49 protein-coding genes, 1 tRNA gene and 2 riboswitches (1 of these 52 running past the window's edge) are annotated in these 57,671 nt (G+C 58.0%); of the genes, 24 read left to right on the plus strand and 26 right to left on the minus strand.

Annotated elements, in window-relative coordinates; translation table 11 throughout:
• On the plus strand, window positions 1-1,452 hold the 3' portion of the coding sequence (locus tag ACYQ0G_RS13680; protein WP_460103635.1) for a S9 family peptidase. The gene continues 606 nt to the left of window position 1, outside the view; 1,452 of the gene's 2,058 nt are visible here — the last part of the coding sequence; its start codon lies off the left edge, out of view; its stop codon occupies window positions 1,450-1,452.
• 53 nt (window positions 1,453-1,505) lie between these two features.
• Here the strand turns inward: ACYQ0G_RS13680 and ACYQ0G_RS13685 are convergent, their stop codons facing one another.
• Together ACYQ0G_RS13685 and ACYQ0G_RS13690 are read right to left on the minus strand one after the other, a co-directional pair.
• The gene (locus tag ACYQ0G_RS13685) at window positions 1,506-2,099 is read right to left on the minus strand and encodes a DUF2585 domain-containing protein (RefSeq protein ID WP_460103638.1); all 594 of its coding nucleotides are present in this window, start codon (window positions 2,097-2,099) and stop codon (window positions 1,506-1,508) included.
• A gap of 57 nt (window positions 2,100-2,156) precedes the next feature.
• Window positions 2,157-3,038, minus strand: coding sequence for a MipA/OmpV family protein (locus ACYQ0G_RS13690; RefSeq protein ID WP_460103640.1), 882 nt, complete (start codon window positions 3,036-3,038; stop codon window positions 2,157-2,159).
• 113 nt (window positions 3,039-3,151) lie between these two features.
• Between ACYQ0G_RS13690 and crtY the strand changes: the two genes are divergently transcribed.
• The 6 genes from crtY (at window position 3,152) to ACYQ0G_RS13720 (ending at window position 9,923) form a co-directional block, all read left to right on the plus strand.
• The gene (gene crtY / locus ACYQ0G_RS13695) at window positions 3,152-4,333 is read left to right on the plus strand and encodes a lycopene beta-cyclase CrtY (protein WP_460103642.1); all 1,182 of its coding nucleotides are present in this window, start codon (window positions 3,152-3,154) and stop codon (window positions 4,331-4,333) included.
• Between the two features lie 2 nt (window positions 4,334-4,335).
• Window positions 4,336-5,892 (plus strand): phytoene desaturase, encoded by a 1,557-nt coding sequence (locus ACYQ0G_RS13700; protein WP_460103645.1) that lies wholly within the window; start codon window positions 4,336-4,338, stop codon window positions 5,890-5,892.
• On the plus strand, window positions 5,889-6,470 hold the full coding sequence (locus tag ACYQ0G_RS13705; protein WP_460103647.1) for an LOG family protein: 582 nt from the start codon (window positions 5,889-5,891) through the stop codon (window positions 6,468-6,470). The genes ACYQ0G_RS13700 and ACYQ0G_RS13705 overlap by 4 nt, the downstream gene beginning before the upstream one ends.
• Before the next feature lie 80 nt (window positions 6,471-6,550).
• Entirely contained in the window at window positions 6,551-7,486 is a 936-nt protein-coding gene (locus ACYQ0G_RS13710; protein ID WP_460103650.1) for a phytoene/squalene synthase family protein, read from the plus strand.
• Window positions 7,483-8,013 carry a hypothetical protein gene (locus ACYQ0G_RS13715; RefSeq protein WP_460103653.1) on the plus strand — a complete coding sequence of 177 codons (531 nt, stop codon included), beginning with the start codon at window positions 7,483-7,485 and terminating at the stop codon, window positions 8,011-8,013. Before ACYQ0G_RS13710 ends, ACYQ0G_RS13715 begins: the two co-directional genes overlap by 4 nt.
• A gap of 38 nt (window positions 8,014-8,051) precedes the next feature.
• On the plus strand, window positions 8,052-9,923 hold the full coding sequence (locus tag ACYQ0G_RS13720; protein WP_460103655.1) for an acetyl/propionyl/methylcrotonyl-CoA carboxylase subunit alpha: 1,872 nt from the start codon (window positions 8,052-8,054) through the stop codon (window positions 9,921-9,923).
• Window positions 9,924-9,933: 10 nt separating this feature from the next.
• On the opposite strand, the gene ACYQ0G_RS13725 is transcribed toward ACYQ0G_RS13720, so the two are convergent.
• Complete coding sequence (locus ACYQ0G_RS13725; RefSeq protein ID WP_460103771.1) at window positions 9,934-11,193, minus strand: multidrug effflux MFS transporter; 1,260 nt, start codon at window positions 11,191-11,193, stop codon at window positions 9,934-9,936.
• Between the two features lie 65 nt (window positions 11,194-11,258).
• Between ACYQ0G_RS13725 and dinB the strand changes: the two genes are divergently transcribed.
• Window positions 11,259-12,374 (plus strand): DNA polymerase IV, encoded by a 1,116-nt coding sequence (gene dinB / locus ACYQ0G_RS13730; protein WP_460103658.1) that lies wholly within the window; start codon window positions 11,259-11,261, stop codon window positions 12,372-12,374.
• Here the strand turns inward: dinB and ACYQ0G_RS13735 are convergent.
• The 6 genes from ACYQ0G_RS13735 to ACYQ0G_RS13760 all read right to left on the minus strand — a co-directional run bounded on the left by ACYQ0G_RS13735 (window position 12,371) and on the right by ACYQ0G_RS13760 (window position 18,039).
• Entirely contained in the window at window positions 12,371-12,772 is a 402-nt protein-coding gene (locus ACYQ0G_RS13735; RefSeq protein ID WP_460103661.1) for an NUDIX domain-containing protein, read from the minus strand. The two genes, dinB and ACYQ0G_RS13735, sit on opposite strands and share 4 nt — an antisense overlap.
• Window positions 12,773-12,828: 56 nt before the next feature.
• Window positions 12,829-13,449, minus strand: coding sequence for a 6-phosphogluconolactonase (locus tag ACYQ0G_RS13740; protein ID WP_460103664.1), 621 nt, complete (start codon window positions 13,447-13,449; stop codon window positions 12,829-12,831).
• Between the two features lie 73 nt (window positions 13,450-13,522).
• Complete coding sequence (locus ACYQ0G_RS13745) at window positions 13,523-13,984, minus strand: Dps family protein (RefSeq protein ID WP_460103667.1); 462 nt, start codon at window positions 13,982-13,984, stop codon at window positions 13,523-13,525.
• A gap of 99 nt (window positions 13,985-14,083) precedes the next feature.
• The gene (locus tag ACYQ0G_RS13750; protein ID WP_460103669.1) at window positions 14,084-15,406 is read right to left on the minus strand and encodes an alkaline phosphatase PhoX; all 1,323 of its coding nucleotides are present in this window, start codon (window positions 15,404-15,406) and stop codon (window positions 14,084-14,086) included.
• 140 nt (window positions 15,407-15,546) lie between these two features.
• Window positions 15,547-17,760, minus strand: coding sequence for a S8 family serine peptidase (locus ACYQ0G_RS13755; RefSeq protein WP_460103672.1), 2,214 nt, complete (start codon window positions 17,758-17,760; stop codon window positions 15,547-15,549).
• Between the two features lie 205 nt (window positions 17,761-17,965).
• Window positions 17,966-18,039 (minus strand) — tRNA-Gly (locus ACYQ0G_RS13760).
• A 117-nt stretch (window positions 18,040-18,156) separates the two neighbouring features.
• Here ACYQ0G_RS13760 and ACYQ0G_RS13765 point away from each other — a divergent pair.
• The 10 genes from ACYQ0G_RS13765 to mmsB all read left to right on the plus strand — a co-directional run bounded on the left by ACYQ0G_RS13765 (window position 18,157) and on the right by mmsB (window position 27,202).
• A complete protein-coding gene (locus tag ACYQ0G_RS13765) occupies window positions 18,157-19,230 on the plus strand; it encodes a PLP-dependent cysteine synthase family protein (RefSeq protein WP_460103675.1) in 1,074 nt (357 codons plus the stop codon).
• Between the two features lie 29 nt (window positions 19,231-19,259).
• Window positions 19,260-20,474: a DUF819 family protein gene (locus ACYQ0G_RS13770; protein ID WP_460103678.1), complete on the plus strand. Its 1,215-nt coding sequence runs from the start codon at window positions 19,260-19,262 to the stop codon at window positions 20,472-20,474.
• A gap of 100 nt (window positions 20,475-20,574) precedes the next feature.
• Window positions 20,575-22,071 (plus strand): CoA-acylating methylmalonate-semialdehyde dehydrogenase, encoded by a 1,497-nt coding sequence (locus ACYQ0G_RS13775; protein ID WP_460103680.1) that lies wholly within the window; start codon window positions 20,575-20,577, stop codon window positions 22,069-22,071.
• 130 nt (window positions 22,072-22,201) lie between these two features.
• On the plus strand, window positions 22,202-22,585 hold the full coding sequence (locus ACYQ0G_RS13780) for a hypothetical protein (protein WP_460103682.1): 384 nt from the start codon (window positions 22,202-22,204) through the stop codon (window positions 22,583-22,585).
• Between the two features lie 10 nt (window positions 22,586-22,595).
• Window positions 22,596-22,883: an I78 family peptidase inhibitor gene (locus tag ACYQ0G_RS13785; RefSeq protein ID WP_460103685.1), complete on the plus strand. Its 288-nt coding sequence runs from the start codon at window positions 22,596-22,598 to the stop codon at window positions 22,881-22,883.
• Window positions 22,874-23,266, plus strand: coding sequence for a RidA family protein (locus ACYQ0G_RS13790; protein WP_460103688.1), 393 nt, complete (start codon window positions 22,874-22,876; stop codon window positions 23,264-23,266). Before ACYQ0G_RS13785 ends, ACYQ0G_RS13790 begins: the two co-directional genes overlap by 10 nt.
• A gap of 51 nt (window positions 23,267-23,317) precedes the next feature.
• Complete coding sequence (locus ACYQ0G_RS13795) at window positions 23,318-24,463, plus strand: acyl-CoA dehydrogenase family protein (RefSeq protein WP_460103691.1); 1,146 nt, start codon at window positions 23,318-23,320, stop codon at window positions 24,461-24,463.
• Window positions 24,464-24,471: 8 nt separating this feature from the next.
• Window positions 24,472-25,518, plus strand: coding sequence for an enoyl-CoA hydratase/isomerase family protein (locus ACYQ0G_RS13800; protein WP_460103772.1), 1,047 nt, complete (start codon window positions 24,472-24,474; stop codon window positions 25,516-25,518).
• A complete protein-coding gene (locus ACYQ0G_RS13805; RefSeq protein WP_460103693.1) occupies window positions 25,515-26,297 on the plus strand; it encodes an enoyl-CoA hydratase-related protein in 783 nt (260 codons plus the stop codon). The genes ACYQ0G_RS13800 and ACYQ0G_RS13805 overlap by 4 nt, the downstream gene beginning before the upstream one ends.
• A gap of 38 nt (window positions 26,298-26,335) precedes the next feature.
• Window positions 26,336-27,202, plus strand: coding sequence for a 3-hydroxyisobutyrate dehydrogenase (mmsB, locus tag ACYQ0G_RS13810; protein WP_460103696.1), 867 nt, complete (start codon window positions 26,336-26,338; stop codon window positions 27,200-27,202).
• On the opposite strand, the gene ACYQ0G_RS13815 is transcribed toward mmsB, so the two are convergent.
• The 10 genes from ACYQ0G_RS13815 to ACYQ0G_RS13860 all read right to left on the minus strand — a co-directional run bounded on the left by ACYQ0G_RS13815 (window position 27,189) and on the right by ACYQ0G_RS13860 (window position 39,389).
• A complete protein-coding gene (locus tag ACYQ0G_RS13815; RefSeq protein WP_460103699.1) occupies window positions 27,189-27,914 on the minus strand; it encodes an Nmad3 family putative nucleotide modification protein in 726 nt (241 codons plus the stop codon). The two genes, mmsB and ACYQ0G_RS13815, sit on opposite strands and share 14 nt — an antisense overlap.
• Before the next feature lie 16 nt (window positions 27,915-27,930).
• A complete protein-coding gene (gcvPB, locus tag ACYQ0G_RS13820; RefSeq protein ID WP_460103701.1) occupies window positions 27,931-29,538 on the minus strand; it encodes an aminomethyl-transferring glycine dehydrogenase subunit GcvPB in 1,608 nt (535 codons plus the stop codon).
• Window positions 29,535-30,902, minus strand: coding sequence for an aminomethyl-transferring glycine dehydrogenase subunit GcvPA (gcvPA, locus tag ACYQ0G_RS13825; RefSeq protein ID WP_460103702.1), 1,368 nt, complete (start codon window positions 30,900-30,902; stop codon window positions 29,535-29,537). Before gcvPA ends, gcvPB begins: the two co-directional genes overlap by 4 nt.
• 35 nt (window positions 30,903-30,937) lie before the next feature.
• Window positions 30,938-31,309, minus strand: a complete 372-nt coding sequence (gene gcvH / locus ACYQ0G_RS13830) for a glycine cleavage system protein GcvH (protein WP_460103705.1) — start codon at window positions 31,307-31,309, stop codon at window positions 30,938-30,940.
• 5 nt (window positions 31,310-31,314) lie between these two features.
• Entirely contained in the window at window positions 31,315-32,487 is a 1,173-nt protein-coding gene (gcvT, locus tag ACYQ0G_RS13835; RefSeq protein WP_460103707.1) for a glycine cleavage system aminomethyltransferase GcvT, read from the minus strand.
• Window positions 32,488-32,539: 52 nt separating this feature from the next.
• Window positions 32,540-32,641, minus strand: a riboswitch (glycine riboswitch).
• Window positions 32,642-32,739, minus strand: a riboswitch (glycine riboswitch).
• 72 nt (window positions 32,740-32,811) lie between these two features.
• Window positions 32,812-33,753: a sulfite exporter TauE/SafE family protein gene (locus tag ACYQ0G_RS13840; protein ID WP_460103709.1), complete on the minus strand. Its 942-nt coding sequence runs from the start codon at window positions 33,751-33,753 to the stop codon at window positions 32,812-32,814.
• Complete coding sequence (metH, locus tag ACYQ0G_RS13845; protein ID WP_460103774.1) at window positions 33,729-36,449, minus strand: methionine synthase; 2,721 nt, start codon at window positions 36,447-36,449, stop codon at window positions 33,729-33,731. The genes ACYQ0G_RS13840 and metH overlap by 25 nt, the downstream gene beginning before the upstream one ends.
• Window positions 36,446-37,495, minus strand: coding sequence for a homocysteine S-methyltransferase family protein (locus ACYQ0G_RS13850; protein WP_460103711.1), 1,050 nt, complete (start codon window positions 37,493-37,495; stop codon window positions 36,446-36,448). Before ACYQ0G_RS13850 ends, metH begins: the two co-directional genes overlap by 4 nt.
• The gene (gene metF / locus ACYQ0G_RS13855) at window positions 37,492-38,421 is read right to left on the minus strand and encodes a methylenetetrahydrofolate reductase [NAD(P)H] (RefSeq protein WP_460103714.1); all 930 of its coding nucleotides are present in this window, start codon (window positions 38,419-38,421) and stop codon (window positions 37,492-37,494) included. Before metF ends, ACYQ0G_RS13850 begins: the two co-directional genes overlap by 4 nt.
• Window positions 38,418-39,389: an ArsR/SmtB family transcription factor gene (locus tag ACYQ0G_RS13860; protein WP_460103715.1), complete on the minus strand. Its 972-nt coding sequence runs from the start codon at window positions 39,387-39,389 to the stop codon at window positions 38,418-38,420. The genes metF and ACYQ0G_RS13860 overlap by 4 nt, the downstream gene beginning before the upstream one ends.
• Window positions 39,390-39,688: 299 nt before the next feature.
• Here ACYQ0G_RS13860 and ACYQ0G_RS13865 point away from each other — a divergent pair, with 299 nt between their 5' ends.
• Window positions 39,689-41,638, plus strand: coding sequence for a glycoside hydrolase family 3 C-terminal domain-containing protein (locus tag ACYQ0G_RS13865; RefSeq protein ID WP_460103718.1), 1,950 nt, complete (start codon window positions 39,689-39,691; stop codon window positions 41,636-41,638).
• 98 nt (window positions 41,639-41,736) lie between these two features.
• Here ACYQ0G_RS13865 and ACYQ0G_RS13870 read toward each other — a convergent pair whose 3' ends face one another.
• The 3 genes from ACYQ0G_RS13870 to ACYQ0G_RS13880 all read right to left on the minus strand — a co-directional run bounded on the left by ACYQ0G_RS13870 (window position 41,737) and on the right by ACYQ0G_RS13880 (window position 44,148).
• Window positions 41,737-42,510, minus strand: a complete 774-nt coding sequence (locus ACYQ0G_RS13870) for a Crp/Fnr family transcriptional regulator (RefSeq protein ID WP_460103720.1) — start codon at window positions 42,508-42,510, stop codon at window positions 41,737-41,739.
• Between the two features lie 76 nt (window positions 42,511-42,586).
• Complete coding sequence (locus ACYQ0G_RS13875) at window positions 42,587-43,387, minus strand: sulfotransferase family protein (protein ID WP_460103721.1); 801 nt, start codon at window positions 43,385-43,387, stop codon at window positions 42,587-42,589.
• Window positions 43,384-44,148: a Crp/Fnr family transcriptional regulator gene (locus ACYQ0G_RS13880; protein WP_460103723.1), complete on the minus strand. Its 765-nt coding sequence runs from the start codon at window positions 44,146-44,148 to the stop codon at window positions 43,384-43,386. Before ACYQ0G_RS13880 ends, ACYQ0G_RS13875 begins: the two co-directional genes overlap by 4 nt.
• A gap of 131 nt (window positions 44,149-44,279) precedes the next feature.
• On the opposite strand from ACYQ0G_RS13880, the gene ACYQ0G_RS13885 reads away from it, so the two are divergent.
• On the plus strand, window positions 44,280-45,401 hold the full coding sequence (locus ACYQ0G_RS13885; protein WP_460103724.1) for a glycosyltransferase: 1,122 nt from the start codon (window positions 44,280-44,282) through the stop codon (window positions 45,399-45,401).
• Here ACYQ0G_RS13885 and ACYQ0G_RS13890 read toward each other — a convergent pair.
• The 3 genes from ACYQ0G_RS13890 to ACYQ0G_RS13900 all read right to left on the minus strand — a co-directional run bounded on the left by ACYQ0G_RS13890 (window position 45,308) and on the right by ACYQ0G_RS13900 (window position 49,448).
• A complete protein-coding gene (locus tag ACYQ0G_RS13890) occupies window positions 45,308-46,249 on the minus strand; it encodes a glycosyltransferase family 2 protein (RefSeq protein ID WP_460103726.1) in 942 nt (313 codons plus the stop codon). The two genes, ACYQ0G_RS13885 and ACYQ0G_RS13890, sit on opposite strands and share 94 nt — an antisense overlap.
• On the minus strand, window positions 46,246-47,175 hold the full coding sequence (locus tag ACYQ0G_RS13895) for a hypothetical protein (RefSeq protein WP_460103728.1): 930 nt from the start codon (window positions 47,173-47,175) through the stop codon (window positions 46,246-46,248). Before ACYQ0G_RS13895 ends, ACYQ0G_RS13890 begins: the two co-directional genes overlap by 4 nt.
• Window positions 47,176-47,381: 206 nt before the next feature.
• Window positions 47,382-49,448, minus strand: coding sequence for an HAD-IIB family hydrolase (locus ACYQ0G_RS13900; RefSeq protein WP_460103729.1), 2,067 nt, complete (start codon window positions 49,446-49,448; stop codon window positions 47,382-47,384).
• Window positions 49,449-49,606: 158 nt separating this feature from the next.
• On the opposite strand from ACYQ0G_RS13900, the gene ACYQ0G_RS13905 reads away from it, so the two are divergent.
• The 4 genes from ACYQ0G_RS13905 to ACYQ0G_RS13920 are packed head-to-tail and all read left to right on the plus strand — an operon-like array spanning window position 49,607 to window position 55,765.
• A complete protein-coding gene (locus tag ACYQ0G_RS13905; RefSeq protein WP_460103732.1) occupies window positions 49,607-53,164 on the plus strand; it encodes a hydantoinase B/oxoprolinase family protein in 3,558 nt (1,185 codons plus the stop codon).
• A gap of 2 nt (window positions 53,165-53,166) precedes the next feature.
• Complete coding sequence (locus ACYQ0G_RS13910) at window positions 53,167-53,838, plus strand: DUF969 domain-containing protein (protein WP_460103734.1); 672 nt, start codon at window positions 53,167-53,169, stop codon at window positions 53,836-53,838.
• Window positions 53,835-54,785, plus strand: a complete 951-nt coding sequence (locus ACYQ0G_RS13915; protein WP_460103736.1) for a DUF979 domain-containing protein — start codon at window positions 53,835-53,837, stop codon at window positions 54,783-54,785. The genes ACYQ0G_RS13910 and ACYQ0G_RS13915 overlap by 4 nt, the downstream gene beginning before the upstream one ends.
• Window positions 54,776-55,765 (plus strand): DUF2891 domain-containing protein, encoded by a 990-nt coding sequence (locus ACYQ0G_RS13920; RefSeq protein WP_460103738.1) that lies wholly within the window; start codon window positions 54,776-54,778, stop codon window positions 55,763-55,765. The genes ACYQ0G_RS13915 and ACYQ0G_RS13920 overlap by 10 nt, the downstream gene beginning before the upstream one ends.
• A gap of 174 nt (window positions 55,766-55,939) precedes the next feature.
• Here the strand turns inward: ACYQ0G_RS13920 and ACYQ0G_RS13925 are convergent, their stop codons facing one another.
• Window positions 55,940-57,655: a thiamine pyrophosphate-dependent enzyme gene (locus ACYQ0G_RS13925; RefSeq protein ID WP_460103739.1), complete on the minus strand. Its 1,716-nt coding sequence runs from the start codon at window positions 57,653-57,655 to the stop codon at window positions 55,940-55,942.
• Between the last annotated feature and the right edge of the window lie 16 nt (window positions 57,656-57,671).

Raw genomic sequence — 57,671 nt, forward strand, 5'->3', positions numbered from 1 at the left:
CCCGGTTACGTAAGCGGCTTCCGCATAGCGCCGGGCGGCAAGATCGCCGTGGTCGACAGCGCGCCCACGCCGCAGATCGACGATGCCTATACTGCCAAGCGCGCGCATGTCCTGGAACTTGATAGCGGCAAGGTTCTGCGCGTTGTCGAAACGCCCGGCAAGCTTGGCGATATCGAAGTGTCACCCGACGGCCGCCAGCTTTCGATGATCGCAGGTGTGGACATGAACGATCCCGCCGATACCACGCTGCATCTGGTCGATGTGGCGACCGGCACCTATCGCGCGCTGAATGCCGGTGCGCCGGAAGCCGCAGTCGATGCCGAATGGCTCGCCGATGGACGGCTTGCCGCGGTGATCCACAAGGGCGCACAAAGCGCACTGCGCATATACAACGCCGATGGCACCGTGGCCGAAGAACACGATGGCGGGTCGCTGATCCTGTCCAGCGTGGAGGCTGGCGGCAACACGCTGGCAGTCGAAGCCAGCAGTCGGATGCACCCGACAGAGCTCTTCGTCTGGAACAACGGCAGTTTCAATCGGTGGACGCAGCACAATTCATGGCTGTCCGAAATCGACTTTGGCAAGCAGCGCACCTACCGCTACACTGCGCGTGACGGGCAGGAAGTCGAAGGCGTTCTGATCGAACCGGTCGGTGGCGCTCCGCGTGGCGGCGCCCCGTTGATACTGAGCGTGCATGGCGGTCCGGAAGCGCATGACAGCAATGGCTGGATCACCGGTTATTCCTCACCCGGACAAGTCGCCGCGGGCGAAGGCTATGCCGTGTTCCTCCCGAACTATCGCGGATCGACCGGCTATGGCACGGCATTTTCCAAGCAGCATACGGGGAATTATACCGATCCGGAATTCACGGATCTGGTCGATGCGAAACGCGCGCTGGTCGCAGAAGGCATCGCCGATCCCGATCGCACAGGCGTGACCGGCGGTTCCTATGGCGGCTATGCAACAGCATGGTCTTCCACCGCTCTGTCCGACGAATTCGCCGCGGGCGTGATGTTCGTCGGGATTTCGAACCAGATTTCAAAGTTCGGCACGACCGACATTCCCTATGAAATGTACAATGTGCATTCTGGCAAATGGCCATGGGACGATTGGCAGGGCATGCTCGAAGTGAGCCCGATCTATCACGTCGACAAGGCCAATACGCCGCTGTTGATCATGCACGGCGAAGAGGATACGCGCGTGTCGCCCAGCCAAAGCTATGAACTTTATCGCTCGCTCAAGGTGCGCAAGCCCGATATGCCTGTGCGCCTCGTGCTGTATCCGGGCGAAGGCCACGGCAATTCCAAGGCGGCCGCCCGCTATGATTACAACTTACGGATGATGCGCTGGTTCGACACCTATCTGAAGACCGGCGATCGGGACGCACCGCTGCCCGACAGCCGACCGGACTTGCCGGACGGCACAACCGGGGCAGAGAAAGACGAAGACTGACTGATGGAAAGGGCGGCCCACTGGTCGCCCTTTCCTTACAGACCGGGTTTATCTCAGCCTAGCGCCTGCCATTCGCGGATCGCCTCGATCGGCCAGAACAGCATCACGACATTGAGCGTGAGATTGTCGCGAATGATCCAGAGCGTCAGCAATTCGGACAGAACTGCAATTGCGACACTGACTTTCCAGGGCAGGCGAAAGGCGATCAGGAACCCGGCCATCATCCAGCCGATATCGGCCATGGAATTGACGATACTGTCGCCGACATAGCCGAAGCTGACCGTCACTTCGCGGTAGCGGTCGATGATCATGGGTGTGTTCTCGACCACCTCCCAGACGGCTTCGACAAAGACGGCGATCGGCAAAGCCCATTTCGCCAGCCGTCCGCCGAACAGACCCCATCTGACCCACAGCAGCCAAGCGAAGAAATACATGATCAGCCCGTGGATGAAGTGGCTTGGGCTGTACCAGTCGGTGATATGCTGGCTGTTACCCGAAGACTGCACCACGCCATGCCACAGCTTGATTTCGCCACAGGTGCAGATGAGCGGGCGATCCATCGCCAGTAGGATAGCGAGTGTTGCCGCCAGCAGCATAGCCGTGGCGATCCACGCGCGCCGGGATGGAGAAAGCGGGTTCCTTGTCATTGCGCCATGACTGCGCCAGCCGCAGCACGCCGACAAGGGACCCGGCTGTTCTTTCCGCTAGAAAGTGTACCCTACACCAAGCGCGACCAGATACTGATCGTTATTCCCGCGAATACTGGTGAACGGGGTATCGGCAGCGTCATTCACTAGCTTGGTCCAGCCAGCGATACCAACCAGCGAGAGACCGCCATCGGTAATATCGCCGCTCAGATCGTGGGCCAGCAGCAGGTTAAAACCGTAGCTTTGCATTCCGCCTTCGGCATCGAAGCCCGGAAGCACATCTTCAGCTGGCAAGGCAGCATTGGTAGCGGGAACCGAATAGTAATAATCGGCGAAGTCATCGTCCACGAAGCTGGTGCTGAACGACAGCGAGGCTGCCGTCGCGCGGCTGACCGGCGTAAAATAGGTCACCGACGGGCTGATCGTGCGCCCGTCATGGGCACCGGCAACATCCCAGGTCGCGTCGAGCGTGAAGCTCAGGCTGTCGAAGGGGTTGAGCACTTGCGGGAATTTGACCCCAACCGAACCGCCCACTTCGACAGCGCGATCGAGTTCGCCATAGGCCGCAACCACATCGTCATTGATGTCATCGGCATCGACACGGTCATTGCGCAGGCGCACCATCGGACCAGCAGAGAAGGAGACGCCTTCCGCGGCATCGGGTACGAGGTCCAGCGCAAGGCCAGCGGGACGTGGATTGATGTCGATCCCCCAGACGGAACCCTGGACGATGGGCAAGACGTTCACATTGTAATCGTCGCTACCCGAATAGCTCGGATTGTAACCGACGCCGACGCCGACGCTGAGAAAGTCGCCGTCGAAAACCGTGGCTTCTTCTCCTGTGGGCAGCGGATCCGAGACATCGGTCTGCTGGGCGAAGGCAGGAGTGGCCAGCGCACAGGTAGCAGCGGCGGCGAGCGCAGGCGCGAAACGAATCATTCGATTTTCCCTCATTTTATTCTTTGCGGGTGCAGGAATGCCTTATCTAGGACGCGTTCAGTAATAGAAAAGGTCATTGCCGCCAATGCCTGCGCCTTCTAACCCGTTTTTCGATGCAGTCTGAGAGAATTGACCTTGCCATAGTCGGCGGCGGGCTTGCCGGCGGTCTGATCGCCCTGGCTGTACACAATGCCGCGCCGCATCTTTCGGTTGGCCTGTTCGAGGCAGGCGACAGCTTCGGCGGCAATCACCGCTGGAGCTGGTTCGAAGGAGATCTGGATGACCGCGGTGCCGCACTCATGCAGCCGTTCCGCAAAATGCAGTGGACCGGCGGTAACGAGGTCCGCTTTCCGGCCTACAGCCGAAGTCTCGAAAGCGAATATCGCTCGCTCGACAGCCGCGATTTCGACGTAACCCTGCGGCGCGCACTGCCTCAATCGGCCATCCGCACCGGTACGAAGGTGGAAAGTCTCGGTGCCAAAAGACTGACACTTTCAAGCGGTGAGCAAATTCCAGTCGGAATGGTGATTGATTGCCGCGACGCCCTGCCGAGCGAGCATCTTACCGGGGGCTGGCAGGTTTTCCTCGGTCAAAACCTTCGCACTAACCGTCCCCACGGGATCGAGCGGCCGGTCATCATGGATGCAACCGTAAAGCAGCCAGGCGCATATCGTTTCGTCTATCTGCTGCCGCTGGCTGACCATGAAATATTCGTGGAGGATACCTATTACGCCGACAGTCCGTCGCTTGATGCTCCACTTCTGCGCGAACGCATAGCCGGCTATTCCGCAAGTCAGGGGTGGAACGCGGAAGTCCTGCACGAAGAGACCGGCGTGCTGCCGGTGATTACCGGCGGTGATTTGTCAGCCTATCGCGCGTCGATCAATATGCCGGGCGTTGCCTTGGCAGGCGCGCGCGGTGGCTTCGTTCATCCCCTGACCAGTTACACGCTCCCGATCGCGGTGGAGAACGCGCTGGCCATAGCCGAGGCCGCCCGCACGGATCTGTCACTCCTGCCCAAATTCGTAGCGGACCGGGCCAAGGCGCATTGGGGCCGTACGTCCTATTACCGCTTGCTCGGCAAGATGCTGTTCCAAGCGGCGGAGCCGGAGGAACGATACCGGGTGTTCGAGCGCTTTTACCGATTACCCGAACCCCTAATCGAACGCTTCTACGCCGCCCGCTCAACCCCGCTAGACAAGATGCGCATCCTCACCGGAAAACCGCCCGTGCCCATCTTCAGCGCCATGAAGGCGCTGCTTGGCAAGGGCGCTCCGCTCGTCCAAGGAAAGTGACCATGAACGCCCAGACGCCGTATCCTCCGGTCGCAACCGATCTCCCCGAGACGCCAACCGTTCCAGAATTGACTGGCAAGACTGCCTGCGTGATCGGATCGGGGTTCGGCGGACTTGCACTGGCCATCCGCCTGCAATCGGCCGGGATCGCCACCACTGTAATCGAAGGACGGGATAAACCGGGCGGGCGCGCCTATTACTGGGAGCGTGACGGTTTCACCTTCGATGCGGGGCCGACCGTCATCACCGATCCCGACTGCCTGCGGGAACTCTGGGCGCTGACAGGTCATGACATGGCTCAGGATATCGAGATCATGCCCGTAATGCCGTTCTACCGGCTCAATTGGCCTGATGGCACGAATTTCGATTACTCCAATGACGAAGAACAGCTTTTCAGCGAAATCGCCGAACTCAATCCGGCGGATGTCGCCGGTTATCAGCGCTTTCTGGAATATGCCGAAGGCGTTTACGAGGAAGGCTACGTCAAGTTGGGCCATGTGCCATTCCTCGACTTCAAGTCCATGATGAAGGCCGCCCCCGCCCTCGCCAAGAAACAGGCATGGCGCAGCGTCTATTCCATGGTGTCGAGCTTTGTCGAAAACGAGAAACTGCGCGAGGCGCTGAGCTTTCATACCCTGCTCGTTGGCGGCAATCCGATGAAGACCAGCAGCATCTACGCGCTCATTCACAAGCTGGAAAAGGATGGCGGCGTGTGGTGGGCCAGAGGTGGCACCAACCGCCTGATCGCTGCGATGGTAACGCATTTCGAACGGATTGGCGGCACGATCCGTGTCGGTGATCCTGTAGTCCAGGTCCACACGCTCGGCAACAAGGCCAGCGAAGTGGAAACGCAGTCCGGCCTCAAGCAGCGGTTCGACGCCGTCGCCAGCAATGCCGACATCATGCACAGCTACAAGGACCTTCTGGCGGGCACCAAGCGCGGCGCGAGCTATTCGAAATCTCTCGCGCGCAAGAAGTTCTCGCCCAGCCTGTTCGTTGTGCATTTCGGTATCGAGGGAACCTGGCCGGGTATCCCCCATCACATGATCCTGTTCGGCCCCCGCTACAAAGGTTTGCTGGAAGACATCTACGATCACGGCGTCCTGCCGGAGGATTTCTCGATCTATCTCCACCACCCCAGCGTAACCGATCCCGGCGTGGCACCCGAAGGAATGAGCACATTCTATGCGCTTGTTCCCGTTGCCCATATGGGCAAACTGGCGATCGACTGGGACGAAATGGGGCCGATCCTCGAAAAGCGTATTCTCGACGAGATAGAGCGCCGCCTGATCCCCGATTTGCATGGACGCATAAAGACGAAGTTCCATTATGCGCCGAGCAATTTCGCCGCCGATCTCAACGCGCACAAAGGCAGCGCCTTCAGTCTCGAGCCGCTGCTGACACAGAGCGCGTTTTTCCGCGGGCACAACCGTGATGACGTGCTGGACAATTTCTACCTCGTCGGGGCAGGTACGCATCCAGGCGCAGGTATCCCCGGTGTGGTCGGGAGCGCGAAGGCAACCGCAGGATTAATGGTCGAGGATTTGGTTCAGGCATGAAGCGTTTGGCAGTCTATTGCGGATCGGCAACGCCCGACGACCCGCGGTATATCGAACTGGCCCGGGAAGTGGGTGCCGGTCTTGCCGCCCGCGGAACAGGGGTGGTTTACGGTGGCGGCCGACTGGGTCTGATGGGTGCCGTTGCGTCCGGCGCGCTTGACGCAGGCGGCGAAGTGATCGGCATTATTCCCGATGCGCTGGCCAGTAGCGAAGTCGCCAATCACGACTGCACCGAATTGCATACCGTCGGCGGCATGCACGAACGTAAACAGAAGTTCACCGATCTGTCGGATGGTTTCATCACGATTCCCGGCGGCGTAGGCACCATGGATGAATTGTGGGAAGCCATCAGCTGGGCACAATTGGGGTATCACACCAAACCGGTCGGATTGCTCAACGCCTTCGGCTTCTACGATCATCTTATCGCCTTCAACCGGCACATGGCCGAGGTCGGTTTCGTACGCCCAGCCCATCAGGGGATCATGCTGGCCGCAGACACGTTAAGTGCGTTGCTCGACAAAATGGAAAGCTATGAGCCGCATACTCCGATCTTCAAGATGAAGGCAGCCGACCTCTGAACAAGCCACGCCCCCTTACGACCCAGAACCTGCGCCCCACCTACACCAAGGCCGGTGGCGGACGGGACCGGCATGCATTGGTGGGAAAGGCACTGGAGTCGATCGAAGTCGGCTCACACAGCTTTTCCGCAGCCTCCAAACTTTTCGACAAGACCACGCGGGAACGTAGCTGGCTATTATATGCCTGGTGCCGCCGCTGTGACGATATTGCGGATAATCAGGAAAAAGGCGGACCGTTGGGCGATCAAGGGACGCCCAAGGACGCAGAAGATCGCATTCAGGCAATTCGTGTGCTCACGCGCCGCGCGCTGGAAGAACAGCCTACAGCGGATTTCGCCTTCGATGCTTTCGGCCTCGTGGCCAAGGAATGCAATCTCAACTACGAGATGGCGAACGACGTGATCACTGGTTTCGCGATGGACGCCACCGGCTTTGCCCCGACAAACGAACGGGACATGATGCGGTATTGTTATCATGTCGCGGGTGCTGTCGGGATTATGATGGCGCACATCATGGGTGTTCGCCCGGACGACGGAGAAACGCTGGACAGAGCCAACGACCTTGGCCTCGCTTTCCAGATCGCCAATATCAGCCGCGATGTGGTGGAAGATGCTGCTGCAGGGCGTGTGTACATTCCATCCGAATGGCTCGCGGAAGCAGGGCTGACACCGGGCGAGCACGCCAAGCCGGAAAACCGCTTCGTTCTCGCCAGCATCATGCCTCGCATGATCGCACTGATGCAGAAACACGAAGATGCTGCGCGCCTCGGCGCGAAGATGCTGCCTTTCCGCTCGCGCTGGGCAGTGTTGGCTGCTGCGAACATCTACGGCGCAATCGGACGCAAGGTGCTCGACCGGGGGCAGAAGGCCTGGGACACGCGCACTCGCGTAAACGGACTGGAAAAAACATGGCACGTCGCCACAGCGTTTTTTCAGGCATTGCGTAACGATCCCTCAGGGCCGATCGACCCGATTATCTGGTCTCGGCATGATTATCGTCCATTGGCAGGGTGGTGAAACGTCGCTCGAGCATAAGCATCGGTCAGTTTGCGCTACTTATCGCACTGGCCGTCGGAATGCATCTGCTGCACGAACTTTCACATGCGCTGACCGCCGTCGTTTTTGGTGAACATGGCTCGATGGGAACGAATACTGTTCGCTACGATAACGGGATCGGAACTACTGCTTTAATATGGGTAACCGCCGCCGGACCGATCGTGACAGTACTTCTCGCACTGCTCGCTTTCAGCTGGCGGAGCAAACTCGGCACCAGCGTCCTATTTATCGCTTTCGCGCAAAGAGCGATGGCTGCGGGCATGAGCCTGAACCATGCGAATGACGAAGCTCGCCTCTCGCAACTGCTTGGTCTGGGTTATTGGACGCTTTTCGCTGTCACGGTCACATTGACCGCGACTTTGTTTATCATCCGCTTTCGAGAGCGAAAGCTTGGCTCGAAATGGCTTGTCGTCAATTGGCTGGCATTTAGCATCGGGATTACGCTGATGGTCTTTGCAGATAACGTGCTTCCTCGCTGGCAATTCTGAGTCTGGACCGCTCGCCCTTGCGCGGCTAGCGCATTCGTATGATCACGAAACTGCTCATCGCCAACCGCGGCGAGATCGCCTGCCGCATCATCCGTACCGCGCGCGAAATGGGGATCGCGACTGTTGCGGTCTATTCCAATGCCGATGCGAAGGCGCTGCATGTGCGCAGTGCCGACGAAGCTGTGCATATCGGCCCCTCGCCCGCTACGGAAAGTTATCTTGTGGGCGATAAGATTATCGCGGCTGCCAAGCAGACAGGTGCTCAAGCGATACACCCCGGTTACGGCTTCCTGTCGGAGAACGCCGACTTTGCGCAGGCCGTGAAGGACGCCGGACTGATCTGGGTCGGGGCGCCACCTGCCTCGATCCGCGCGATGGGTTTGAAGGATGCCGCAAAGAAATTGATGCGCAAAGCCGGCGTGCCGGTAACTCCCGGTTATGATGGCGATGACCAGAGCGCTGACCGCCTGAAACAGGAAGCCGATGCGATCGGTTATCCGATACTGATCAAGGCTGTGGCTGGCGGCGGCGGTAAAGGAATGCGCAAGGTAGACGCCGAGAGCGAGTTCTTGTCCTCACTGGAATCCTGCCGCCGCGAGGCAAAAGCCAGCTTCGGCAACGACGACGTAATCCTCGAAAAATGGATCACCTCGCCTCGCCATATCGAAGTGCAAGTCTTCGGCGACAGCCACGGCAATGTCGTTCACCTGTTCGAACGGGACTGTTCGCTTCAACGCCGGCACCAGAAGGTGATCGAGGAGGCACCGGCTCCGGGCATGGATGAAGCGACGCGGGAGGAAATCTGCGCCGCCGCCGTACGCGCTGCGAAGGCTGTCGATTACGAGGGCGCGGGCACGATCGAATTCATCGCCGATGCCAGCGAAGGCCTGCGCGCAGACCGCATCTTCTTCATGGAAATGAACACCCGTCTGCAAGTGGAACACCCGGTAACGGAAGAAATAACCGGCGTCGACTTGGTCGAGTGGCAGTTGCTGGTGGCGAGTGGGCAGCCGATACCGATAAAGCAGGAAGACCTTTTTATCGATGGTCATTCGATCGAGGCGCGTCTTTATGCCGAAGATCCTTCGAGCGGATTTCTACCTTCAACCGGTCCGCTCGAACATTTCGATCTGGGCATCGAAGGTCGGATCGAGACGGGTGTCGAGGAAGGCGACAAAATCTCGCCCTTCTACGATCCCATGGTCGCCAAACTCGTCGTCTGGGGAGAAACACGCGGCGAAGCAATTGATCAGCTTGCGGAAATGGCCGAGAGCGTCGAAATCTGGCCCGTTAAGACCAATGCGGCATTCATTGCTAATTGTCTGCGCGAAGACGATTTCGAAGATGCAAAACTGGACACCGACTTCATCGCATCGAAGATGGACAGGCTGGTTTCATCGGACACCGCAGACGATACTGTTTGGCAAAGTGCAGCAGACTTCATCGCGCTCGCGGAAAGCGAAGAACACGACGATCTGCCTGTCGGCCTTCGTCTCAACGCTCCGGGCGTATTTGCCACCACGCTTCATCATAAGGGTGAAACGCGCACAGTATCAGCGGCGCAAGCGGGCGACGATGTGACGATGACTGGCTTCGTCGACCCTGCTCGAGCCGTGGTCTTCGCTGACGGCCAGAGTTTCGTTTTCGATCGCCAGTCGCGTGGCTCGGGAGCAGCAGCTGCTGGCGATGGCGCAATTCTCGCCCCCATGCCTGGCAAGGTGATTACAGTGGATGTTGCCGAAGGTGAGAGCGTGACTGCCGGTCAGCGGCTCATGGTCCTCGAAGCCATGAAGATGGAGCATGCGCTTACTGCGCCTTTCGACGGTACCGTGACAGAGTTGTTAGCCAGTGAAGGCGGACAGGTTCAGGTTGAGGCAGTATTGGCGGTCGTCGAACCTAACGAAGAGTAGTTGCCAAACTTCAGTCTTCCAGCTTTTCGCCGAACAATTCGCCGCGTTCACTAAACAGGACGAATGCAAGACTGAGCACAGCGGTGCATAGCAGGGCAAGCGCCAGCGGGCGTGCGGTTCCATCATAGACGTAACCAATGAACGAGCCGAGCGCTGCACCGCTGGTCAGGCGGAGAAAGCCTTGCGCGCTCGATGCGGCGCCGGCGATCTTGTGGAACGGCTGAAGCGCAATACTGCCGAAATTTGCGCCGATAAAGCCAAGGAGGCTCATATTGGCAGCCATAAGCGGCACAAAGGTCCACAGCGTTTCATCCGGCTGACTGGCGAAATAAAGCTGAGCAATAGCCACGGCAATGAAAGCGAAGAGGCCGGCATGGCTTACCTTGCGCGCGCCGAAGCGCTCGACAATGCGACTGTTCGACCAATTGGCGATCGCCATGCAGCCTGCACAAATTGCGAAGATCATGGGGAAGCGATCGCCGGCGCCGAAGGCCTCGCCAATCAGCTGCTGACTCGAGTTGATGAACCCGAACAATCCACCGAAGACAAGTGCGCTGCCGAGCGTATAGCCGATTGTCTCACGAAGTGTCACCGCACTTGCCATGTTTCGCAGGATAGTTGGCAGGTGGATTTCCTGTTTGTCCTCCTGGTGCAGCGTTTCCGGTAGACGGAAATATACCCACAGCGTCATTATCGTGCCTGCGAGCGCCATTGCCCCGAAAATCCAGCGCCAATCGCCCATCGCAGCGAGAACAGCCTGCCCGATCGTCGGCGCAACGGCGGGGACAAGGAGAAAAATCACGAAGATGAGGCTCATCATACGCGCCATTTTGTCACCGCCGACCCGGTCGCGAATAATGGCAGGAGGAAGAGCAATAATGCCGGCAGCAAAGAAACCCTGCGCAGCGCGCAAGATCACCAGCATGTCGAAACTGGTTGCCAGTGCACATCCGATCGAAAACACGATGTAGCAGGCGAGTGCGACGAAAAGCACCGGCCTCCTGCCGTAACGGTCGGCAAAAGCGCCAGGAACGAGGGTCCCGAAGCCAGCCGCCAGCAGATACGCCCCGACAACGAATTGACGACTGTTTCCTGTCGCGCCCAGATCACCGGCCAATGCATCGAGAGCGGGGAGAATGGCGTCGATCCCGAAGGCGTTGCAGGCCATGAGTAGAGCCATCATCCAGATAAGCTCGCGCTCGCCTACCGCCGGGCGCTTCGCATTCTCGGGAAGCGGCCGTTCGCCGCTGGCTAGGTGATCGTTTCGCATCTGCACAAAATGGCGCGTGGACCACAAGGTTCCGATTTGCAACCCGGCAGACTATCTAGGTCCTGATGATCGAGCCTGACGACACGGAAGACGCCGAAGCCGACGGCCTAAGAAAGATCATCCACGTCGATATGGATGCGTTCTTCGCGAGTGTCGAACAGCGGGATAATCCGGACCTGCGAGGGAAGCCGGTTGCCGTAGGCGGGTCGAGCGGGCGCGGGGTAGTAGCGGCGGCCAGCTATGAAGCGCGCAAGTTCGGTGTCAAAAGCGCGATGCCGAGCGTCACCGCCAAACGGCTTTGTCCGGACCTTATCTTCTGTAAGTCGCGCTTCGACGTCTATCGGGAGGTCAGCCAGCAGATCAGGGCGATCTTCCGGCATCACACCGATCTGTTAGAACCTCTCAGCCTCGACGAAGCATATCTGGATGTAACGGAAGACAAGCTCGGCATTGGGAGCGCTACTCGCGTCGCGGAGCTCATCCGCCAGGAGATTAAAGCCAAAACCAAGCTGACAGCCAGCGCGGGTGTCAGTTACAACAAATTTCTCGCCAAGTTAGCCAGCGACCAGAACAAGCCTGACGGATTGTGCGTCATCCGTCCAGGCCAGGGTGCGGAGTTTGTCCAATCCCTCCCCGTCCGCAGGTTTCATGGAGTAGGCCCCAAGGCGGAGGAAAAGATGACACGGCTGGGCATTGCATCGGGAGCAGATTTAGCGGCTAAGGACATAGAGTGGCTGCGCGCTCATTTCGGCAGTTTCGCCGATTATCTTTATCGTGCGGCGCGCGGCATCGACCTGCGTCCCGTCCGATCCAGCCGCATTCGCAAGTCGGTTGGCGGCGAAAGAACGTTCAGTCGAGACCTGTCTTCTGGAAACGAGCTACGCGAGACCTTGGACGACATCATCGAGATCGTCTGGGGTTATATCGAGCGGGCTGACGCGAAGGGACGGACCGTAACGCTCAAGATGAAATATACGGACTTCCAAATCTTCAGCAGGGCGAAAACGGTTGAACAGCCAATCGCAGACAGGAAGCAGTTCGAAACACTTGCGAAGTCGCTGCTCGAAGAAGTCCTGCCATTGCCCATGCCGATACGGCTGATGGGCTTGACGCTGTCAAAGCTCGAGCGCGGCGGCGATGATGAGCCGAAGAGACCGGATGCGCAGCTTTCGCTGCTCTAGGACTTGCGCGCCTGCCACATCTGCAAGCGCTGCTGCGTGATACGGCTGAGCGGCTGCGGTAGCGAATGAGTAGGGAAAAACCGGGCGTCGATCACCTCGCGGCCATCCGGTTCGGGCATGTCGTGTACCACGCCTTCGAAAAGATATCCCTTATGTTCTCCGCCGGAGATAGTCTCCTCAACCGAGCCGACGAGCCTTAGCCCTTCTATTTCGCATCCGGTTTCTTCACGCAACTCACGGCGTGCTGCCGATTCCGGATCTTCGCCGCTAGCGATACCACCACCAGGGAAGAACCATTCCTTCGGGCCGTAGCTATGCCGCACCAACAGGACCTGTCCTTCGAAATCCTTACCGATGACCATCACCCCATCGCGCGCTTTTCCGGTAGCTTTGCGCAATCGATTCCGCAGCCGATATGCGGTGCGAAGAGCGAGGCGATGCAGTGGGGCTGGGATCAGGTGAAGCATGTGACCGGTTGTTTAGCGCCCGAAAGCAACCTCGCAACCGGCAAATTGTGTTTCTGCCCCACGGCTTCGTCGAACACTTGGCGCTTGTCCTCGCCGCGAATGACGAAGATAATCTCATCGCTGTTCAAAAGGGCCGGCAGGGTCAGACTGATACGGTCGAAGGGCGCTTCGGGAGGCAGTGGATCTGGCGTAAGCCGAATGATGCGCCGGTCCTCCTCCAGTTTGGGGTCCGTGTTGGGAAATAGCGAAGCGATGTGGCCATCAGCGCCCATGCCCAGCCAGGCGAGATCGAAGTGAGGAACCTGCTCCATAACGGTAAGCGTCATGACTTCGGCCCCGACGGGTTCGAAAAGCGCGCGCAGCTTACCGGTATTCGAGGCTTCGTGATCTTCCGGCACAATCCTGTCATCGCCGGGCCATACCACCAAGCGAGACCAGTCTAAGTTCGCGAGAAGCAATTGCTCGATTATGGGAAAAGGGGTCGATCCACCCGGGACCGTGATGATTACTGGACCATCTTTCGCCGACAGCGCTGAGTCCAATCTCGATTCGAGCCACTGAGCGATCTGAGAGGTATCGGCGTTTTCAATAGTTCTGATGTCAGTCATGAGCCTACCGAATACAAAAAACCCGCCCACGGCAAGGCCGATAGGCGGGTGAATTGCTATGCGTCAGCAAAGGTTACTTGGTGGTCTGATTCAGAAACCAAATGCGCTCTTCACACTGATCGATCCAGTCGTCGACAATACCGCTGGTGGCGTTGTCGCCCACGGCTTCAGCTTCTTCCTTCACGGTTTCGAGGCGATCGTGAAGTTTACGATTGTCGTCACGAAGCTCGGCCACCATTGCATCAGCAGAGATTGTTACATCATCCTGATCCTTAATTCTGGTTTCCGAGGCCACCGTGCCGATCGAAGTCAACGTGTACTCGTCATTCTTGCGAACACGCTCACCTATATTATCGACGGTGCTGATAAGCTGGGCGGCTTGCTCGTCGAACAGCAGGTGAAGGTCCCGAAAACGGGGGCCTGCCACGTGCCAATGAAAATTTTTCGTCTTGAAATAAAGCGCGACTGTATCCGCCAAGGCACCATTAAGTGCCGTCACAAGACCTGCTTTTGCGTTGTTACCGAGTTCGGTCATTAATTTCCTCCGAGTGTATCTTCATAACCCTAACGGGAAACTTGCCCGCAGGTTTCTTAGAGACTGGGAGATTGTGTGATCGGTTTTGGCGATTACCGATCAAGCGACCCACGGACCGGTAATCGCGACGGTCCGAGTAGGCGCATAGGCATTGACGAAGAACCATTTGCCGTCTGGAGAGAAGCAACCCCCTGCCAGCTCAGTCTGCAGACGGAGGCGACCAAATACGTAAGGATCGCCGCCCGGGGTAAGTCCGATAAGCCGGTTGTCGACGACATCGGTGTATTGATCTTCGCATACGATAAGGTGGCCGTTGGGGCCTACGGTGAGATTGTCACCGAAGTTGAACTGCTCCTTGTTCTCGCTCTCGAAGAATAGTTCAACCTCGTCAGCCCCGCGGTTTCTTCCGGGCACAAGCTTGAAAATCTGGCCAAGTTTGGCAGCCCCCCCACTGGTCGAACAGACATAGAGTTCGTCCAGACCCATATGAATGCCTTCACCGCGAGCGATAATAGCCGCACCTTTTGCAATGGCACGTGTCCGCAGATCGTCCTGCGGCGCATCCACCTCTTCAAGCGGAAACCATTCGACCTGGTAGCGATGGCCTACGGGCATGACAGCGTCATCCCAGTTGCGAGTGTCGGACAGACCCACGATCCGCATTGCCTGAAGCTGCCCCCCCTTTTGAAGCTCACCCGGGACCTTCGGCGCGAAACGATACAGGACTGAATCGTTGCGATCTTCAGTCAAGTAAACAAGACCGGTTGCCGGATCGACACAGGCCGCTTCGTGGTTGAACCGCCCCATGGCCTTGAGGGGAACCGGATCGACAAGTCCGTCTGCAGCAGCAGGCACCTCGAACACCCAGCCATGGTCCTGACCAAGCTTGTCCGCGCCGAGATGCTTCTGCTCCGTTACGAACTCTTCGCAGGTGAGCCAGCTACCCCATGGAGTGATACCTCCCGAGCAATTACGGATCGTCCCGCCGAGAGAGCGGAATTCACGCTTCTTCTGAAGAGTGTCTGCATCGAGAACGATTGTGGTAGTACCGCCCGGCAGGACGCCTTTGCCCGCAATCTTATCGAACCCTTTGCCAATCGATCCCCCCGACCCGTCGCTGGGCACGAGTTCATGATTGCGAATGAGTGCAATTTCCCCTCCCGCCAGCGGCAAGCAGCCCATGCCGTCGGCTTTGTCTGGCACCGTGCCGCCATCGTCCATATTGTCGCCGAGGCTGGAGATAAGCCGATAGGTGAACCCTTCAGGCAAATCGAGCAGCCCCTTCGGGTCAGGCACCAGCGGACCATATCCGGCAAAAGATGATGGCATTGCGCCCCGCGTCATGCAGCCACTGAGCGATAGCGCGGCAAAAGCGCTCGCGGTAGCGGAAAGGAACTGGCGGCGGTGCAATTCTGCGGTCACGAATATCTCCATCGGTGCGTATCGCGGCGCCATGCGATAGCAAAGCGACAGCTGAATGACAGCGGCAATCGATATATCGTAAAGAGGGTATCCAAACAGCTTTGGCAGCGCGAAGCCGCAAGACGGCACCGCCAACCCGCCTAGTTTAACCTCTTCCTATAGGTAGCAAGCGCACGGACGTCCCGGCCGGTTGCGTCGGTAGCCGCTCCAAAGCGAAACACGCTATCTGTCTCGGCCCGCTCATAGCCGATCGTGAGACGCGGTTTTATCCGACCATTCATATCGATCGACCGCTGTTCGAATAGAAGGCTGCGGGTTTCGAGATCATAGTCTGATCCGACCGTTACCGTACCCTTAGCTGTCAACGCGACCAAAGGTTGTGCAAGGCCAAGGCTCAGGGCGCCGCCAAAGGCATACCTGCTCGCGATGAGACCAAATCGGCCGCTTGTGATCGTATCTGCATCGGTCAGGAGCATGTCGTCCGCTAGTTTGAGCCGGGTTGCACCGACGCTCGCATACCCCTCCAGCGTCCATCGGTCGATTTTGACAGCCTTACTGGCTTCAACAAACAGCGTATCCGCGCCGTCTCCAAAGCGCATCGCACCCGCCCCTACGGGTGTTCCGAAGACCGAGCCCTTTTCGCTGATCACCCCGAGCTTGAGATTGGAACTGCCAAGGTCCAGGCCGGTGGTCGCACCTAGTACGCTCACGCCTCGCTGGCCCCCTCCGTAGACACGCAGGCTCACTTTCTTGTCGAGCAGCGCGCGACTGACCCCAATATTTGTCTGTGCCAATTGTGAATATGCAAACATTGCATCCGACGTGGGGGCAAAGCCGAGTACGTCATCCATCACATTGTCCGTCGAGTTATAGCCCGCGGTAACCACTGTCCGCGCATCGACGCGCAGGCCCATTTCAGCAACGGTCAATTGATTTTGAAGGATATCGCCGCCTCTCTCGTCGCGATATCTTGTGGGTAACGCCGTGTACCCCAACGTCGCGCTCAATCGGGGCGTGGAAAAACCAGTTGCTCCTCCATTTGTCTGAGCGTCGATCCGTCGGCTAAGCCAGCGTTGTTCCGCGCTATCTGCGCTAACCACCATGCCGGACAGATCGCCGGAATAGTCTCGTCCATAGGAATCGAGAAGGGTAATGTCGGAATAGGCTGCGCCTAGAGAAGCCGGCCCCCACGGATCCAGCGCTCCGCCGACGACGGCTACCGAACTTGCGACGGACGTTACTTGCCGACCATTGGAAAGCACGGGATTGATTGGCTCGAGAGCCGCGCGAGCATCGATAAGGCCCCGCCCGTAAATAGCATCCGTACCGGCATCTCCAATGTCCCTAGCCGTGTTCAAGATGATGTTCCCGGCATCTTGTCCGCTAAGCTGGGGCCATTTCGAAAGAACCATTGCCGCTAATGCGCTTACCTGCGGTGCGGCAGAGCTCGTCCCCGCAAAGTAAACTGCTTCACCGTCCACATTCATGGTCACGTTCTGTCCTACAGCCGCGACGCACCGGTCCATCGCAACGCCGCAGCGGTCCGAATAGGACGATATGAAATAATCGCGCTCATCGGCATCGATTGCCACGACGAAGATCTGCGCATTCGCCGTTTCATCCGTGAGATCGCGAAAATTACTCACGCTATCCTTGCCGCTGTTTCCGGCAGATCTCACGATAAGGCCACCAGTTTCCCCGTAGCGGAGAATGCGATCGAGTTGATATGGCTTGCCACCTTCATCGTTGGAGGACAGCGACATATTAAGTATGGGGATTTTCTTCTCGGCAGCCCAATCATAGACGTTTGAGCCGAGCAACATCGTCTCTTCGCCATCCGAGATAGAATCGATCCGAAGTGAAGCTATTTTCGCCCCCGGGGCCAGACCTTGCGTGCCTCGCGCATCGTTCTTGCCGGCGATAATAGCAGCGACCGGGGTCCCGTGCGTCGAATTTTCGTCTCCCGTTTCACCGCTCGGGCGAAGCGGTTCGCGACTAGATCCGTCCACGCGGACCCCGAAATCCTTGCTCAGATCATGATCGATCTGGCCAACGAGCTCGCCGACCTCGTTCACGCCGTCGTCAACCACGCCAACGACTACGCCGGCACCGTCCCATCCGCTTTCCAACGCGTAGAGAGCATTGATAAGCTCGGCTGCAACAAAGTTCTGTCGATATTCGCTATCGTCCTGCGATGATCGCTGGGGCTGCTGCGACTCCGGAGTAATGACATACCCTGCAGGAGGCTTAGGTACAGGCGACGGCGTGGGGGTAGGAGCCGGGGCTGGTCCTGGAGGAGCACTCGGCGCTGGAGACGGAGCCGGACTGGAAGCTGGCGGTGGCGTACTCTTCACTGAACTGCCGCCTCCGCAAGCAGTCAATGCGCAAGCCGCCACTCCTGCCATTAGCGCAGGAAAAAACCGAAAATTTGAAACTTTATAGAGCAATCTGCTGACCCCAGAATCCTGCGACTTCTATATTGTAGCAGGTAACTCTTTCGATCTGCTTATTAGGGATTGCTGTTTTCCTACAGCTTAGCACGCCGTACTTCGAGAAGGTTGGAGCGGGTGAAGGGAATCGAACCCTCGTCGTCAGCTTGGGAAGCTGCTGCTCTACCATTGAGCTACACCCGCGAGGCCGATGGGCGGGTGGCATAGGTGACATATGCTGGTCAATACAATCTGCGACTGCTGTCGGAAAACAACGCTACTAGGGTTTCAAACCTGCATTGGAACACTAGAAGGCGCGGCATGGAAAACAAGCGCGACTGGCTTAACTGGGCGATCGGCAGGATCGAAGCGGACTTCAACCGTTCGGCGGACACGCATCTGATACCGCTCCCGGTTCCAGCCCTTCCCGACATTGCAATTTATCTGAAGGACGAATCCAGCCACCCGACGGGCAGCCTCAAGCACCGACTGGCGCGATCGCTGTTCCTGTATAGCCTGTGCAACGGTTGGATCGGGAAGAATACTGCAATCGTTGAAGCGTCAAGCGGATCGACCGCTGTTTCGGAAGCTTACTTTGCCCGCATGTTAGGCCTGCGTTTCATCGCTGTGGTACCGCGCTCGACCGCCAAAGCGAAGATCGATGCAATTACCTTTCAGGGCGGCGAATGCCATTTCGTCGACCGTCCGTCGGAAATTTACGACGCAGCGCAGTCGCTCGCCCACGAGTTGGGCGGTCATTATATTGACCAGTTCACCTATGCAGAACGTGCCACAGACTGGCGCAGCAACAACAATATTGCCGAATCGATCTTCGCCCAGATGGCCCAGGAACCCCACGCGGTACCGAGTTGGATCGTTTGCGGAGCCGGCACGGGTGGCACATCGGCCACCATCGGCCGCTATGCACGCTACAACCGGCACGAAACGCGGCTATGCGTTGCCGATCCCGAAGGCTCGGTCTTTCACCGGCATTGGTCGGATCGATCCGTCGACCGGATCGATCATTCGTCAGGCTGTATCGAGGGTATTGGCCGCCAACGGGTAGAGCCCAGCTTCCTGCCCGATGTAGTGGACCGGATGGAAATCGTGCCCGACGCATGCTCGATTGCAGCGGCGCATGAGGTCAGCAAAAGACTTGGACGCAGATGCGGGGGGTCGACCGGGACGAACGTTTGGGCCTGCGCCAAGATTGCAGCTGAAATGGCGGAACGGAGGATGGCGGGATCGATCGTCTCGATCCTGTGCGACGACGGAAGCCGCTATGCCGATACGATTTTCGATCAGGCATGGCTTGTAGAAAAAGGGATGGACATCCTACCCGAGCAAAAGAAGATCGCCCACTTTTTCGAGACCGGCACGTTCGCTGCCGCCTGAACCCGGGCATTGGAGAGAATTGAACAGCCATGATTAGCGACGACCGGATCATTCTCGGCCTGCTTGCAGCCTTGCTAGCATTCGTTTTCGCCACACGTGACAGACCGGGCTGGCAACGCTTCTACGTCTTCGTTCCCATCATTCTGGTTTGCTACCTCGTTCCTTCACTGTTCGTGACTTCGGGGCTGATAGATACGTCGGACAGCCAGCTCTGGCCGATCGCCAAGGATTATTTTCTCCCAGCCGCGCTATTTTTGATGACGCTCAGCATCGACATCAAGGGGATCATCGGCCTTGGCAGCAAGGCGATCATCATGTTTCTTACCGCTACTGTGGGGATCATAATCGGTGGCCCGCTGGCGCTATGGATCGTCGCTCAATTCGACCCGAGCGTGATCGGCACGGGTGATACCGCTGCATGGCGCGGGCTGGCGACACTGGCGGGCAGTTGGATCGGCGGCGGCGCCAACCAGACAGCGATGCTGGAGGTCTACGGTTATCCGTTGCAGAATTTTTCTGCGCTGCTGGCAGTAGACATCATCGTGGCCGAGATCTGGATGATCTTCCTGCTTTATGGTGCTGGCGCGACCGAACGCGTGGACCGCTGGCTCGGCGCTGATGCATCGGCGATCGAAAAGCTTCGCGACAATATGGCCAATTATTCCGACAGTATCGAGCGTGTGGCCAAGGCTAACGATTATGTAATGCTGTTCGGCGTCGCTTTTGCCGTCGTCGGCCTATCGCATCTGCTTGGCGGATGGATCGGCAATTTCTTTGCGGAGGTTCAAGGCGAAGACGCGACCTTGGCGAGCGAGTTCTTCTGGGTCGTCGTAATTTCCACTACCGCAGGTCTGCTTGCCAGTTTCACTCGGGCAAGAGAACTCGAAGGAGTTGGCGCCAGCAAGTTCGGCGTGTTGTTTATCTTCCTCCTTGTTGCAATCATCGGCACCCGTATGGACGTGACCAAGATCCTGGACGCCCCCGCATTCATGGCGATCGGTGCAATCTGGATGCTGTTCCACATTGTCCTGCTCTTGGTGGTCGCAAAAATCATCAAGGCACCGTTTTTCTTCGTCGCCGTTGGCAGCAAGGCCAATGTCGGGGGCGCGGCTTCGGCTCCGGTAGTTGCCGCTGCGTTTCATCCTGCTCTCGCCCCGGTTGGCGTGTTGCTGGCGGTTCTCGGCTATGCACTGGGTACCTACGGAGCAATTCTTTGCGCCCAGCTCATGGCCGGGGTGGGATAAAAGTCAGGCCAGCTTGACCGGCTAAGGTTTCATCTGAAACCGGTTGATTTAGGACCTCTCGCTTGCCAAGGCCGTTAGCAAGAAAAGAGAGGATTTTTCCATGCGTCAGGTCGACCATTTTCTAGCCGGCGGAACCACAGGCTCCGCCACCCGCACCCATCAGATATGGAACCCGTCGACGGGCGAAGTTCAGGCGGAAGTCCCGCTGGGCGACGCTGCGCTTCTGGAACAGGCCGTCGCCGCAGCGAAGAAGGTCCAGCCCGAGTGGGCAGCGACCAATCCGCAGCGCCGTGCGCGGGTCATGTTCGAATACAAGCGCCTCGTTGAGGCCAACAAGCAGGAGCTTGCCGAACTGCTTGCCAGCGAACACGGCAAGGTGGTTGACGATGCCCATGGCGACGTACAGCGCGGGCTAGAAGTGATCGAATTCGCCTGCGGTATCCCCCAGGTTCTGAAGGGTGAATACACGCAAGGAGCAGGCCCCGGTATCGATGTTTATTCCATGCGCCAGCCGCTTGGCATCGGCGCCGGCATCACCCCGTTCAACTTTCCGGCCATGATCCCGATGTGGATGTTCGGAATGGCAATTGCGACGGGAAATGCTTTCATACTCAAACCGTCCGAGCGTGATCCGAGCGTTCCTGTTCGCCTTGCCGAACTTTTCGTAGAAGCCGGTGCGCCAGAAGGGCTGTTGCAGGTCATTCATGGCGACAAGGAAATGGTCGACGCCATCCTCGATCACGAGGATATCGCAGCAGTCAGCTTCGTTGGTTCTTCCGACATCGCCCATTATGTTTACAAGCGCGGCGTTGCCGCGGGCAAGCGGGTTCAGGCAATGGGTGGCGCTAAAAATCACGGCATCGTAATGCCCGATGCCGATCTGGACCAAGTTGTGAACGACTTGTCCGGCGCCGCTTTCGGGTCCGCAGGCGAACGCTGCATGGCGCTTCCCGTCGTCGTCCCGGTCGGCGAAGACACGGCGGATCGCCTGCGCGAGAAGCTCATCCCGGCTATCAATAGCCTGAGGGTAGGTGTCAGCACCGATAAGGACGCCCATTACGGCCCCGTCGTTACGCCCGAGCATAAAACGCGTGTGGAAAGCTGGATCGATACCGCAGAGAAGGAAGGTGCAGAGGTCGTCATCGACGGTCGCGGCTTTAGCCTGCAGGGGCATGAAAAAGGCTTCTTTGTAGGACCGACGCTGCTTGATCGCGTCACCACAGACATGGTAAGTTACAAGGAAGAGATTTTCGGCCCTGTGCTCCAGATCGTCCGCGCGAAGGACTTCGAAGAGGCGGTCAAGCTGCCGAGCGAGCATCAGTACGGGAATGGCGTCGCGATCTTTACCCGCAATGGCCATGCAGCGCGGGAGTTTGCCCATCGCGTGAATGTAGGCATGGTTGGCATCAACGTGCCTATTCCGGTGCCAGTCAGCTACCACAGCTTTGGTGGATGGAAGCGGTCGGGCTTCGGCGACACCGACCAGTATGGCATGGAAGGCCTCAAATTCTGGACCAAGGCCAAGAAAGTAACGCAGCGCTGGCCGGATGGCGGCGGCGATGGATCGAATGCATTCGTTATTCCCACGATGGGATAGATCGGTGTGGCGGAGCATTAGAAGCTCTATGAGAACACACTCGCTTCTTTGCTCCGCCTTGCCATTCGCTCTCCTAACACTTGTAAGCTGTGCCGGCACAGATAACGGCGCTGAGCAGGAAGGCGATGTCATGATGCCGGTCGAACCCGATGGCGGGATCGGTGACGGCGCACAGCCTTTGTCCGAACTAGAGCAGTCTGCGATTCCGCGCGCTCTTCATGGGCGCTGGGGAATGGTCCCAGGCGACTGCTCCGACAGAAATGGCGATGCCAAGGGCTCGCTTGAAATCACCGACAACCAACTCCGCTTTTACGAATCGCGGGCAAACCTCGCTGAGGTCGAAAGACAGTCCGACGACAAAATCCATGCGACTTTCAATTTCGTCGGTGAAGGCCAGAGCTGGAAGAAAGAGATCGAGCTTCAGCTAAACGACAGCGGCACCCAATTACTGCGTACCGAATACGGTGAAGACGCTATGTCCGATCCGATCACTTATACCAAATGCCCCATTTAAGGAGACCCTAATGAAAACCCTAGCCTTATCACTTGCCATCCTTCCTCTCGCTGCTTGCGCCACTACTGATGGCGGGACGACTTCCCCGAGTGGCGGCATGTGTGATGCTGAAGGTCTTCAGACATACGTGGGGCAGAAAGCTGACGCGGATACCGGCGCGATGATCCTTCAAAAGAGTGGCGCCAAGACACTGCGGTGGGGCGCACCTGGTACCATGTGGACGATGGATTACCGCGAAGACCGCGTAAACGTGCGCTATGATGCCGCTATGACCATTACCGAAGTCAAATGCGGATGAAAGATCGGGGGCGGGTCTTCACAGGCTCGCCCTACGAAACGCAATTCGGTTTCGCCCGCGCCGTTCGCGATGGCAACCGGATCGTAATTTCAGGTACCGGACCGGTAGAGGACGATGGCTCTTCGACTTTGGGCAATGCAGCCACTCAAGCAGAGCGCTGTCTGGCCCTGATTGTGCGGGCGGTAGAGGATCTTGGCGGAACCGCTTCTCACATAGTGCGGACCCGTATGTTCCTGACCGATTTCGATGACCACGAAACGGTGGGTCAGGTCCATGCCCGCTTCTTTGGCGATGATCCGCCTGCCGCAACGATGGTAGGCTGCGCCTGGCTTTGCCGAAAGGAATGGAAAGTCGAAATCGAAGCGGAAGCAATCCTTTCGTGAAGCCTGGTCCCACCCTTCCCATGCGTATTAGACAGAGCTAGAGCCACGCCCATGACAGGACAATTCCAGCTTACCGAAGAGCAGCTTGCGATCCAAGAAATGGCGCAGCGCTTCACCGCCGACAACATTACGCCTAATGCTGGCGAATGGGATGAGAAATCGCATTTCCCGCGCGAAGTGATCAAGAGCACTGCCGAGCTTGGCTTTGGCGCGATATATGTCTCGGAAGAAAGCGGCGGCATCGGCCTCGGTCGGTTGGAAGCTGCGCTCATCATGGAAGCCATGGCCTATGGCTGCCCCACCACCAGCGCTTTTATTTCGATCCACAACATGGCCAGTTGGATGATCGATACCTTTGGCAGTCAAGAGGTGAAGGATCGGTACTTGCCCGATCTCGTGAGCATGGAAAAGATCGCGAGCTATTGCCTAACCGAACCGGGCAGCGGTTCAGACGCAGCGGGCCTGAAGACCAACGCCGTGCTGGACTGCGACCACTATGTCCTCAACGGAACCAAGCAGTTCATTTCCGGCGGCGGCGTAAATGATGTCTATGTGACAATGGTACGCACGGGAGAGCACAAAACCAAAGGCATCACTTGCCTGGTGATCGACAAGGACACGCCAGGCGTTTCCTTCGGCAAGCCGGAAAAGAAACTCGGCTGGAATGCTTCGCCCACCGCCCAAGTCATCTTCGAGGATGCCCGCGTACCCGTTGCCAATCGCGTAGGCGACGAAGGCGAAGGCTTCCGGTTCGCTATGATGGGCCTCGACGGCGGCCGCCTTAATATCGGTGCCTGCTCGCTTGGCGGGGCGCAGCGTTGCCTCGATGAGGCTGTGGCTTATACCAAGGACCGCAAGCAGTTCGACACCCCAATCGCCGACTTCCAGAACACCCAGTTCATGCTTGCCGACATGGCGACCGATCTCGAGGCAGCGCGCGCGCTTCTCTATCTCGCTGCCGCCAAGGTGACCGACAACGCGCCCGATAAATCGCGGTTCTCTGCTATGGCAAAGCGGCTCGCAACCGATAACGGAAGCAAGATTGTCAACGACGCGCTGCAACTGTTTGGCGGCTACGGCTATTTGAAGGAATATCCAATCGAGCGTTTCTGGCGCGACCTTCGTGTTCACTCGATCCTCGAAGGTACCAATCAGGTCATGCGTATGATCGTGGGCCGCGACCTTTTGCGACAGTGAGCATGATGATGACTGACGACCTTAATATCCATACGCACGACCGGATTGGCCATATTTCGCTCAACCGGCCAAAAGCGCTTCATGCGCTGACGCTCGACATGTGCCAAGCCATGAGCAAGGCGCTTATCGAGTGGGCCACTGACGACGCGATCGAAGCAGTCATTCTCGACCATGCTGAAGGTCGAGGTTTTTGCGCCGGGGGGGATATCAATCTGTTGCGCCATTCGGCGCTCAACGATGGTGGCAAAAGCGGCCGCGAATTCTTTCACGGCGAATACCAGCTCAACCACCAGATGATGACCTATGAAAAACCCATCGTGGCTTTTATGGACGGCATCACCATGGGTGGCGGCGTAGGTATTGCCCTGCCCTGCAAATATCGCGTGGCGACTGAAAATACTCGTTTTGCCATGCCTGAAAGCGGTATTGGCCTTTTCCCCGACGTAGGTGGCGGGTGGCATTTATCGCGACTTGGCGGAAGGCTCGGCCAGTTTCTTGCGCTGACAGGCGCGCGGCTCGACGGGGCGGAAACGCATTTCGCGGGCCTTACCACGCATTACCTTCCCGCCGAAAAGCTGGAGGAGGCGAAGGCCCGCATCATCGATAATCCGTCGCGCATCGGCGGCATCTTATCCGAACTCTCGATCAGTGCGCCCGACGCGCGGATTGAGGCAAACTGCGACCGGATAAACAAGCATTTCGGGTCAGATCGTTACGAAGACATTCTCGCCAGCCTAGACGCTGACGATAGTGATTGGGCGGCGAAGGAACTCGCAACGCTGCGTAGCAAGAGCCCGCAAACCTGCAAGGTAGCGCTACGCCAGTTGAATGAGAGCGCACAGCTCGACAGCTTTGCCGATAACATGGCGATGGAATATCGCATCGCTAGTCGCGTACTGACCCGTCCCGATTTTGCTGAAGGCGTACGCGCAGTCATCGTGGACAAGACGAACGATCCGAAATGGAATCCGGCGACGCCAGAGGGCGTAAGCAAGGAACTTCTCGATCAGATCTTCGCGCCGCTTCCCGCAGACGAAGAATGGAAACCGCTATGAGTTATGAAACCATCACCGTCGAACAGCGTGACGCTGTCACCCTGATCACCCTCAATCGGCCCAAAGCGCTCAACGCGCTCAACAGCAAAGTCCTTGAGGAGTTGATCGATGCGTTCGCCGCCTATCAGGCCGACGCCAGCCAGCTTTGTGCGGTCCTGACTGGCTCGGGTGAGAAGGCGTTTGCGGCGGGTGCTGACATCAAGGAAATGAGCGAGAAGGAATCCGCCGATTTCTATCTCGACGATTTCTTCGCCCCATGGACCAGCGAGATCGTAAAGAAGACCCGCAAGCCATGGATAGCAGCCGTCAACGGCTTTGCGCTGGGTGGTGGATGCGAGCTGGCCATGATGGCGGACTTCATCATAGCTAGTGAAAATGCCAAGTTCGGCCAGCCCGAGATCAAGCTCGGCGTTGCGCCTGGGATGGGCGGTTCGCAGCGTCTGACCAAGGCAGTCGGTAAGTCGAAAGCCATGGAAATGTGCCTGACAGGTCGGATGATGGACGCTGAAGAAGCCGAACGCAGCAATCTCGTCGCGCGTGTGGTTCCGCATGGCGATCTTCTCGACGAAGCGATGAAGAGCGCTACTCAAATTGCCTCAATGCCTCCTATGGCCGCGATCGCGAACAAGGAAATGGTCAACGCTGCGTTCGAGACCAGCCTCGATCAAGGGCTTATAATTGAACGTCGCATCTTCCAAATCCTTGCGGCGAGCGAGGACAAGAAAGAAGGCATGGCTGCGTTCGTTGAAAAGCGCGAAGGTAATTGGAAAGGCCGCTGAGCGACTTAGCCAAGCCAGAAGAAAATTCGGAGAGAGAAATGAAAATCGCCTTTATCGGCCTCGGCAACATGGGTGGCGGAATGGCCGCTAATCTCGCGAAAGCGGGGCACGAAGTAAATGCCTTCGATCTCTCCGAAGAAGCGCTCCAAACGGCAAGTGACAACGGCTGCAAAACGTTCACTGACGCAGGCGAAGCCGTGGCTGGTGTCCAAGGTGTTGTTACGATGCTTCCCAATGGCGGCATCGTGAAATCGGTTTACGAAAACAGCGTAATTGGAAAGGCTCCTGCAGGCGCGGTGCTGCTGGATTGCTCGACCATTGATGTTGCCACTGCCAAAGAAGTGATCGCGAAGACTGAGGCGGCCGGATACGACATGGTCGACGCTCCTGTCTCCGGCGGAATCGCGGCGGCCAACGGAGGCACACTCACCTTCATGGTAGGTGGCACCGAAAAGGCTTTCACGCGCGCGGAGGCAGTGCTTCAGGCGATGGGTAAGGCCGTGATCCATGCAGGAGATGCCGGCGCGGGACAGACAGCGAAGATCTGCAACAATATGCTGCTTGCGATTTCCATGATCGGCACAGCTGAAGCAATGAAGATGGCGGAGAAGCTCGGCCTCGATCCGCAGAAATTTTACGAGATTTCAAGCCAATCTTCTGGATACTGTTGGTCGCTCAACGCATACACACCCTTGCCCGGGATCGGGGTCGAAAGCCCGGCCGACAATGAATACAAGGGCGGTTTCGCGACGGCCCTGATGCTGAAGGACCTGCGTTTGGCGATGGACGCGGCTCAAGACGTCAACGCGACAACAGTGCTCGGGGCAAAAGCAGCTGAAATTTACGAAAAGCTTGCTGAGGAGTACGGCGGACTGGATTTCTCGTCGGTTATCAAAACCCTTTGAGCTCTGCGAGAATCCGCGCGAGCCATTCGCGTGGTTCCTTGCGGCGACCGATATTGGCCACGAACTCCTGCCCTCTGGCGACGCTCTTCAATCGCGGACCGCGAAGCCAGCGGTCTCTCCGGTCATGGTAGGACAATCCGCCCTTCTTCAGCCAAGGGGGTCGTTTCCATAACGAGGGTGGTCCTCCCGGTACCGTAAGCCTCAATGCCTCACTCGCAGTCTGAGCAACACCACCAGGCCCTGAATAAATGCAGTCGTTTTTGCCATGCATCAGTAGTGCATGGGGATGCTCTGTCTCTAATAGCCAGTTCGGCACCCCATCGGTGAGTTCGATGATCTCGGCTATCTCTAGCCATCCGTAGATCCGATGATGGGGCTCTCCGGTAGTCTCCTCATGGAACAAGCCAAAAAAGAGAAAGACGTCGCCGGCGTGGACCCTCTGGTTTCTGAGGTGAGTTTGGGCGGCGCCGACCTGCCCAAATAGGCAAGTCCCATTCTCGAGAAACATCGGGTCATGGTGGCAAAAATCGCCCGCCCCCAACGCACCCTTGCTCGCTTTCGCGGCATGGTCACCCAGCCCGAGATCACCATATGTTGTTCGCGACGCGACGCTGGCGGGAATTGGCAAGCTCAAGGGTCTGTCATCCGCGATGGGCGAAGGTCCTCCTCCGGATGCGCTGTCGAACCCCTTACGGCTGAAGATGATCTTCATGGCCGCAGGACGGACATCACCGGCCGCCCTGCTCGCTCAAGCTCGGCGTGCCTGCCGGTGGATTTGGCTCTTCCCATGCGAGGATGGGCTTTCTGGCCGCGAGAGTCTCGTCGAGACGGCGGCGTGGTGCATAGTGCGGAGCGGTCTTAAGTGCCTCGTCGCCACCTTTCGCCCGTTCCGAGACGCTGCGCAGTGCTTGGATGAATTGATCGAGGGCTGCCTTGCTTTCGGTTTCTGTCGGCTCGACCAGCATCGCGCCATGGACGACCAAGGGGAAGTACATGGTCATCGGATGGTATCCTTCGTCAATCAGCGCCTTGGCGAGATCGAGTGTGGTCACGTCGTCTGCGAAACCTTTGTCGCTGAACAGCGCTTCATGCATGCAAGGGCCGCTGTGACCGAAAGGCGCGTCGAGTACATCATCGAGGCTACGCAGGATGTAGTTGGCATTGAGAACCGCGTCTTCAGCCACCTGGCGAAGACCATCGGCACCATGGCTAAGGATGTAGCTAAGTGCTCTGGTGAACATACCCATCTGGCCATGGAACGCTGTCATCCGACCGAAGGCCCGCGTATGGTCAAACTCGGCTGCGTTCTCTTCCTCGACGAGATGGACTACGCCGTCCTTGGTTCTTGCAGTGAAAGGCAGCGGACCGAAGGGAGCCAGAGCCTCGGAGAGGACTACAGGACCTGAACCAGGACCACCGCCGCCATGCGGGGTGGAGAAGGTCTTGTGGAGGTTGATGTGCATCGCATCGACGCCAAGATCGCCGGGACGTACCTTACCGACGATCGCGTTGAAATTGGCCCCATCGCAATAGACAAAGCCACCCGCTGCATGCACCGCATCGGAAATCGCTTTCATGTCGCGCTCGAAAAGCCCGCAAGTGTTCGGATTGGTAATCATCACACCTGCGACATCGGGGCCGAGCCGCGCCTTGAGGGCCTCGAGATCGACGCGACCATCCGCGTTTGCAGGAATGTCCTCGACACGATATCCGGCAAATGCTGCTGTGGCCGGGTTGGTCCCGTGCGCACTCTCCGGGACGAGAATGACTTCCCGGGCATCGCCACGAGCTTCAAGCGCAGCGCGGATGCAGAGAATGCCACACAGTTCTCCATGCGCACCTGCCTTGGGGCTCATCGCGACACCGTGCATGCCGGTAAGCTCGATCAGCCAATGAGCCAGCTCATTTACCACTTCCAGAGCGCCGCGTACTGTGTCGACCGGCTGCAACGGGTGCACATCAGCGAAGCCCGGCATGCGCGCGACCTTCTCGTTCAGTCGCGGATTGTGCTTCATCGTGCACGAACCAAGCGGGAAAAGTCCGAGGTCGATCGCATAATTTTGGCGGCTGAGGCGTGTGTAGTGACGGATCGTTTCAGGCTCTGAAAGGCCCGGAAGGCCGATCGCCTCGCTACGGTCGAGCCCGCCAAAGCGGTTCGTCTCTCTCTTCGCCTCAGGAAGATCCACACCGGTTGTCTCGGCCGTTCCGATCTCGAAAATCAAAGGCTCTTCAAGCATCAGAGCGCGGTTACCGGTTACGGTATCTGGACCTGTCATGGCATTGTGTTCCTGAAGCGGGCTGCCAGGTTTCCAGCCGGATTGATTGGGTGCGCTCATGCCAGCACCTCCTTAAGCGCGGAGGCAAGTGTATCGATGTCCTCCTCCGTAGTAGTTTCGGTCACCGCCACGATCAGGCCGTCGGCGAGATCTGTTTGATCCGGGAAAAGGCGCCCGAGCGATACGCCAGCCAGTACCTGCTGACCGGTCAACTTGCGCACCACTTCACGAGCGTCAGTACCTAGACGGATGGTGAACTCGTTGAAGAACGCTTTGTTGAGAAGCGATACACCCGGAACGGCCGACAGTTTGTCCGCAGCGATACAGGCCAGCCAATGATTTTCCATCGCAAGGTTCCGAAGGCCTTTTTCGCCGAGCAGCGTCATGTGCACGCTGAATGCGAGCGCGCAGAGGCCCGAGTTCGTGCAGATATTCGAAGTCGCCTTTTCGCGGCGAATGTGCTGTTCACGGGTCGACAGGGTCAAAACGAAGCCACGCTTACCTTCGGCATCCTGCGTCTCTCCACACAGACGGCCTGGCATCATGCGGACATGCTTTGGATCACGAACCGCGAACAGACCGAGATAGGGCCCGCCGAATTGGAGGCCCACACCGATAGACTGTCCTTCGCCAACGACGATGTCTGCACCCATCTCACCTGGAGATTTGAGAGCACCCAAGGCTACCGGCTCGGTGTTGACGACAATCAGCAGTGCGCCTTTGGCGTGCGCAGCATCGGCGATCGGCTGAAGGTCGGTAACGCGCCCCAGAATGTCGGGATACTGGACAACTACCGATGCCGTGTTCTCATCTATACGGGCGGTGAGCCCCTCGATATCCGGCTCTGACTGCATCGCAGGCTTTGCATGGGAAATCTCGTCGTCTGTGAACTTCGCCATGGTCTTGACGACCTCTGCATAATGCGGGTGCAGAGCTCCTGAAAGCACGACCTTGCGCTTCTTTCCCTTCGCGACGCGACTGGCCATTGCAACGGCTTCCCAGCATGCTGTCGAACCATCATACATACTCGCATTGGCTACTGCACAGCCGTAGAGACGAGCCACTTGGCTCTGGAACTCAAACAGCATCTGAAGAGTGCCCTGCGCGATTTCCGGCTGATAGGGCGTATAGGCAGTAAGAAATTCGCCGCGCTGGATGATATGATCGACACTCGCGGGAACGTGATGGCGATAGGCTCCCGCACCGAGGAAGAAAGCCGCATCCGCAGCCGCCAAATTCTTCTTCGACAGGCGCCGCATGTGCTTTTCGACTGCCATTTCGCTGGCGTGCATAGGCAAGCCCTCGATGGGCCCGGATAGCCGGGCCTCCTCAGGGACGTCTGCAAACAGTGCCTCCACGTCGGGCGCACCGATTTTCTCAAGCATTGCCGATCGGTCGGCATCAGTCAGCGGCAGGTAGCGCATCGATTACCTCGTATGTCCCGAAAGCGGGGTGGGAATTAAAGTCCGTCGCAGAAGCTCTTGTAAGCTTTGTCGTCCATAAGCCCGTCGAGCTCGGACTTGTCCGACACGGTCATCTTGAAGAACCAGCCGTCTTCCTCGGGCGAGGAATTCACGAGGGCAGGGTCATCCTCGAGGCTGTCGTTCACTTCTACCACTTCGCCCGAGAGCGGCGCATAGACATCGCTCGCCGCTTTTACGCTCTCTACGACAGCGGCATCCTTGCCTTTCTCGACCATGGTGCCGACGTCGGGCAATTCCACAAACACAATATCGCCCAATTGGCCTTGCGCGAAGTCGGTAATGCCGACCGTCGCGGTTTCGCCTTCGAGATCAATCCATTCATGTTCGTCAGTAAAATAGCGGGCCATCTCTCTCACTTTCCTCTGTGATAGCGGTGGGGAACGAAGGGCATTTTTGCGACCTTCGCAGGCAGTCTCTTCTTGCGCACCTCGACCTCGAGATCAGTTCCTTCATCGGCGAGTGCGGTATCGATAAAGGCCATTGCGATCGGTCGCTCGAGCGAGGGCGAAAATCCACCGCTGGTGACGCGGCCGACCTGCTTGTCGCCAACATAAACAAGCGCACCTTCGCGGGCCGGCATACGGCCTTCGATATGTAATCCGACGCGCTTTTGCGTAGGACCGTTTGCAAGAACCGTCGAAACTGCTTCATGCCCGATCCAGCCGCCCTGCTCGCGGCGTTTTTTGGTCAAGGCGAAACCGAGATCGGCCGAGACTGGATCTATTTCTTCGGTGATATCGTGCCCGTAGAGAGGCAAGCCTGCTTCAAGGCGCAGACTGTCACGCGCACCGAGCCCAATCGGACGGACTTCTATTTCAGCGCACAGACGGTCAGCCAGGCTTTCTGCGAATTCGGCGGGCACCGAAATTTCGAAGCCATCTTCGCCGGTATATCCAGATCGCGTGATCCGGAGGGGCCACTCGCCGAAATCGTAAACGACGGAGTCCATGAAAACCATGTCGTCGATTACATTGCGCATGACGCGATTGAGTGCCGTCGCGGCATTCGGACCTTGCAATGCGAGCAGAGCACGGTCTTCCAAATGCGTCAGCGTGACATCGTCATCTAGGTGTTCGCGCAGATGGGCTATGTCGTCCCACTTCATCGCACCATTGACGACCAAGTAATATGCCGGGTCGCCCCAGTACCCCTCAGTACCTTCTTCTTCGTCACCCTCGATCCACGGTGTTGCGTTGGTTACCATGAGATCGTCAAGGATGCCGCCGCTTTCCGCCATCAGCAGCGAATAGCGCGTCCGGCCGGGCTTGAGCGAGGCTATCGCGCCAGGCAGCAGCTTTTCCAGTTCCTCGGCCGCATTCTCGCCGGTGACCATTAGCTGCCCCATATGGCTCACATCGAAGAGGCCGGCCTGGTCCCTGGTCCAGTTGTGCTCGACGACGATGCCCTCATACTGGATTGGCATCTCGTAGCCCGCGAAAGGCACCATGCGAGCGCCCTTGCGGCGATGCCAGCTATCCAGCGGCAGCGTTTGCACTTCATCAATGGTTTCTTGTTCGTCGCTCAAATCCCGTCCCTCGCAAGCATGGGAGCGCACCGTCCGGTCCGCCAAACCAACCCATGCCCCCTCTGTCGGGAAACCTGAGAGACTGACGCACTATCGGGTGCGCTTACCCCTTCGGTGGCCGCCACAGAAGTGACGACGCTTTCCAGAGTGTCGATGGCAACGCACGGTCCGTGGGCCTGAGAGTTTCCGGGGCGGTTGCTCCTTCGGCGCCACGCGGGATCATACCAGCGCGGACTCTCCCGTGCGTGCCCGCCCAGAATCGCTCCTGAAGCCGACGCGAAAGCCCTGCGCGATACTGCCCGTCTGGTCAATCGGCCAAATGGCTCAATTGCCGTTCAGCCACAGCAAATAGACCGCGGAGGCGACGATCCACCCCCCGTCGATCGTTTTTAGGCGGCGCGCTCCGAGCCACAAGGCGATAGGGCGAGCGAGGAAACCGCCAAGCAATGCACCCGGGACGGCAAGCAACACTACCTCCCACCGTATCGTACCTGCGTCGATGTGCCACACGGATCCGGCGATCACGCTGGCGGCCGAGATGAGACATGCTGAGCCGGTACACAAAAGTACCGGGTAGTGGCGAATAAAGAGATAGAGAGCCACCAATTCGCCGATGCCCACCGAAAAAAGGGCGGTCAGCACGCCGCCGGGGATTGCCAGAAACAGAATAACCGCAAGGTCTTTCGTTTCGAGGCGCTCTCTCTCGCAGCGCTTCAGGTTTAGCGTCCACGTCGATCCTATCAGGGCCAGGCCCAGAAGAACCGAAAAGATCTTATAGGCTGTAAGAACAGCATGCTGGTCGAGACTGATCGCTCTTTGAGTGACCAGCATGGCGGGTAGAGAGAGCGACAGAACCGCGAAAGTGACAGTAAAGAAATCGCGTCGCCTGACGACAGCATGAAGCTTGTCCGGAACCGGCTGATGAAGGAGCCGATCGGTCCAACGCAGTGCTCCCATCGTCATGCCGAAACCTTGAATACACATGGAAACGCCAACGATCTGCAACGGCTGCAAATTCAACTCGCCGAGATCCCGCAACGCGTTGAAGACCGGTACGAAGACGACCCCTCCACCCGTACCCGACGTATTGGCAATTACCGCCCCTACCAATCCCACGCCCGGGAGAAACCAGAGAGCGGAAAGGAGGTCCGGATGCCAGCTGACGCTCACCCACAAGATAGCATAGGCGAGAAAGAGGAGGCTCCCGCCGATCAGGACAATCCGCCCTGCCGGCCAAGCGTTCAGTCGAGATTGGGACGCAGCCATCGTTCGGCTGTTGCCATATCGACGCCGCGGCGGTGCGCATAGTCTTCAAGTTGATCGCGGCCGATCGTCGCCACACCGAAATAGGAACTCTCAGGGTGACCGAAATAAAAACCGCTTACCGCCGCGGTGGGCAGCATAGCAAAGCTCTCGGTCAGCATCAGGCCTGTGTGTTTTTCCGCGTTCAGCATCTCGAACAGCAATGGCTTCAAGCTGTGGTCGGGACAAGCAGGATAACCTGGAGCGGGCCTGATACCGCGATACTCTTCCTTGATAAGCGCATCATTGGTGAGCTGTTCGTTAGGAGCGTAACCCCAAAGGTCGGTTCGGACATGCTGGTGCAACCGTTCGGCAAATGCTTCTGCGAAGCGGTCTGCCAAAGCTTTCAACATGATGTCCGAGTAATCGTCATTCTCGGCCTTGAAGCGCTTCGAAGGTCCATCGATACCATGGATTCCAACCGCGAAACCGCCCATCCAATCGCCGGACGGATCGACAAAGTCGGCAAGGCAGAAGTTGGCCCGGTCCCGGCTCTTGTGGACCTGCTGACGCAACATGGGAAGGCGCGTACTGCCCTCATTCGTGCGGTCCAAGTCTGGAATAGGTGCGTCAGGGAAATGCGCGCCATCCTTGCTCACGCGATCCTGGACGTGTCGATGGTGCACGATAATATCGTCGCCCTCGCGGTAACACGGCCATAAACCGACAACCCCGCGAGCAGTGAGCCATTTCTCATCAACAATCCGGTCGAGCATCGCCTGCGCGTCATCCCACAGGCTTCTAGCACTTTCGCCCACGACCTTATCGCCCAGGATGGCCGGGAAATTTCCGTGCAGTTCCCAAGCCCGGAAGAACGGGGTCCAATCAATGTACTCCCTCAGCTCGGCAAGCGACCAGTCGTCATACACATGCACGCCCGGGCGAGCTGGATCAGAAGGTTTTTCACTAAAATCTATCTTCGCGCCGTTGGAACGCGCGTCCCCAAGTGGCAGCAATTTGCTATTGCCCCTGCCTGCACGCTTCTGACGTACGTCTTCATAATCAACGGCGACTTCTCCAACATAGTCGTTACGCTGCGTGTCGGAGAGCAGTTTGCTCGCCACACCTACGGCGCGACTGGCGTCGAGAACATGGATGACCGGCCCTTCATACGCGGGATCAATACGCAGCGCTGTGTGGACCTTGCTGGTTGTCGCTCCGCCTATTAGCAGAGGCATGGTCATCTGGGCGCGGCTCATCTCCTCAGCCACAGTTACCATTTCATCCAAGGAAGGTGTGATGAGCCCGGAAAGCCCGATCATGTCGGCGTCGTTCTCATTGGCCGCCTCTAGAATGGTCGACCATGGAACCATGACACCCAGATCAATGACTTCGTAACCGTTGCACTGAAGGACGACGCCGACGATATTCTTGCCGATATCGTGCACGTCTCCCTTGACGGTGGCCATAATGATCTTGCCCTTGGCCTTCGCGCCTTCTTCCTTTTCGGCTTCGATAAAGGGAATGAGATGCGCGACTGCCTTCTTCATCACGCGAGCCGATTTGACCACTTGCGGCAAGAACATCTTGCCTGAACCGAACAGGTCTCCGACCACGTTCATTCCATCCATGAGCGGTCCTTCGATGACCTCGATAGGCCGACCGCCGCGCGCAAAAATTATCTGGCGCGCTTCTTCGGTGTCATCGACAACATGAGCATCTATGCCTTTAACGAGTGCGTGTTCGAGGCGTTTGATGACATCCCAGCCCCGCCATTCGGCCGCTTCCTTTTCCGCACGGACGTCTGTTCCGCGAAACGTCTCAGCTATCGTGATCAGACGCTCCGTCGGACTTTGTTCTTCTGTGCGTGCCGGACGGTTGAGAATAACGTCTTCACACGCTTCGCGTAGTTCGGGGTCGATCTGGTCGTAAACGTCAAGCTGGCCTGCATTGACGATAGCCATGTCGAGGCCTGCCGGAATCGCATGATAAAGAAACACCGAATGCATGGCCCGGCGTACTGGCTCATTGCCTCGGAAGCTGAACGAAAGGTTCGATAGCCCGCCGGAATAATGCGCATGCGGGCAAAGCTCGCGCAACTCTGCGACGGCCTCGATGAAGTCAAGACCGTAGCGATCGTGCTCTTCGATACCAGTGGCCACCGCGAAGATATTAGGATCGAAAATGATATCTTCTGGGGGAAAGCCGTCCGACACCAGCAAGTCGTAAGCGCGTTTGCAGATTTCGACTTTACGTTCCTTGGTATCTGCCTGGCCTTTTTCGTCGAAAGCCATCACGACTGCCGCGGCGCCGTAATCCCTGCACTTGCGAGCATGAAGAAGAAACTGCTCTTCTCCCTCCTTCATGCTGATGGAGTTGACGATCGGCTTGCCGCTGACGCATTTCAAGCCAGCTTCGATCACCTCCCACTTGGAACTGTCGATCATGATCGGAACCCGCGCGATATCGGGTTCGGCAGCGATCAACTTGAGAAAGGTCGTCATGGCTTCGACTGCATCAAGCAGCCCTTCGTCCATATTTACATCGACTACCTGCGCGCCATTCTCGACCTGCTGGCGCGCGACTTCGACAGCGGCAGGATAATCTCCCGCCATAATCAGTTTCTTGAATCGTGCCGATCCGGTGACATTCGTGCGCTCGCCGATATTGACGAAGCGGGAAGTGGAAGCAGTGGTCACTTGGTCATTCCAGCAAATCAGGCAGCCATCTCGAAAGGTTCGAGACCGGCGAGACGGGTGACGATCGGAGGCGACGGTATCTGTCGTGGAGGCAAATTGGCGACAGCGTCCGCAATCGCTGCAATATGAGCCGGCGTCGATCCGCAACACCCCCCCAGCACATTCACTTGTCCATGCTCCGCCCATTCATGAACGAAAGCGGCTGTTTGTCGGGGCATCTCGTCATATTCGCCCAGTTCGTTGGGAAGGCCTGCATTGGGGTAGACCATGATTGGACAATCGGCGATTTCGCTCAGCGTGCGGACGTGCGGGCGAAGTTGCGTAGCTCCGAAGGAACAATTGAGGCCAACCGTCAAAGGGCGCGCGTGGCGAACAGCGTGCCAAAATGCCTCTACAGTGTGTCCCGAGAGATTGCGGCCCGAAAGGTCGGTGAGCGTCATAGACAGCATGATGGGCACATCCCTGCCCAAAGCCCGCTCGACCTCCCGCACGGCCATGATGCCCGCTTTTGCGTTGAGGGTATCGAAAATTGTCTCGATTAATATGAAATCGGCCCCGCCTTCCACGAGAGCTTCGACTTGCTCACGATAGACATCGACCAGTTCATCCCAATCGACTTCCCGGAAGCCTGGATCATTAACATCAGGAGAGAGCGAAAGCGTTTTATTCGTGGGGCCTATTGCTCCGGCCACAAAACGAGGCTTGCCGTCTTTTGCTGTAAACTCATCTGCAACCCGACGGGCAAGCCCTGCGCTTTCCACATTGATCTCGCGAACAAGGTTTTCAGCAGCATAATCCGCTTGGCTTATTCGGTTCGCCGAGAACGTGTTGGTTTCAGCTATGTCGGCACCGGCTGCAAAATACGCGCGGTGAATGGACTCTGGCACTTCCGGCTTCGTTAGGGCCAGGATGTCGTTATTGCCCTTCTGATCCTTCGACAAACCGAGAGATCCAGCATAATCCTCTTCGGACAATTTCCAGCTCTGGATCTCGGTTCCGAATGCACCATCGACGATAAGAATGCGTTTGGAGGTTTCCTCCAAAAAGGCTTCGCGGGCTGAAGTCATAGCTTGTCTCCCTGCGGCCGCAAGCCGAGCATATGGCAGATCGCATAGCTCAGTTCCGCGCGGTTGAGCGTGTAGAAGTGAAATTTTCGCACGCCGCCCGCGTACAGGCGACGGCATAGTTCAGCGGCGATCGTTGCGCTCACGAGCTGGCGGGCTTCCGGCCGCTCGTCGAGGCCGCGAAACAAGCCTTCCATCCACTCGGGAATGGCCGTTCCGCAAAGGCCGCTCATTCGCTGGACAGCGGCGAAGCTCAGAACTGGCATAATACCTGGTACAATCTCGCCCACTATTCCAGCGGTTGCTGCCTTGTCGCGAAAGTCGAAGAAGCACTCTGGCTCGAAGAAGAATTGCGTGATCGCCCGCGTCGCACCGGCGTCGAACTTGCGCTTGAGATTATCGAGATCTGATTGTCGATCCAGGGAATCAGGATGAACCTCGGGATAGGCGGCTACGGAAATTTCAAAATCGGCAATGCGTTTGAGGCCGGCAATGAGATCAGCAGCATTTTCGTATCCGCCCGGATGCGGTGAGTACACATCAGCCCCATCGGGTGCATCGCCACGCAACGCGACGATATGGCGCACCCCTTCCGCCCAATATTCACGGGCGACTTCGTCAACTTCTTCACGGGTTGCCTGCACGCAGGTCAAATGCGCAGCGGCAGGAATATCTGTCTCACCGACGATCCTCCGAACGGCTTCGTGAGTTCTTTCGCGCGTAGAGCCCCCAGCCCCGTAGGTCACCGAAACAAAGCGCGGATCAAGCGGCTCGAGGGTTTTGACGCTCTCCCATAAAGTCTCGCTCATCTTTTCCGTCTTCGGAGGAAAGAACTCGAAGCTGACCTCAATGTCCCCAGGCAAACCAGAGAAGAGCGGTGTTTCGAGAGCACGCTGCGCCTCGCGCATCTGATCCAGTGTCGGGCTCATCCCGCCTTCCTTTCGGCGTCCCGCCGGCGTTCGGCGATCCAAATTTTGATTCCAATTTCCCCGTCGTCGAGCGAGACTGGAGGTCGGGGATCAAAGTGCGCTTCTTCAAGAAGGTCATGCATATGGGCATCGGCGAAACCGAGGCGTACATGAGCGTATTTTTCCCGCAGTTCCTCGCGCTGGTGGGCGGCGAAGTCGACGATCGCGATCCGGCCTCCATCGCGCGTCACGCGGGATGCTTCGAAGAGCGCTGCGGCCGGACTGTCGGCGAAATGGAGCACCTGATGGAAGAGAACCGTGTCGAACCGCCCGGCAGCGAAGGGCAGGTTCGCAAAATCGCCCTGGACTAGTTCCACGCGTTCGGTCGGCAAATGCTGAAGCTTTGCACGCGCCACGCGGAGCATGGCGAGGCTCTTGTCGAGAGCGACGATATGATCGGCTTTTTCGGCGAACAATTCGGCCATTCGCCCCGTGCCGGTACCGATATCGAGAACACTGCCGAGCGATCCCGTGCCCAGTGCCTTCGCCAAAGCCTGTTCGATCAGTTCATCCGACGAATGTAGCCGGCGAACCTCGTCCCAATCGTGGGCGTGTTCGGCAAAATACTGCTGCGCCTCGGACTGGCGTGCATCGCGTATAGCCGCAAGCTTCTGGCGATCGCTCTCGCACTGATCACCGAACGCATTGTCACTGCCCTCCAGCAACGCGAGCAATTTTGCGATATCAGACCGAACGGCAGCTTCCCCTGAAGGATCGGTGGCCGCTCGCAGGAAAATCCAGCTGCCCTCACGCCTTCGTTCGGCGAGGCCCGCATCGCACAAAATCCCGACGTGCCGCGATGCACGAGGCTGGCTTTGCCCGAGGACCTGCGCAATTTCGCCGACTGCCAGTTCCATGGAACCAAGCAGCCGCATGATCCGCAAACGAGTCGGATCCGCCAAGGCGCGAAAGATGGCTTCGGTACGCATCGGGGAATACATATAAAGATATTTTTATATCCGTAAATGGGGATCGAGAAAGGTTTCCTTTGCGTTAGAGTTGCCTTTACAAGATTTTGCTTACTTGATTTTCACACATCCCAAGGCATGGTGCCTCTTAGACTGGTGCTGATGGCATCGGGTCGTGTGTCGGGGAAACGGCGGGGGCAATCGAGTTCGACAGAGCCTGGCAAGGACGGTTCCAGTGAGCTTGCAGCTTCGATGGCCCGCCACCCGTCGGGGGAGAGTTGAGGGTGCCATGGCGAAACACTGAGATCGAATGCGAGCGAATGGTCGCCGATCTGATCGCAATGATGGATACCGGCGAGAAAGCGGGCCAGCTCATCGTCTACCCGATGCCGCCGATCGAGGACCGTGAAGCGATACGGGCTCTCGAATTCGAAATCAGCAGGGGCAGAGTGGGCCTCGTATCAGGCATTTCTGATATCGAAACCGCCAGCCGCCTGCAGGACATAGCGCAGAACGAAAGCCGCCTCGGCATACCACTGCTCTTCCCTGGCAAAACCGATGAAGGGCTGGATACGGCCCTTCCTGCACCACTGACTATGGCGGCGAGCTGGGATCTTGAGGCAATCGAAAATGCCGAGAAGATAAAGGCATCCGAAGCCACGGCGCTCGGAATTAACTGGGCGCTCGGCCCGAAGATTGAACTGACAGGGGGCCATGACCACCCCGGCTGCAGCAGTGGTTCCGACATGTATCTGGCAGCCAGAATTGCGAGCGCGCGCATAGCCGGGCTTCAAGCGCTCAGCTGGAAAGGCGATGCTCCTCTCATGGCCTGTCTCGAACTTTCGCGGCAATCGCTGGGAAAAGATGGCGATGCGCAGGAAATGCTTCGGCTCGTGCAGGCAGTCGCTGCCAAAGCGCGAGTGGGCGCTATCGCGCTCGATCCTGAGGACTTGCTGGCGCCTCGGGATCACGAGTTGCTTCTGGCGTTTCTGGAAAGACCTGGGAGCTATGATGGCCTGACTCTCTCACACGGAGATGCACTCAGCAAAAAGATTGCGCATGGCGACACCAAGGCTCGCTGGGATACGATTGCTTTCGACGCACTTATTACCGCGATCAGAGATGGGACGCTTCCCCTCCGGGGATTGGAAGAAGCGGCTCGCCGCCTGTTGAGAGCAAAATTCAGGTTGGGATTGCTCCGAGCCGCCCACGCTCCAGCGCCGAGCTCGGCGCCGGGAACTTGTGCCACACCGGCGCATAACCGGGAAATGGCGCTCCAATGCGCGAAACGATGCCCGATCCTGCTTCGCAACGATGGGAACCTGCTTCCACTGGATATCGAGCCTAGCGGTATTTTGCTGGTAGGAAGCGCTGCACAGGACCGAAAAGTCCCTGCCGCCGGTAAAGCTATCACGACCAGCGTAATCGATGGCGTCGAACGACTGGGTATCCCACATCGCTTCGTCACCGGTCTCGCGCTGCGCGCTTCAACCGAACATTCCGAACAGCTGATCGCCGCTGACAACATGGCTATTGCAATGGCATGTGAAGCCGCACGCCATGCATCGACGGTGGTTTTTTTCCCACCACTCACGGAAGACGGAACCCTTGGCGAAGCGAGCCAAGCGTTATTGAAGCAACTTTATACGGCAAACCCGCAGCTTGTAATGGTGACGATCGGTCCCCTCCCGGTCGATCCTCTTATCGATGGCGACTTTCTGCCGTGCATATTGCATGCAGGCCAACTGGGCACGATGAGCGGACAGGCCATTGCCGAAATATTGATTGGAGAGGCGGCTCCTGTCGGGCGGCTGCCTATCGCAATGTCGCAGGTAGAACCTCACCCTGGGCTGCCTTTCGGCCACGGGCTATCCTACGCTGAATTCACTCTCTCGGAGCTCGATGTGCATATTTCCGCGTCTCGAATTGTCGCGAGCGTAAGCGTCTCGAATAAGAGCAGCTTCGAAAGTGAGCAGGTGGTTCAGCTGTATCTGCGAGACCCTTCCGAAATGTCAGACGCCAACGCTCGTCGGCTTGCCGGGTTCAAGAGGCTTCTACTGCGTGCCGAAGAATGCACAAAGGTCGATATCGAGCTGGAAGCGACCGAGCTCGGCAGGTACTCCTCTACGGGAAGGTTGTCAGTCGAACCCGGCCAGCGTGAAATATTTGTCGGCTTCGACAGTGTGAATGGAACCTCCACGATAATCGAGATTTCGGACGAAATTGCACGAGCGCTGGTAAATCAGACGCGAATTTCGAATGTGAATTAGGAGCCGGCCTGGAAGCGAAAGGCAGCCCGTCAGCCGATGCTGATGTCAGCATCGGGACAAGACTTGTTACGGGGTAATCTCTTCCCCCGGGCAACTGGTCAGTCCCAGTCTTCTTTTACCTTGAGAGGCCCATCCCCGTACAGGTAGTCGGGATCGAACTGCGCGAATTTCTTGAGCGCATCCCAATCATTCGTATAGAGATCGCCGCGCCTTATCTCGGCAATTCCCAGATCACGAAGTTTGCCCACCGCACGGTTTGCGTGAATGGCACTGACCCCGCACATGTCGGCCATATCGAACTGGGTGAACGGGGTCCTTATGGCACGCGTGACATTGCGACCGATCAGTTCAAGCCGTGTGTGCAATTCTGCGTATAGGTGCGCGATGCGGCGCGTCGCATCGAGTTGCTCAAGCGTCTGGATCCATTTGCGATGAATAGCTGCATCGAGCAGTGTGGCGAACCACATGGCGCGGGCCACGCCGGGTCTTTCGCGCATGACATCGCGCAGCGTTTCATGGCTGACACAACCGACCCGGACCCTGCCCGCGGCCTCGATATTATGATCGAGGCGTTTCAGTGCAAAGCCGTGCAGATCGACGAAATCGCCCGGTAGGTTAATGCCCGTGATGAAGCGTTTGTTGGCTGTTTCGATAGTGCGGAAGATATATCCTTCGACCAGAATCATGCTCCGATCGGTTTTCACGCCGCGTCCCAGCAGGCACGATCCATCATCGTGCTCCTCCACGCTTTCGATCAAACCTTCGATGTACTTCAGATCGTCGGTGCTGAGGTTTTGTCTCAGGCGCCCGGCGAGAAAATCGCCGGTCAACGGATAAGCCCCAGTCACCACCTTTGCGGGCGTGCCATTCATGCCCGGCGATAGAGCAAGCTAGCGTTACAGCGTCTATTGACGGATGTTAGCTTTCTGTTCTTTTTGTGCGAGTACCTCAATTTTTCTGACCACCCATCGAAATATACGCCGATGCTGCTGCGTCCCGAACCGCACGCAGGGGGTGCGATATGGAAGGTTGCCAGTCAGAATACCCGCCTCCGGGCAAGTACCCCCAATGCAGCATGCGCGCCGCTTGGTCCCGATCGACCTCGGTAGAGACGCAGTAGTCGGAGTTCCCATTGCGGAGCGTGAGATCAGCATAACGTTCGTCGATTGAGAGAAAAGCACACAGCGAGCGCTGAATTGCCTGCGGGTCGGCAATCAGGTCCTCGTACCGCATGACGAATGCCGCGTGCAGATAGGCAAGATCAGCCACCATCACATCATACGCATCGAGAGCATAGGCCAGAAGCGACGCCGCATCGGTATCTACCCACTTGGCAAGCGCTGCCGCCATAAACTGCGGGTGACGCAGGACGATAACGAATTGGCTGGTTGGAAAGAGTTGCTGGTAGAGCCGCATCCTAGTCAGATTGACGGGCGATTTTTCGAGCCACCACGGCTTGGCGCCGTCAAACCATGGCGACCAGTCTTCGAAGAGCCTGCGCCGCGCCTCCAGCGTATTGTATCGGGAAGCTTCGGTATGATGCTGCGCAGGGTCGACGGCATAGTGGCCGGGCCGGCCATGAAGGGCGGTGTGAGGGATCGCCCCCTGCAAATAGCAACCTTCGTTTTCCGGAACCGGGGCGCCGGTGATAGCACTGATTTCGGGATGTGCAGCCAGCATGCGGCTGACCAGACTGGTCCCGGTTCGATGAAGCCCCGCCACGAAGACAAAGCGGTTGCGCAGCGTCATCGCGCCGTGTTTCTCAAAGAAAGTGCGCCATCGCCATAAAGATAATCGGAGTTGAACCCGGCGAAATCTTCCAGCTTCCCGCGATCGGGTATGCGGACCTTGCCGCGCTGGAAGTCGGCGATACCCTTGCTTCGCAATTCGGAAATCGCCCTGTTTGCATGGATGGGCGTGGCACCGCACATATCGGCAATATCGGTCTGCCGAAGAGGGGTGTCGAACCCGTCAGGATAGCCGAGCCCCACCATTTCCAGTCTTCTCCATATCTCGGCGAAGATATGGGCAATGCGTTTGGGCGCAGTCAATTGCTCCAGCTTCATGATCCATTCCCTGTGCATGGCGGCATCCAGCAGGGTCGAAAACCAGAAAAGGCGCGCAAGATGTGGCCGGTTGGTCATGACGTCATTGATCGCCGAATGAGGGACCGAACCTATTTTCACAGTGCCCACGCAATCGATGTTGTGATCGAGACGCTTGAGAGCGAAGCAGTGCAGATCGACGAAATCGCCGGGAACATGGAAGCTGACTGCATAGCGGCGATCCTCGCTTTCGAGCGTGCGGACCATGAACCCTTCGATCAGCAGCGTTGAATAGGCACACTCGTCGCCTCGGGAAATCAAGCGGTAGCCGTCTTCCAAAGTGCGCGTCTTCGAAATCAGCCCTTCCAACTCATCCTTTTCGGCCTCACTCATATCGTGGCGGAGCCGGCCTGCGAGAAACCTTGCGGTATTCGGATACTTATCGAGTTCATCCGCAAGCGGCATGGTCTGCTCCTGTTTCGTCGGGGTCTGCGCACCTTCGCGCAGCCCCTCCTCTATGCATGAATGTTAAGTTTAAAGAAGTCTTGCGGGCTGGCGGGTTCCAACATCATGTTACATACGACCTTCCTCCTACCGTGAAAATCGCGGTCCTCGCACATATTCGTCATGCCATTGCCGAACCATTCAGCGGCGGCATGGAAGCGCATTGCGACATGCTGTGCCGCGGACTGCGGTCAGCCGGTCATGAAGTGGATCTATATGCCTCGGCGGGGTCCAGCGATCCGTGTCTGATCCCTATTTGCGATGCTCCCTATGATGAAGTCCTGCCATGGCGCGTCTATCGCGGGACGGACGAACTCGCGCGCTATCAGCGCGATGCGTTCGACTGTGCCCTGGCCCGGATCGGGACCGGGCAATACGATGTCGTGCACAATAACTCGCTTTATCCCGAGATCATCGAATGGTGCGCGAATTCCGGGATGCCCTGCCTCACCTCGCAGCACGTCCCGCCTTTCGGCACCATGTTCGACGCCGTGGAGCAGTTCTGCGACCGGCCACACATCGGCTTCACCGTAACCTCGAACGATCAGAAGGCGCTGTGGGCAGCGCGTGGCTGCGATTCCCTGGATGTCGTTCCCAACGGGATTGATACGGACCGCTGGATGCCCGTAGCGGAGGTCGGAAACTACCTGACCTGGGTCGGCAGGATCGTCCCTAACAAGGGCCTCGCGGAAGCCGTTCGCGCGGCTCACAAAGCTAAAGCTAAGCTGCGGATCTTCGGCCCGGTCGAAGACGCCGCCTATTTCGCCGAAAAGGTGGAGCCGTATCTCGTCGACGGCATCGAATTCCACGGTCACCGCAATGCCGAGAACCTGCGTAAGGAGGTTGCCTGTGCGCGCGCTGCCTTGGTCACGCCGATGTGGGACGAACCCTTCGGGCTTGTCGCCGCAGAAGCGCTTTCATGCGGGACGCCAGTCATAGGCTTCGACCGCGGTGCCTTAGGGGAAGTCGTTGGCAATTGCGGCTTGCTCGTTCCGGGCGGAGACGTTGACGCGCTGGCAGACGCGATTGCTACGGCAAACAGTATCGATCGAAATGCTTGCCGGAGCCGCGCAGTGGCGAAGATGTCCGTAGGGGCAATGATTGCCCGATACGAAAACAGCTATGCCAAGGTTATTGCCGGAGCGAACCTCGCTTCGCTGTCGCGCCTGGCCTCTTCTTCAAGCTGTTCGAGCACCAGCGAACTGCTGGCATAAGGCTGATATTCCTGCTGGCGGGTAAGTTTGAGATGTTCCTCACCCGGCTCGCGAAGCTTTAGCCAGCCGCCTTGGCCATCAGGCGTGATCAGCCCCATCAGACGAAAGGCGCGCAACCAGTGCTGCATCGTGGGCTCGCCCCATTTCTCCGCAAAAATCATCGCGTTGGCCAGCACGCTGTCGATGTGATGGACCGGCGGCATATGGTGCCTGTGATACTGATGATAGGCCTTTGCACCACGAGCCCACCAGAGCGGAACATCGTTTGACGCGATCATACGACCGAAATCGGTGTCCTCGCCGCCATAGCCGACATACCGTGGATCGAACCCGCCGATCTTGTGAAAATTCGCCGCAGACAGCGCAAAATTAAGAGACCAGAAACAGCGATAATCCGAGCAGCGCCCGACCGCGTCGAGAGGAGGTCCGGCGCGTTCGGAGTGCTTGACGGCCAGTTGCTCGAACCGGCCATAATCGATGCCAGCATCTGTCGCACTCTTGGGTAAATATCCGACTTCCCCCATAAATACGCCATCGTGGGTAGCCGCCGCCGCGGCGTAATCTTTAAGGAGGCAAGGTGAAGGAATGCAGTCCACGTCGAGGAAGACGAGTAATCGACCCTTTGCGTTTTCAGCGGCTACGTTCCGTGCTTCGGCGAGACATATCCCCCTGTTGCCGAGGATTATCTGGCGAACCGGAAAACTGGTGGCAGGCAACTCATATCGGGTCGATTGCATCACCGCTACGACCAGTTCGCACGGTGGTCGAGTAGAATGATTGAGCCCGCGAACCAGATTTGCGAGATGATCCTGCCGGCCGTGTGCCAGTGTGCAGACGGATATCGTCATGCCACTACCTCCAGCGTCGGCTTGCGATCGGAGCCGATCCAAAGCTGCGCGGCAAGTTCGTCGAGCCATTCCGCAGCCTCGGCAGCCGGCTGATTGGCGATCAGCCTCCGCTGCCTCTCCGGTTCGATCAGTCGAGCGGCCGCCCATAGCTTTTCCCAAGCGCCCGCATGGGAAGGCCAGTTCCGCGAAACAGCAGCCAGCCCCTCACGATCGAGCACCTCGGCCTTGCAGAACTGTTCGTCGAAATAACGCCATTCGGGCACGACCACCCAAGGTCTCCCCGCCGCCAGGATCATGTGAACCGTGGTATTTCCGCAGGACGAAACGATGCGATCGGCAGCGGCAATCCAATCCTGGGGGTTATCGACCCAACCCTTGTGCTCGAGATTGCCGGGCATCGTTTCATGCCATTCGCTGCGAACCTTGCCTATCGTTACCCACTTCGTATCGGGTTCTGCCCGGGCTCCGAGAGTGAGCGGGGTTGAGGGCGTGCCCTCGCCCCCTCCCCCGGCAAGCACGAGTACAAGGTCACAATCTTCTTCCAGTCCCAGTTTCGCGCGAGCGATGTCCTTCGAAACAAACTCGCCGCAGTCAATTCCGACACCTGATGCATAATGCGTCTTATGCCGTAATCGAGCAGGACGATCGTGTTGCTCGAGCTGTTCGGAATAGGGAGCGAGAAGGCCGACAGCGCTATCGTAAGCAGCCATATGGCCCGGATCGGAACGTTCGCCATGCTGCATGACGGCAACGTGGGGTATCGAGCAGAGCCGGGCGAGTTGGCCAAGTTCGGCTGACACATCGGTCACGAACAGGGCGGGTCGGGCCGCTGCAAACCAGTTTGCAACAGTGGCGAATGCGTCGGTGATCGTCGGCCACCCCAGCGGCGCACAATGAACAGTTTCGGGCATCGCAAGAGATGCCATGGCCGGCGCTTCCGTCCCGGTTGGTTCAAACAGAGATGGCAGTTCGATTACTTCGATACGAGTGGCCAGGTCGGGAAATATGTCGGGTTTTGCGCAAAACAACGTGACGCTTCGCTTGCCTATCAGCTCGTTAGCGATGGCTGCGGCGCGTTCGGCATGGCCCCGCCCCTGATGATGAACGAAGAACCCGATTGGTCCGCACATTTTCATACCGCAACCTCTGCTAATTGACGTGCCCGCATGCGCTGGGCGCGATGATGTGCCAACAGGCCTTCCAGTGCGCCGGAGGCGTGGTTTCGGCGGGAAACATAAACATTTGGGCGATTGGCAAGCTCTGCGACTTCGGCAGCATGATTGCCAACAAGGATAGCATTCTCGCAAGCGCCCAGCATGTCGCTGTCATTGCCGCTATCCCCCGCCGCAAAAACATGGCCGACAGGCATGTCGAAAAAGCTGGCAACGTGGTGCATGGCAGCTGCCTTACCGGCCTTAATAGGTAGGACATCCAGCAAGCGCTCGTGGCTGAACACGACCCGCGCGCCTATCCCTTCATCGTGAAGTCTCTGCTCAACTGCGGTAGCCACCTGGCAGGAAGCGGCGACATAGCTGCGTTTGAACGCCCTTTGCTCGCAAGCCGATTGCGGAGTCAGACCCGGAAAATCACGGAGGACATCGTCGATCTTATGAGGCGTCCACCCATCGGCAATTTTCCGGGCGTAGGCGTCATCGAGAACCAGTTCTCCGTCCCGCTCGATATAAATTTCGCTGCCGACGGAGGTAATCCACGCAAGCGGAGAAGGAAGTCCCCAATCCCGAACCAAGCGCCGCGCTTCGACGAAAGACCGACCGGTCGCAACGACGAGACCGAACCCGTTTTCATGTGAGAGAAAGCGCTTAAGTCGGGCAACGCCACTTCGGCATCCGGTGAGCGTGTTGTCCAAATCGCTCACAAGAAGATGGGATGGATTCGAAGTCCCCTTTTTATCTTTTCCGACAACTTCAGATGCTATGTGCGCGAAGCCCTCGGCATAGGTGGTCCAATTCATCGCTTCGCTGTTGTTGCGGCCGTTGCTGGAGCATTGATCCCAAGAAGCATCATCTTCGATCAATCTTTCTATCGCGGATTTTATGGCCTGCGTGTCGCACGGATCGACCAACAGTCCATGCTGAAGATCGCCGACGATATCCTGCGGTCCTCCGATCATCGTCGCCACGACGGGAAGCCCGTGTGCAGCCGCCTCGGCCAGAGTGAGCCCGTATGGCTCCATCAAAGCCGGATTGACGAATACCCCTCGCGTTTGGGTTGCGAGCGAATAGAGAGCCTGAACTTGCTGGCGATCATGCGATTTTGGATAAGCCACCGAGCCATAGAGATCGTGACGATCAATCGCTTCGATAAGGCCGCGCATCACTTCGACTTGTTCCTGCTCGCCGGTATCGAGGCCTTCGCGCAGACCTGCGATCAACACGAGATTGCACCGCGCACGCAGAGAACTGGAATCAGCAAATGCTTCTACCAGCCGGATGAGATTTTTCTTCTGAACCGGCCGAGCAATAGCAAGAACCATTGGCTTCGTCGGATCGCGCAGGAACGGTTCGAGTAAGGCAAGTGCCGAGGCCTCGCCATCATCGCTGAAATGCCTGTCGATCCCGGGAATGAGACGATGGATTTTTCCGACCTTGGATGATGGATAGGCAAGTAGCTGACGTTCGCATTCATCGCGCGAAGACCCGATAATTGCGCGAGCACCAGCGATGGCACGGTCTTCTTCCGCAATGCGGGCCGCCATACAAGGGTTGGGCGGCGTCCCCGTCGCGCATTTGTCCATCCCCAGCGAGTGTGCCGTATAGATAAAGGGTATGCCCAGAGCGGCTTCGACTTGCTTGGCGACGTCGGCTGCATCGGCGAAGTGCGCGTGAATGAGATCGGGCAAGCGGTCGCGCGAACGCAACTCTGCAATTAACGCTTGGACGAAAGCGGGTCTATCTACACTAAGCGCCTCTTTAGACAGATACTTTGTATTACCACTGTCAATGCGTCGGATGACAAGTTTGGGGCTGAGCCATTCTTCTGCTTGGCCGTGAATAGGGCCCAGTTTCGCATCTTCGAACCGCCGCGTGATGATTTCCGCCAGATGCACATCGTCCCGCTCCGCAAGAGCCTCCATTTCACCCAGGATGTAGGTGATGTGCCCTCCTGTATCTTCGGTAATCCCGTATCGGACCGGCTCCGCCTTGAGGCAGCCGCCGAGAGCGAGCGATACGATGTGCAATATTCGTCCCCTTGGTGGTAATTCCTCCAAGACAACCACCAGAAATCGTACATCGGCTATTAACCAACCAATGTTTGTGCTGGCCTCTCTCTTCTTTCTCGTAGAAGCTTCGACGCGAAGGGTTTGAATTCCTTTTCCTTGCGTGCGATGTCGACCCGATGGAACGCAGCGATCAGGCACCCGCATGGAAATTCGCTATCGATCGTGGGGGTACATTTACGGATGTCGTGGCTACCACCCCCGATGGCCGGTTGGTGACTGACAAGCTTCTCAGTGAAAACCCCGATCATTACACCGACGCTGCGAGCGAAGCCGTCAAGCGCTTGATGGCGGAGCACGGCGAAGGTCCTATCTCAGAACTTCGCATCGGAACCACGGTTGCCACAAATGCCCTGCTTGAACGCAAGGGTGAACGGCTTGCACTCGCGATCACCCAAGGGTTTGGCGATGCACTGCGGATAGGCAGCCAGGCGCGGCCAGATATTTTTGCCCGCCATATCGTGCTGCCGGAGCAATTACCGTCGGCGGTGGTCGAGATTGCCGAGCGGGTCGGCGTGGACGGAGAGGTTCTGATACCGCTCGACGAGGCTGCAGCGCGGAAGGACTTCCAGCGACTACGTGAGGCTGGTTACGATGCCATCGCCATCGTGCTGATTCACGGCTGGAAGCACCGCGCACATGAGGAGCGGCTTGGCGACATCGCGCGGGAGATCGGCTTTTCGCAAGTCAGCGTGAGCCACGAGGTTACCCCTCTCATCAAGCTGATCCCGCGGGGCGATACAACCGTGGTCGATGCCTATCTCTCGCCGGTTCTTGATCGGTATACCGATAACTTGAGGGCCGCCCTGCCGGCTGCCGACCGGCTGCGCTTCATGCAGTCAAATGGGGGGCTGGCCGAAGTTGGCGCGTTTCGCGGCAAGGACGCCATTTTGTCGGGACCGGCTGGCGGCGTGGTAGGCATGGTTGCCTCCGCCAAGCCACTTGGCCATTCGAAGCTGATCGGCTTCGACATGGGCGGGACCAGCACCGATGTCGCGCATTATGCCGGGGAATACGAATTGACCGGCGACAGCGTGGTGGCCGGGGTCCGCGTGGCTGCACCGATGATGCAGATTCACACAGTGGCCGCAGGCGGTGGTTCGATATGCAGCTTCGACGGCGCCCGGTTCCGCGTTGGTCCGGAAAGTGCTGGCGCAGACCCCGGACCTGCTTGCTATCGGAAGAACGGGCCTCTTACGGTTACAGACTGCAACCTCTTTCTGGGTCGGATCGATCCCGCCTTTTTTCCTGCGGTTTTCGGACCTCGAGGGGACAAACCGCTTGATCCCGCAGCTGCCCGCGCGCGGTTGCAGGATATCGCGGTCGCCCTGCCCGAACCCAGCCCCTTGGAAGACATCGCGGAGGGTTTTCTTGCGATCGCGGTCGACAACATGGCCAATGCCATCCGCAAGATCAGCGTGGCCCGCGGGCACGATGTCACAACGTACGCCCTTGCCTGCTTTGGCGGGGCCGGCGGGCAGCACGCCTGCAAGGTGGCAGACGAATTGGGGATCGAGACCGTGCTCGTCCATCCGCTCGCCGGTATTCTCTCGGCTTTCGGGATCGGCCTCGCCCCGGTGAAGGCGATCCGGGAAGTAAGTCTGGTGAAGCCGCTATCCAAACAGTTCGGCAAAGAGTTGGCCGAGCTGGAGGCTGAAGCGGAGAAAGCACTAAGCGAGCAAGGCATTTCGGCTGAGGCTATCCATCTCGCCAGCCGCGCACGTCTGCGGTTCGAGGGCAGCGATTCCATGCTCACCATCGACATTGGCGATGTGGAACAGATGGACAAGGACTTTCGCCTGCTTCACCGCCAGCGCTTCGGCTATTCGGATGCAAACGCCCCGATCATGCTCGAAGCGCTGAGCGTCGAAGCCAGCGGCATTTCGGGCGGCCTTGCTACCGCAACAGCCGAGCCGGTAGCCACTGTCGGCACAGCGACCGGAACCTGGACTACCATGGCTCGCACGGAAATGTCGAAAGGGGAGGAGGTGGCCGGCCCCGCACTGATCGTCGATCCGGGGTCCACTACTGTAGTCGAAAAAGGCTGGCAGGCGCGGCTGGCGGACGAAGGAACGCTGGTCTTGACCCGGACTGAGGCGCTTGAGCGGGACCAGGCAGTCGGCACCAAAGTCGATCCGGTACGGCTCGAGATATTCAACAATCTCTTCATGGCGATTGCCGAAGAAATGGGTGTCGTCCTCCAATCCACGGCAACTTCAGTGAACATCAAGGAGCGGCTCGACTTTTCCTGCGCCCTCTTCGATGCCGAAGGCAGTTTGATTGCCAATGCGCCGCACATCCCCGTACATCTGGGCAGCATGGGCGACAGTATCGCCCGCGTGATAGAACAGCGCGGCGAAGCGCGTGACGGTCGCGGCTTCCGGCGCGGCGATGCCTATGTGCTCAACGATCCCTATCGTGGGGGTACTCACCTTCCCGACATCACCGTGATCGTGCCGGTCTTCTACAACGAGGATAGCGCGGAGCCACAAGCTTTTGTCGCCGCGAGAGGGCATCATGCGGATATCGGCGGGATCGCCCCCGGATCAATGCCGCCCGAAAGCAAGACGATCGAGGAAGAAGGCGTCATGATCGACAACCTTCTTATGGTCGACGAGGGTCAATTTCGCGAGGACGCGGTGCGGACCGCATTGGCCGACGCGAAATTCCCCGCCCGGAACCCCTCGCGCAACCTGTCCGACCTCCGCGCGCAGCTCGCCGCCTGCACCCGCGGCGCGGAACTGTTGCAAGGTGCCGCACGGGATCAGGGACCGGAAGTCGTAGCTGCTTACATGGCTCATGTGCTGGCCAATGCAGAGGAAAGCGTTCGGCGCCTCCTCGACCGGCTTGAGGACGGAGCCTTCGCCTATGAGATGGACAATGGCGCCACCGTGAAGGTAGCCATCCGGATCAACTCTGAAGCGCGGTCAGCAGTTTTCGACTTCACCGGTACAAGCGATCAGCTTGCCGACAACTTCAATGCGCCGCGATCGATCACACGCGCAGCTGCGCTCTATGTCCTGCGAACACTGATCGACGATCAGATCCCGATGAACGACGGCTGCCTGCGCCCCGTCGAACTTGTCGTACCGGAAGGATCTATGCTCAACCCCTTTCCGGGAGCGGCCGTCGTCGCCGGCAATGTCGAGACTAGCCAGGTTGTGACCGACGCGTTGTTTGCGGCTACCGGCAGGCTCGCACCCAGCCAAGGCACAATGAACAACTTCACCTTCGGCAACGAAGATAATCAATATTACGAAACGATTTGCGGAGGCTCCGGCGCAGGGCCGGATCACGATGGGACAAGCGCAGTGCAAACCCACATGACCAACAGCCGCCTGACTGATCCGGAAATCCTCGAAACCCGCCTTCCGGTCCGGCTCGAAGCTTTTTCGATCAGATCAGGATCCGGAGGCGGAGGAAAGCATGTCGGCGGTGACGGGGTAGAACGCCGCCTGACCTTCCTCGAACCAATGCGCGCCAATATCCTCGCCAATCGCCGCGCCATACCGCCGCGCGGGATCCGTGGAGGTTCAGATGCGCAGCCAGGCCGGAACTGGGTCGTGCGTAAGAATGGCAGCCGTGAAGAGTTGGGGGCAACCGGTCATCGAGACATGGAGCCATGCGACACTTTCGTGATTCTGACACCCGGTGGCGGCGGTTTCGGAGAGGAATAGGGATGAACTATTGGCCCCTTTTGGGCATTGCGCTTGTCGTCATCGGCTTTGCGCTGCGGTTCAATCCGCTGCTTGTCGTGGTAGCAGCAGCGCTGGCGACCGGATTGCTGGCGGGCCTTGATCTGGTTGCTGTGATCGAGGCGCTCGGCCGTGCCTTCAATGACAATCGCTACATCTCTGTCACTTGGATCATTCTGCCGGTGATCGGTCTGCTCGAACGCTACGGATTACAACAACGTGCACGCGGGGTAATCGAGAGCGTGCGCGGTGCGACCATGGGTAAATTGCTAACGCTCTACCTTCTTTTCCGGCAATTGACGGCGGCGCTCGGTATGAAGGATATCGGTGGCCATCCACAGGCCGTTCGCCCGCTGGTTGCTCCCATGGCAGAAGCGGCCGCAGAGAAATCCCACGGCGCCCTTGCCGACAAGGATCGCGAAAAGGTGCTGGCGATGTCTGCGGCCACAGATAATGTCGGCCTCTTCTTCGGAGAGGATATCTTCTTCGCCATCGCCTCGATCCTGCTCATCCAGGGCGTCTTCGAAAGTTACGGTTACGCACTGACCCCGCTGCAGCTATCGGTCTGGGCAATCCCCACAGCGATCTGCGCCTTCGTCATCCATTCCTGGCGTATTCGTGCTCTCGATCGGAACCTGGGGAGGCTTGAACCGTGATCACCTATGAATGGCTCTACATCCTCGCGGGCGCTTTCTTCGCGATATGGTCAGCACTTAGCCTGCGAGACTGCCGGTATGGCAATGCAGCCTTTTGGGGGTTGCTGTCGGCGAGCTTCTTCTTTGGCAGCCATCTGACCGATTTCGCCAATGGCTTGCTCGTGCTGGCCTTGGTCGGCATTGCAGGCCTCGGTGGGCTCAAGCGAAGTGATCCGGAAACAACGAACGGTGAGGAGCGGGCCGAATATGCCAAGAGATTCGGCAACAAGCTCTTCGTCCCAGCACTGATCGTTCCGCTCACGACCGTAGCCGGTACGCTCCTCTACAATTATACGGGCTTGAGCGAGACGGGCCTTTTCGAACCACGGAGAGAAACGCTCATTCTTTTCGGCATCGGCGTGATCTTTGCCTTGATAGTCGCAATTCTGTGGTTGCGCCCCCCGCTCTTAGCGCCAGCCGAGGAAGGGCGCCGCTTGCTGGATTCGATTGGGTGGGCAGCTATTTTACCACAAATGCTTGCAGCTCTCGGCGCGGTTTTCGCACTTGCTGGTGTAGGTGAGATAATCGGCGGCGTTGCGAGCGAAGTAATTCCCGATGGAAGCGTGTTTCTGACCGTGATTGTCTTCGCACTTGGTATGGCTTTGTTCACCATCATAATGGGCAATGCCTTTGCCGCGTTTCCGGTTATGGCAGCGGCAATCGGAATTCCGCTGTTGATCGAAATCTATGGCGGCAATCCGGCAGTGATAGGCGCGGTCGGTATGCTTGCAGGCTTCTGCGGCACTTTGCTGACCCCGATGGCGGCCAACTTCAACATCGTACCAGCCGCGCTTCTGGAACTGAAAGACCAGAACGCAGTAATCCGCCAGCAAGTGGGCACGGCAATCCCCCTACTGATCTGCAACATCGCCATCATTTATATCGCAGGCTTCTTGCTATGGAACTGACTGAAAACACCGCTGGCGATTTCGCTTCTATCGCGCTCGGCCACGTCGGGCGCGAATATCCGCACAAGCTAGACCATGTGATGGCGGGAGATGGGGACGTCCTGCCTCCACGCGAACTGCATCCGGTGTTCTTCGGCAGCTTCGATTGGCATAGCTGCGTGCATGGATGGTGGACCTTGCTCACGGTGCGACGGCTTTATCCCAATGCGCCAGATGCGAGCGAGATAACGGCACTTGCGGAGACTACCTTCACCGGCAGTAAACTAAAAGCCGAACTAGCCTATCTCGACCGCCCGGAATCCCGCGGTTTCGAGCGCCCCTACGGCTGGGCTTGGTTGCTTTATCTTCACCACGAAGCCGAGCGCCACGAGGATTTTCAATGGGGCGCGCGTCTGGAACCTCTCGCCCGCGCCTTTGCGGATCGTCTGGGCGACTATCTGCGTCTACTCACCTATCCCATCACGGTCGGCACTCATTTCAACACGGCCTTTGCACTCGTTCTCGCTCGCGAGTGGGCTGAGATGCGCGATCCCAAGCTGCTGGCGACCATTGATGAATGGTCACTCGCAGCCTTCAGCGAACAGCGCGACTACGCGGGATGGGAGCCTGGCGGCGATGAATTCCTTTCCCCCGTGCTGACCATCGCGTTGCTGATGAGCCGGGTCATGCCACATGACCAGTTCGTGCCATGGCTTGAGAATCTCATACTGAAAAATAGCTGGCTCGACAAAAATTGTCGGCCAGTCACCGTCAGCGACCGCAGCGATGGCAAGATTGCTCATCTGGACGGGCTCAACCTGAGCCGGTCGTGGTGCCTCTTTACCATCGCAGAAGCGCTGGGATCGAATTCAGCTAGAAAGCTGATCAGAGAGCGTGGCGATTTACACCTTGATTGTGCCAGCGAGCATATCGCAGGTGATTACGCTGGGGAGCACTGGCTGGCGAGCTTCGCCCTGCTTGCCCTCAGCGCGAAGGGCTAAGTGCCATGATTTTAGGCAGAAACTCCGTTCGCTTTAGACGAGTGTGATGAGCCGAAGCGAAGGGTAGTGCTGCACGGCCACCAATGCTTTTGCTGCGTCCAGACCATGAATGTGGCAGCACTCAGGCACTGGTGATCTGGGTTGATCCGCTTCTTCTAACGGCCCTGCTAACCTCTATCGCAGAAAGTTATTTCTCAGGAGGTCCACCACCTCCCGGGTTCGGCCATCCAGTACTGCCTTCACCCCGAACAGCGCTGTTCCCGCAACCTGCGACGCTTCGATTTTTGGCGGCATCACGAGTTCCATCTGGTTGACCTTCACATCCAGCAAGGCTGGCCCATCGTGCTGTAGCCAAGCGTCCATTGCTGGTTCCAGCGCATCTGCATTCTCGACATGCCAGCCAGCTAACCCACAAGCCTCCGCCAGTTTGGCGAAGTCTGGATTGTGCAAACTAGTGTAATGATCGACAAGTCCTTCGACCCGCTGCTCCATTTCCACAAATCCGAAGGAGTTGTTGTGAAATACCACCAGTTTGAGAGGGATCTGTTCTTGCACCAAGGTCAGCAATTCGCCCATCAGCATGGTAAGGCTGCCATCGCCACACATTGCGATAACCTGCTGGTTGGGATAGGCGAGTTTCGCTCCCATAGCCTGCGGCATCCCGCTCGCCATCGTGCCGTGAAGCAGAGTGTTGAGGAAGCGCCGCTCGCCGTTGGCCTTCACGTGTCGCAGCATCCAGACCATCGAAGTGCCGGCATCCGACACGAAGATAGCATTCTCGGCCGCCTTTTGGTCTAGCATATTGGCGACGAACTGCGGGTGAATCAGCGCGGGATCGCTTTCCTCACCCTCTTTTTCATAACCCTCCAGATCTTCGGCCCACTGTTTCTGTTGCCTCTCCAAATGGTCCGCGTCGGATTTCGCAGCGATTATCGGTAACAGCGCGGACATCGTCGTCTTTGCGTCTCCAACCAAACCAAGGTGGACGGCCGAACGTCTGCCGAGATGGGTAGGATCAATATCGATCTGCGCGATCTTCTTACCGTCAGGATAATACTGGGTGTAGGCAAAGTCGCAGCCGAGCGAGATAACGAGATCGGCGGCTTCCAACGCCTCCACACCCGCCTTGTTGCCTAGAATGCCGTTTACCCCGACATTGTAGGGATTGTTCGGTTCGAGGAACTCCTTGGCCCGCGTCGTATGCACCATGGGCGCTTTGACTTTTTCGCAGAAGGCAATGATCTCGTCACGCGCATCACGCGCACCGATCCCTGCGTAGACAGTTACCTTTCCAGCCGCATCGACAAGAGCGGCAAGCTCGGCCATTTCTGCATCGCTGGGGCGGCAAACAGGTTGAGGACGATAAACTGCCCAATCCCTTTCATCGTCGTCGCTTTCCGTGAACATGTCCCCGTTCACGATGACGACCGCAACGCCCTTCTTCGTGAGTGCGGCTTGGGCGGCCTTGGTCACGATGCGGCGGGCCTGCGAGGGGTGAGAGATGTATTCGCAGAAATGCGAATGCTGCTCGTAAATCTTTTTCTGATCGACTTCCTGGGGGAAGTTGAACCCGCTTTCCGTACGCGCGACATCGGATGCGATAAGCACGACTGGCGCACCGTTGCGGTGGCTTTCGTAAATCCCATTTACGAAGTGAAGTGACCCCGGCCCGCAGGTGCCGGCGCAGATCGACAATTCGCCGGTCATGTAGGATTCCGCGCCCGCAGCAAAAGCGCCTGCCTCTTCGTGGCGGACCGTAATCCAGCGAAGGTCACTTTTGGCTACAGCATCCGTAAAATGATTGATGGTGTCGCCGGGAATTCCGTAAACGCGCTTTGCTCCAGCTTTCTGGAGCGCGTCGACAACGATTTCGGCGACTTTTTTCGGCATGTTCTTCCTTTCCCTG

The sequence above is a fragment of the Qipengyuania triglochinis genome (genome assembly GCF_054655615.1).

Bases quoted from the DNA above. Each gene is read 5' to 3' on its own strand.
- ACYQ0G_RS13685 (WP_460103638.1), bottom strand. From the start codon at position 2,099: ATGACAAGGAACCCGCTTTCTCCATCCCGGCGCGCGTGGATCGCCACG.
- ACYQ0G_RS13690 (WP_460103640.1), bottom strand. From the start codon at position 3,038: ATGATTCGTTTCGCGCCTGCGCTCGCCGCCGCTGCTACCTGTGCGCTG.
- crtY (WP_460103642.1), top strand. From the start codon at position 3,152: ATGCAGTCTGAGAGAATTGACCTTGCCATAGTCGGCGGCGGGCTTGCC.
- ACYQ0G_RS13700 (WP_460103645.1), top strand. From the start codon at position 4,336: ATGAACGCCCAGACGCCGTATCCTCCGGTCGCAACCGATCTCCCCGAG.
- ACYQ0G_RS13705 (WP_460103647.1), top strand. From the start codon at position 5,889: ATGAAGCGTTTGGCAGTCTATTGCGGATCGGCAACGCCCGACGACCCG.
- ACYQ0G_RS13720 (WP_460103655.1), top strand. From the start codon at position 8,052: ATGATCACGAAACTGCTCATCGCCAACCGCGGCGAGATCGCCTGCCGC.
- ACYQ0G_RS13725 (WP_460103771.1), bottom strand. From the start codon at position 11,193: ATGCGAAACGATCACCTAGCCAGCGGCGAACGGCCGCTTCCCGAGAAT.
- dinB (WP_460103658.1), top strand. From the start codon at position 11,259: ATGATCGAGCCTGACGACACGGAAGACGCCGAAGCCGACGGCCTAAGA.
- ACYQ0G_RS13740 (WP_460103664.1), bottom strand. From the start codon at position 13,449: ATGACTGACATCAGAACTATTGAAAACGCCGATACCTCTCAGATCGCT.
- ACYQ0G_RS13745 (WP_460103667.1), bottom strand. From the start codon at position 13,984: ATGACCGAACTCGGTAACAACGCAAAAGCAGGTCTTGTGACGGCACTT.
- ACYQ0G_RS13765 (WP_460103675.1), top strand. From the start codon at position 18,157: ATGGAAAACAAGCGCGACTGGCTTAACTGGGCGATCGGCAGGATCGAA.
- ACYQ0G_RS13770 (WP_460103678.1), top strand. From the start codon at position 19,260: ATGATTAGCGACGACCGGATCATTCTCGGCCTGCTTGCAGCCTTGCTA.
- ACYQ0G_RS13775 (WP_460103680.1), top strand. From the start codon at position 20,575: ATGCGTCAGGTCGACCATTTTCTAGCCGGCGGAACCACAGGCTCCGCC.
- ACYQ0G_RS13780 (WP_460103682.1), top strand. From the start codon at position 22,202: ATGATGCCGGTCGAACCCGATGGCGGGATCGGTGACGGCGCACAGCCT.
- ACYQ0G_RS13785 (WP_460103685.1), top strand. From the start codon at position 22,596: ATGAAAACCCTAGCCTTATCACTTGCCATCCTTCCTCTCGCTGCTTGC.
- ACYQ0G_RS13790 (WP_460103688.1), top strand. From the start codon at position 22,874: ATGCGGATGAAAGATCGGGGGCGGGTCTTCACAGGCTCGCCCTACGAA.
- ACYQ0G_RS13795 (WP_460103691.1), top strand. From the start codon at position 23,318: ATGACAGGACAATTCCAGCTTACCGAAGAGCAGCTTGCGATCCAAGAA.
- ACYQ0G_RS13800 (WP_460103772.1), top strand. From the start codon at position 24,472: ATGACTGACGACCTTAATATCCATACGCACGACCGGATTGGCCATATT.
- ACYQ0G_RS13805 (WP_460103693.1), top strand. From the start codon at position 25,515: ATGAGTTATGAAACCATCACCGTCGAACAGCGTGACGCTGTCACCCTG.
- mmsB (WP_460103696.1), top strand. From the start codon at position 26,336: ATGAAAATCGCCTTTATCGGCCTCGGCAACATGGGTGGCGGAATGGCC.
- ACYQ0G_RS13815 (WP_460103699.1), bottom strand. From the start codon at position 27,914: ATGAAGATCATCTTCAGCCGTAAGGGGTTCGACAGCGCATCCGGAGGA.
- gcvPB (WP_460103701.1), bottom strand. From the start codon at position 29,538: ATGAGCGCACCCAATCAATCCGGCTGGAAACCTGGCAGCCCGCTTCAG.
- gcvPA (WP_460103702.1), bottom strand. From the start codon at position 30,902: ATGCGCTACCTGCCGCTGACTGATGCCGACCGATCGGCAATGCTTGAG.
- gcvH (WP_460103705.1), bottom strand. From the start codon at position 31,309: ATGGCCCGCTATTTTACTGACGAACATGAATGGATTGATCTCGAAGGC.
- ACYQ0G_RS13840 (WP_460103709.1), bottom strand. From the start codon at position 33,753: ATGGCTGCGTCCCAATCTCGACTGAACGCTTGGCCGGCAGGGCGGATT.
- ACYQ0G_RS13850 (WP_460103711.1), bottom strand. From the start codon at position 37,495: ATGACTTCAGCCCGCGAAGCCTTTTTGGAGGAAACCTCCAAACGCATT.
- metF (WP_460103714.1), bottom strand. From the start codon at position 38,421: ATGAGCCCGACACTGGATCAGATGCGCGAGGCGCAGCGTGCTCTCGAA.
- ACYQ0G_RS13860 (WP_460103715.1), bottom strand. From the start codon at position 39,389: ATGCGTACCGAAGCCATCTTTCGCGCCTTGGCGGATCCGACTCGTTTG.
- ACYQ0G_RS13865 (WP_460103718.1), top strand. From the start codon at position 39,689: ATGGTCGCCGATCTGATCGCAATGATGGATACCGGCGAGAAAGCGGGC.
- ACYQ0G_RS13870 (WP_460103720.1), bottom strand. From the start codon at position 42,510: ATGAATGGCACGCCCGCAAAGGTGGTGACTGGGGCTTATCCGTTGACC.
- ACYQ0G_RS13875 (WP_460103721.1), bottom strand. From the start codon at position 43,387: ATGACGCTGCGCAACCGCTTTGTCTTCGTGGCGGGGCTTCATCGAACC.
- ACYQ0G_RS13880 (WP_460103723.1), bottom strand. From the start codon at position 44,148: ATGCCGCTTGCGGATGAACTCGATAAGTATCCGAATACCGCAAGGTTT.
- ACYQ0G_RS13890 (WP_460103726.1), bottom strand. From the start codon at position 46,249: ATGACGATATCCGTCTGCACACTGGCACACGGCCGGCAGGATCATCTC.
- ACYQ0G_RS13895 (WP_460103728.1), bottom strand. From the start codon at position 47,175: ATGGCATCTCTTGCGATGCCCGAAACTGTTCATTGTGCGCCGCTGGGG.
- ACYQ0G_RS13905 (WP_460103732.1), top strand. From the start codon at position 49,607: ATGGAACGCAGCGATCAGGCACCCGCATGGAAATTCGCTATCGATCGT.
- ACYQ0G_RS13910 (WP_460103734.1), top strand. From the start codon at position 53,167: ATGAACTATTGGCCCCTTTTGGGCATTGCGCTTGTCGTCATCGGCTTT.
- ACYQ0G_RS13920 (WP_460103738.1), top strand. From the start codon at position 54,776: ATGGAACTGACTGAAAACACCGCTGGCGATTTCGCTTCTATCGCGCTC.
- ACYQ0G_RS13925 (WP_460103739.1), bottom strand. From the start codon at position 57,655: ATGCCGAAAAAAGTCGCCGAAATCGTTGTCGACGCGCTCCAGAAAGCT.